General features: G+C 62.5%; 34 protein-coding genes. 17 read left to right on the top strand and 17 right to left on the bottom strand.

What is annotated here, in order from left to right; all coding sequences use genetic code 11:
• On the bottom strand, positions 1-270 hold a 270-nt coding region (locus tag QU481_RS23910; RefSeq protein ID WP_353962180.1), incomplete at its 3' end, for a helix-turn-helix domain-containing protein.
• Between the two features lie 339 nt (positions 271-609).
• Between QU481_RS23910 and QU481_RS17055 the strand changes: the two genes are divergently transcribed.
• The gene (locus QU481_RS17055; protein WP_289831232.1) at positions 610-2763 is read left to right on the top strand and encodes a methyl-accepting chemotaxis protein; all 2154 of its coding nucleotides are present in this window, start codon (positions 610-612) and stop codon (positions 2761-2763) included.
• A 540-nt stretch (positions 2764-3303) separates the two neighbouring features.
• Here QU481_RS17055 and tldD read toward each other — a convergent pair.
• The 3 genes from tldD to QU481_RS17040 are packed head-to-tail and all read right to left on the bottom strand — an operon-like array spanning position 3304 to position 9476.
• The gene (gene tldD, locus QU481_RS17050; protein WP_289831231.1) at positions 3304-4749 is read right to left on the bottom strand and encodes a metalloprotease TldD; all 1446 of its coding nucleotides are present in this window, start codon (positions 4747-4749) and stop codon (positions 3304-3306) included.
• 54 nt (positions 4750-4803) lie between these two features.
• A complete protein-coding gene (locus tag QU481_RS17045; protein ID WP_289831230.1) occupies positions 4804-5610 on the bottom strand; it encodes a carbon-nitrogen hydrolase family protein in 807 nt (268 codons plus the stop codon).
• Positions 5607-9476 (bottom strand): YhdP family protein, encoded by a 3870-nt coding sequence (locus QU481_RS17040; protein WP_289831229.1) that lies wholly within the window; start codon positions 9474-9476, stop codon positions 5607-5609. The genes QU481_RS17045 and QU481_RS17040 overlap by 4 nt, the downstream gene beginning before the upstream one ends.
• Before the next feature lie 70 nt (positions 9477-9546).
• Here QU481_RS17040 and glnE point away from each other — a divergent pair, with 70 nt between their 5' ends.
• The 10 genes from glnE (at position 9547) to QU481_RS16990 (ending at position 20026) form a co-directional block, all read left to right on the top strand.
• On the top strand, positions 9547-12231 hold the full coding sequence (gene glnE / locus QU481_RS17035) for a bifunctional [glutamate--ammonia ligase]-adenylyl-L-tyrosine phosphorylase/[glutamate--ammonia-ligase] adenylyltransferase (RefSeq protein WP_289831228.1): 2685 nt from the start codon (positions 9547-9549) through the stop codon (positions 12229-12231).
• Positions 12232-12349: 118 nt separating this feature from the next.
• Positions 12350-13273, top strand: a complete 924-nt coding sequence (locus QU481_RS17030; RefSeq protein WP_289831227.1) for a branched-chain amino acid transaminase — start codon at positions 12350-12352, stop codon at positions 13271-13273.
• A 51-nt stretch (positions 13274-13324) separates the two neighbouring features.
• The gene (locus QU481_RS17025; RefSeq protein ID WP_289831226.1) at positions 13325-13528 is read left to right on the top strand and encodes a zinc-finger domain-containing protein; all 204 of its coding nucleotides are present in this window, start codon (positions 13325-13327) and stop codon (positions 13526-13528) included.
• Positions 13529-13588: 60 nt separating this feature from the next.
• Entirely contained in the window at positions 13589-14638 is a 1050-nt protein-coding gene (gene waaF / locus QU481_RS17020; protein ID WP_289831225.1) for a lipopolysaccharide heptosyltransferase II, read from the top strand.
• On the top strand, positions 14635-15222 hold the full coding sequence (locus tag QU481_RS17015) for a TetR/AcrR family transcriptional regulator (RefSeq protein WP_289831224.1): 588 nt from the start codon (positions 14635-14637) through the stop codon (positions 15220-15222). Before waaF ends, QU481_RS17015 begins: the two co-directional genes overlap by 4 nt.
• 223 nt (positions 15223-15445) lie before the next feature.
• Positions 15446-16396: a thioredoxin-disulfide reductase gene (trxB, locus tag QU481_RS17010; RefSeq protein WP_289831223.1), complete on the top strand. Its 951-nt coding sequence runs from the start codon at positions 15446-15448 to the stop codon at positions 16394-16396.
• Positions 16397-16398: 2 nt separating this feature from the next.
• Positions 16399-17037, top strand: a complete 639-nt coding sequence (locus QU481_RS17005; RefSeq protein ID WP_289831222.1) for a Smr/MutS family protein — start codon at positions 16399-16401, stop codon at positions 17035-17037.
• 274 nt (positions 17038-17311) lie between these two features.
• Positions 17312-17764 (top strand): peroxiredoxin, encoded by a 453-nt coding sequence (locus QU481_RS17000; RefSeq protein ID WP_289831221.1) that lies wholly within the window; start codon positions 17312-17314, stop codon positions 17762-17764.
• Positions 17765-17819: 55 nt separating this feature from the next.
• On the top strand, positions 17820-19223 hold the full coding sequence (locus QU481_RS16995) for a PhoH family protein (RefSeq protein WP_289831220.1): 1404 nt from the start codon (positions 17820-17822) through the stop codon (positions 19221-19223).
• The gene (locus QU481_RS16990; protein ID WP_289831219.1) at positions 19223-20026 is read left to right on the top strand and encodes an alpha/beta hydrolase; all 804 of its coding nucleotides are present in this window, start codon (positions 19223-19225) and stop codon (positions 20024-20026) included. Before QU481_RS16995 ends, QU481_RS16990 begins: the two co-directional genes overlap by 1 nt.
• 92 nt (positions 20027-20118) lie before the next feature.
• Here the strand turns inward: QU481_RS16990 and QU481_RS16985 are convergent, their stop codons facing one another.
• The 5 genes from QU481_RS16985 to QU481_RS16965 all read right to left on the bottom strand — a co-directional run bounded on the left by QU481_RS16985 (position 20119) and on the right by QU481_RS16965 (position 24672).
• Complete coding sequence (locus QU481_RS16985; RefSeq protein ID WP_289831218.1) at positions 20119-20688, bottom strand: thermonuclease family protein; 570 nt, start codon at positions 20686-20688, stop codon at positions 20119-20121.
• A gap of 97 nt (positions 20689-20785) precedes the next feature.
• Positions 20786-21355, bottom strand: a complete 570-nt coding sequence (locus QU481_RS16980) for a cob(I)yrinic acid a,c-diamide adenosyltransferase (RefSeq protein WP_289831217.1) — start codon at positions 21353-21355, stop codon at positions 20786-20788.
• The gene (locus tag QU481_RS16975) at positions 21355-22554 is read right to left on the bottom strand and encodes a hypothetical protein (RefSeq protein ID WP_289831216.1); all 1200 of its coding nucleotides are present in this window, start codon (positions 22552-22554) and stop codon (positions 21355-21357) included. Before QU481_RS16975 ends, QU481_RS16980 begins: the two co-directional genes overlap by 1 nt.
• A gap of 137 nt (positions 22555-22691) precedes the next feature.
• Positions 22692-23120, bottom strand: coding sequence for a DNA polymerase III subunit chi (locus tag QU481_RS16970; protein ID WP_289831215.1), 429 nt, complete (start codon positions 23118-23120; stop codon positions 22692-22694).
• On the bottom strand, positions 23107-24672 hold the full coding sequence (locus tag QU481_RS16965; RefSeq protein WP_289831214.1) for a leucyl aminopeptidase: 1566 nt from the start codon (positions 24670-24672) through the stop codon (positions 23107-23109). Before QU481_RS16965 ends, QU481_RS16970 begins: the two co-directional genes overlap by 14 nt.
• Positions 24673-24873: 201 nt before the next feature.
• Between QU481_RS16965 and lptF the strand changes: the two genes are divergently transcribed.
• Genes lptF through QU481_RS16950 form a run of 3 tightly spaced genes read left to right on the top strand, consistent with a single transcriptional unit; the run spans position 24874 to position 29624 of the window.
• Complete coding sequence (lptF, locus tag QU481_RS16960) at positions 24874-25983, top strand: LPS export ABC transporter permease LptF (RefSeq protein ID WP_289831213.1); 1110 nt, start codon at positions 24874-24876, stop codon at positions 25981-25983.
• Entirely contained in the window at positions 25980-27053 is a 1074-nt protein-coding gene (gene lptG / locus QU481_RS16955) for an LPS export ABC transporter permease LptG (RefSeq protein ID WP_289831212.1), read from the top strand. The genes lptF and lptG overlap by 4 nt, the downstream gene beginning before the upstream one ends.
• Entirely contained in the window at positions 27054-29624 is a 2571-nt protein-coding gene (locus QU481_RS16950) for a [protein-PII] uridylyltransferase (RefSeq protein ID WP_289831211.1), read from the top strand.
• Between the two features lie 139 nt (positions 29625-29763).
• Here QU481_RS16950 and QU481_RS16945 read toward each other — a convergent pair whose 3' ends face one another.
• From QU481_RS16945 to hrcA, 7 genes are all read right to left on the bottom strand, one after another.
• Positions 29764-29952 (bottom strand): hypothetical protein, encoded by a 189-nt coding sequence (locus QU481_RS16945; RefSeq protein ID WP_289831210.1) that lies wholly within the window; start codon positions 29950-29952, stop codon positions 29764-29766.
• 286 nt (positions 29953-30238) lie between these two features.
• Positions 30239-30841 (bottom strand): recombination mediator RecR, encoded by a 603-nt coding sequence (recR, locus tag QU481_RS16940; protein WP_289831209.1) that lies wholly within the window; start codon positions 30839-30841, stop codon positions 30239-30241.
• On the bottom strand, positions 30838-31305 hold the full coding sequence (locus QU481_RS16935; RefSeq protein WP_289831208.1) for an Rv1443c family protein: 468 nt from the start codon (positions 31303-31305) through the stop codon (positions 30838-30840). The genes recR and QU481_RS16935 overlap by 4 nt, the downstream gene beginning before the upstream one ends.
• 4 nt (positions 31306-31309) lie before the next feature.
• Positions 31310-31648 carry a YbaB/EbfC family nucleoid-associated protein gene (locus QU481_RS16930; protein ID WP_289831207.1) on the bottom strand — a complete coding sequence of 113 codons (339 nt, stop codon included), beginning with the start codon at positions 31646-31648 and terminating at the stop codon, positions 31310-31312.
• 5 nt (positions 31649-31653) lie between these two features.
• The gene (gene dnaX, locus QU481_RS16925) at positions 31654-33597 is read right to left on the bottom strand and encodes a DNA polymerase III subunit gamma/tau (RefSeq protein ID WP_289831206.1); all 1944 of its coding nucleotides are present in this window, start codon (positions 33595-33597) and stop codon (positions 31654-31656) included.
• A 16-nt stretch (positions 33598-33613) separates the two neighbouring features.
• Entirely contained in the window at positions 33614-34630 is a 1017-nt protein-coding gene (gene mltB, locus QU481_RS16920) for a lytic murein transglycosylase B (RefSeq protein ID WP_289831205.1), read from the bottom strand.
• A gap of 49 nt (positions 34631-34679) precedes the next feature.
• Complete coding sequence (gene hrcA, locus QU481_RS16915; protein ID WP_346432451.1) at positions 34680-35711, bottom strand: heat-inducible transcriptional repressor HrcA; 1032 nt, start codon at positions 35709-35711, stop codon at positions 34680-34682.
• Between the two features lie 241 nt (positions 35712-35952).
• Between hrcA and recA the strand changes: the two genes are divergently transcribed.
• From recA to alaS, 3 genes are all read left to right on the top strand, one after another.
• Positions 35953-37008, top strand: a complete 1056-nt coding sequence (gene recA, locus QU481_RS16910; protein WP_289831204.1) for a recombinase RecA — start codon at positions 35953-35955, stop codon at positions 37006-37008.
• Complete coding sequence (gene recX / locus QU481_RS16905) at positions 37005-37475, top strand: recombination regulator RecX (protein WP_289831203.1); 471 nt, start codon at positions 37005-37007, stop codon at positions 37473-37475. The genes recA and recX overlap by 4 nt, the downstream gene beginning before the upstream one ends.
• 164 nt (positions 37476-37639) lie before the next feature.
• Positions 37640-40270 carry an alanine--tRNA ligase gene (alaS, locus tag QU481_RS16900; protein ID WP_289831202.1) on the top strand — a complete coding sequence of 877 codons (2631 nt, stop codon included), beginning with the start codon at positions 37640-37642 and terminating at the stop codon, positions 40268-40270.
• A gap of 60 nt (positions 40271-40330) precedes the next feature.
• Here alaS and QU481_RS16895 read toward each other — a convergent pair whose 3' ends face one another.
• A complete protein-coding gene (locus QU481_RS16895) occupies positions 40331-41296 on the bottom strand; it encodes an IS1595 family transposase (RefSeq protein WP_289830262.1) in 966 nt (321 codons plus the stop codon).
• Positions 41297-41323 lie beyond the last annotated feature (27 nt).

The following is a 41323-nucleotide window of genomic DNA, read 5'->3' as shown; positions in this document are numbered from 1 at the left end:
TAGCAGTTCAACGACAACGAGGAATGCGGCGCTGTGAGGCTGAAGTTTGCGTGGTCGGCGAGGAAGGCGAGAGCGTTGCCTGGCCTTGCGCCCGGCAGCGGCGGCATCGTAGCGATGGGGGCTGCAGGCATTACGGCGCACTTCCCGGCAGATGGAGCTGGGCGCCCGCCGCAATAAGCGGGCGATGTGGCGCAGACTGTGTCCCTGCGCGGTCATTTGCATGATGCAGGCACGTTCTTCTGGGCAAAGCTGATGGTAGTGGGAGGGCATGGCAACACCTTATCAGGGTGTTGCACTTGGTGTTGGAGACCGCCATTTAATAGCTACCAGGAGGCTGCTCCGACAGCAGAAGACTTCAGACTGATAGATGAGCTGCCCCTTGCCGAGTGGATCACCCTCATTGCCTGCTATCAGAACAAAGGCCATTTCCGAATCAGCTTGGATCGGAAAACCGCTCCTCGATAATTGGCACCAAAGCAGTGCCTTATGCACCGCCATGATGCGATGCACAATCTGAACTATCCCATTTTTTCGGTCTTCCCCCTCTTGGCATGCATCGTGCTTCCTTACACGACAAACCAATACTATCGGACATATCGAGAGGGTCTCATGAATCTGTCGAGCCACCGCATGGCGCTTAGCGCCCGCGAGAAAAGCTGGCTGCCCTGGTTTGGTCGCACCGGCAAGGTCGCCATGCGCCATGCCTGCTTTCTCAACCGGGATCGCTACCCAGCCATCGAAAGCACCTTCGAAAGCTTCGCGCGCACTCGTATGCGTATCCTGCAGCAATGGGCAGAGCAGTTGTGGCAAACCCTGGATAGCGCAGCCACGCGTCTGGCCGGGTTAATGCCCGACGCGCAGGCTGCTGCGCTGTCCGACCTGTGGAATGGGCTGCCGGATGTCACCGAGTTGTTCGTACTGTCGCGCGACAATATCGTCCAGACTTCGAGCACGCCGAACCGCGCAGGACAATCAGGCCCCCATCAGGGCGCGCTCGAACAGGGGCTGCAGCAACCTTTCTTGTACGGCCCTTACCGCGACCCTGTAACCCTGACGCTCGGACCGCGTTCCTCCCGCTTTCACGATGCAGTGACTCTACTGTTCCTGCTGCCGCTGCGCTCCGGCAAAGACACCATTGGCTGCCTGTGCGCGCGAGTACCCAACGACGTGCTGGGCGACCTGATCCAGCGCGAAGCCGGGCATATCTATCATGAGTCGGGCGACAACTACCTGTTCATGGTGCGCTCGCAGTTCGACACAAACATCGCCCCCGGTACCGCGTTATCGCGCTCGCGCTTCGAAGACCGTACGTTCAGCGGTGGCGATAACCTGAAGGACGGCGTACGCACCGCCTATGGCACCGTACGCGTCAAGGAGCATACCGAATTCGAACTGATCTTCAACGACCCTGCCACCGGCCAGTTGCACCCAGGCGTGCGTGAGACCATCCGCAACGGCGAGAACCTGTTCGTCACCTATCCCGGCTACTCCGACTATCGCCATATCCCCGTGATCGGCAAGGGCGTCACCTTCCGCCTGCCGGGTTCGCCCGACATTTGGGGCATGATGTGTGAAGCGGATCTGGAAGAGGTCTACCGCTACCGTTCGGTCAGTTTCCAGTTGATGAGCGGTTTTGTGACAGTACAAGCCCTGCTCATCGGCGCGGGCTGGGGAGTACAGACCCTGTTCTCACCGCCGTCCTGGCTGATGGCGGTGTTTCACTTGGCGATACTGCTGTTCGGAGCGCTACTGTTCCGCCAAGGCTTCACCCGGCCGCTAGCGCTGCGCATGCGTACCATGACCGGCATGGTACGCAACATCGCCGAAGGGGATGGCAACCTGACCCTGCGCATCGACCGCGAGCAGATTCGTTCGGACGAAACCGGTGTGATGGCGCAATGGGTAAACAGCCTGATCGACCACCTCGACGCCACGCTAGGCCAGGTGATCCTTGTCAGTCGCGTGCTGGAGCGGCATAACCGCGCCATGGCCGAGCACAACGAAGCCACTGTAGTGGCCAGCAGTCAGGTGTTCAGCACGGTGGAGCGCACGCGCGAAGGGCTTGAGCAGCAACTGACCGCGCTTGACAATGCCAGCCAGAACGCCAGCGGCATGGAGAAGGCCATGGCCGAGCAGAAAGAAGCCGCGCACCGCCAACTGACCGCCGTCAGCGAGCGCACGCTGACCATCCGCGAAACAGTCGGTCAATCGGCGCAAACCATCGAACAACTGGGAACCAGCACCCGTGAGATCGGCCAAGTGGTCAACCTGATCCAGGAGATCGCCAGCCAGACCAATCTGCTGGCGCTCAATGCGGCTATCGAGGCGGCACGAGCCGGCGAGTCAGGGCGCGGCTTCGCCGTGGTGGCCGACGAGGTGCGCAAACTGGCCGAGCGCACCAGCCAGTCAACCCAGGAAATCGATGCCATGATCCAGCGAGTACAGGGTCAGGCCAACGAAGCGGTGAGCACTATGCGGGCCGGCATACACTCTCTGGAAGAGGGATTAAAGCTGGCGGAGGCGTCAGCCGGAGAAAACGTCGAAGTTCAGCGCATCGTCTACACGCTGCTGTCCACTATCGAGCACTTGACCAAGTCCGGCCGCACCTATACCGACGATACGCATGTCATCGGCACGGTTGCCCATTCGATGCAGGACGCCCAGCATGAGCTATCGGTCAGTGTGGATCAGACTCGCCACACCATTGGGCTGCTGGCCATTCTGGCCGGCAAGTTTCGCGTCAGCGCGGAGGCGGCTGCTTGAGCTTTGTTGTTGTGAGTTTGTCGTTACTGAAAGCTTCCATAGGTCGGGGAGCGCGCCCATGCTTGGCTAGCGGAATTTAGAGTCGCTAACAAAACTCAGCGAAGCGGCCTTGGCTAGGCGTGCTGCCGCAGATAGTACAAGTAGTACGGCAAGGCCACATAACAACGCCAAGGGGGGGTAGCGGCTCTTAGCAAGTTGCGTATCTGCTTCGAACGACGCCGAATACCCATCGCATTGTGCTGAAGCTAGCCAGTGCCTTGATCTATTGATGCTTTGTCGAGGAATACTGTCAGCGGCTCTCAATGGCCTCCATTCATTAATTCGCCGCCCTCGCTGTGGTGAAACCCCAAGCGTATATGCATAAAAAAGCCGGGAGCATGTCCCTAATGCCGTTCACTTAAGCCGTTCAGTCCGGATTTTAGCTTCGAAGAACGCTTGGAAGTAACAAAAAAGCACCGTTTTTCCACCTTGGTGGGCGGTGCTTTTTCCTTTAGTGAACGGCATTAGGAGCATGTCCCGGCTTTTCTTTGCCCTTATGATTCAACCGGCCGTGCCGCCGACGGTCAGACCGCCGTCAATACGCAGCGTCGGCTGGCCGACCCCGACCGGCACGCTCTGCCCTTCCTTGCCACACACGCCGACACCGGCGTCGAGCGCCAGGTCGTTACCGATCATCGACACGTAGTTGAGCACGTCCGGGCCGTTACCTACCAGCGTCGCACCCTTCACCGGGTAGGTGAGCTTGCCGTCCTCGATGCGCCATGCTTCCGACGCCGAGAACACGAACTTGCCGTTGGTGATGTCCACCTGGCCGCCGGCGAAGTTCACCGCGTACAGGCCGTCCTTCACCGAGGCGATGATCTCCTGCGGGTCGTGCTGGCCGGCCAGCATGTAGGTGTTGGTCATGCGCGGCATCGGGATATGCGCATAGGACTCGCGGCGGCCATTGCCAGTCGGCGCCACACCCATCAGTCGGGCGTTCATCGAGTCCTGCATATAGCCCTTCAGAATGCCGTCCTCGATCAGCACGGTGCGCTGGGTCACATTGCCCTCGTCATCAACCGACAAGGAACCGCGGCGGTCGGCGATGGTTCCGTCGTCCACCACGGTGACGCCCGGAGCGGCGACTCGCTGGCCGATTTTGCCGGAGAACGCCGACGTGCCCTTGCGGTTGAAATCGCCTTCCAGGCCGTGTCCGATCGCCTCGTGCAGCAGCACACCCGGCCAACCCGGGCCGAGCACCACGGTCATCTGGCCGGCTGGGGCCGGGCGCGACTCCAGATTGGTCAGCGCCTGCTGCACCGCCTGACGCACATACCCGTCGACGCGCTCCTCGCTGAAGTAGCTGAAATCGACCCGCCCGCCGCCGCCGCTCGAACCCTGCTCGCGCCGACCGTTCTGCTCGGCGATCACGTACACCGACAGCCGGGTCAGCGGCCGCACGTCGGCCGAACGCACGCCGTCATGGCGCGCCACATAGACCACGTCGTACTCGGCGGCCAGGCTCGCCATCACCTGGATCACTCGCGGGTCCATCGCACGGGCGAGCTTCTCCACTCGCTCGAGCAGCGCCACCTTGGCAGCAGCGTCCAGGCTGTGGATCGGATCGATCGGGCTGTACAGGCCACGTCCGGTGACGGTTCGGCCAACCCCAGTCTTGCCGCTGCCTCCTTGCGCGCCGATCGCGCGCACCGCGTCGGCGGCGCGGGTCAGCGCGTCGGCGTTAATCTCGTCAGAGTAAGCAAAGGCCGTCTTCTCGCCGGTGACGGCGCGCACGCCGACGCCCTGGTCAATGTTGAAACTGCCCGACTTGACGATGCCCTCCTCTAGGCTCCACCCCTCGTTGCGGGTGTGCTGGAAGTACAGGTCGGCGTCGTCGACGCCATGCTGGGCGATGCGCGCCAGCGTCGCCTCGACCGCGCGATCGTCGAGGCCAAACGGCGTCAACAGGTGCGACTGGGCGATGGCGAGCGTGTCGTTTTGCATAGTATTTCCTTTAGCGCCCGGGCACCGCGGCACCCGGACGGCGGTAGGGTCGCGTTACAGCACCCGATGCGCCAGCGACGGCAGGCGGGTGCGAACAGAATTAAGCAGCGCGGGATCGATCTCGGCGAGGATCACACCTTCGCCCTTCGGCAGTTCGGCCAGGATGCGCCCCCACGGGTCAATGATCATCGAGTGGCCGTGTGTCTTGCGGCCGTTCTCATGCTCGCCGCCCTGGGCCGAGGCGATCACATAGGCCTGACTTTCGATCGCACGGGCGCGCAACAGCGGCTCCCAGTGTGCCTCGCCGGTGGTGGCGGTAAACGCCGCCGGCAACACGAACAGATCGAACGGTGACAGCTCGCGGAACAGCTCAGGAAAGCGCAGGTCGTAGCAAATGCCGAAGCCGATGTCGGCTAGCGGCATGCTGATCTTCTGTGGTGTCTGCCCCGGACGAATGGTGTTGGACTCGCAGTAGGTCTCGCCCAGACCAGAGAAACCGAATAGGTGGATCTTGTCGTAGCGCCCCACCTGTTCACCCTCGGGCGAGAACACCAGCGTGCTGTTGAACACCCGTTCCGGCTCTGGGCACTCCAGCGGTACCGTACCGCCGACGAGCCATACATCGTTGTCGCTTGCCATGCGCGCCAGTGCTTCCTGCATCGGCCCCTCGCCCGGCGTTTCGCGCACCGCAACCTTGTCTGTCTCATGGCGCCCCATCAGCACGAAGTACTCCGGCAGCACTACCAATTGGGCGCCAGCCTCGGCAGCCTCACGCACCAGGCGCGCGGCGCTCTCCAGGTTGCGGGTCACATCGGTGCCGGACACCATCTGCACGGCGGCGGCGATAAAGCGTTGATTCATGGCGTGGCGCCTTTCGACGGGATGCTGCCGGTCCCGCCCAGTTTGGTCACTTTCGGGTCGGTCAGCGACCCATTGATGGCATAGTCTAGCGAGAAAATCTTGCTAACGGGGTCCTGCAGCACTTTCTGCGCGGCTAGCGCCGCCACCCCAATCACCGGGTTGAGCAAGGCCACCCCAGCGGCAATCGCCACACCCTCGGACAGGTGCGGCGTCACACGCACTTTCAGTTTCTGCTGTTCTGCCACCAGGTCAACCTCACCAGCGATCTTCACGTCGGCGCCTGGCCCCTTCATCGCCAGGTTGTCGGAGCGGAACACACCATGACTGACCTGCGCAGAGCCGACGATGCTATCGAACGCGAAACCACTGCTGAACACGTCGGTGAAATCGAGCTTGATCCGGCGCGGCAGCGACTGCAGGCTGATCACGCCCAACAGCCTAGCCACACCCGATTCCAGCTTGGCAAAACGGCCGTCGCGCGCATCGACATCCATCGTGCCACTAAGCCGCTCCATCGAGAAATCGGCCACCCGCCCTGGCCAGCTGAGCTTGGCATCGAGCGAACCGCGCCCGTTCACTACGGCCCCCGGCTCGCCGAAACGACCAAGCAGCTGGCCGAGGTTGTTAGACGTGATCGTCACCGAGCTGTCAACGTGGCTCGCCGCTCCACCACTACCGGCACCATGCGCAATCAGCGAGCCTTCAAGCTTGCCATCGGGGTTCACCACGCTCAGTTTGCTGACCCGCCAGTCACTACCATCCGAACGGGCCTGCATCGTCAACGAACCGAGCTCACCACCGCGAAAACGCAGCCGCTGCACCTCCACGTCGAGCGCTGGCAGCGTATCGAGCAAATCAATGCCCGATGCGGTCGCCGCCGGCTTGCTTGCGGACGTCGACAGTAGATTTTCCGACAGTGGCAGATCGAGTCGAGGCAAGCGAGCGCGCACCATGCCGTTCCCAGCTGGCAGATAATCGAACTGGCCGCTCAGCTCGCGCGACAGCAGATCGACGTGCCAGCCGTCGCCGCCCGGCAGCGATGCCACCCTTGCCTTCACCTCATTCAGCCGCCGCTCATCCAAGGACAGCGTGTCGGCGGCAACATCCACCGTCAGCGGTAACGACGCGATGTTTCCGGACGCAGGCTTATGAGACTTGCTCAAATCCAGCCACGGGCCCAGGTCGAGCGACGGCGTCGCCACCCGAATCGCCAGACCATGCGCCGGAACCACTCCTGGCGAAGTGCCGACTGCAACCGTACCGGCGGCCAGTTCCCCTTTGTCCGAGACCTTCACCATGCCGCTGGAACGACCGTCCAGTGCGTAGCCGACACTCCAGACCGTCGCCTCGCGATTGTCCGGCTTGACCGTGACGCTGAATGGCAACTGACTCTCGGCCGGCTTGTCAGCCGGGGCCGGTGCGGTGAGTCGGCTGCCTTGAAGGGTCGAGTTGACAGTTAGATTTTCCAACCCCTGCCGCACGGCGAAACGCACCTGGTAGACAGAGCGTCCGTCAACAAAGCGTGCCAGCGGCGGCACGTATTCATTGAACACCGCCCGGGTGTCGGCCACGCCATCGAGTGCGAAGTGCATCCGTGCATCGGCATCGGTGTTGGCCGTCATGCGGAAACGACCTCCCAGCGTATCGAACGTCAAGCCGCGGCTTTCCACACCGTGCTCGGTGAAGGTCAGCACACCAGCAAGCTTGTCGGCCTCAGGAATCGGGAAGCGACCGAAGCCGAGCCGGTTGCCGGCAAACTGTATGTCCCCCCGCACCTTGGCTGGCGCCGGACCATGCAGCGGAATCTCCAGCTTCAGCGCTAGCTCCGCATTGCCGCCGCCCTTGAGCTGGCTGGTAAAACCGCCTAACCAACCGTCGACCGGGCTCTGCGTGGTAAAGCCGAGCATCTGCTGCAACGGCCCCTTCACCTTGCCGGTTAGCGTCAGCACCGGCGTATCGGCGCCAAGGTCGGCGATGGTCGCGACCACGTCGCTGACCGGCACGCCGACGGTATTCCCCTGCGTGCCGTTGACCACCATCTGTTCGTTGTGAAAGTGCAGACTGCCGTTGATGTTCTTCACCTCAGGCCAGCCGGTTTCATAGTGCAGCGACACATTGTCGAGATCGGTGTCGACGATGAATTCGCCGCCCTTCCCGCCTTGAAACGGAAAGCGGTCGAGATCGCCCTTCAGCACAAATCGTGCGTTGCGCGCCTCGCCAGCCAGCAGTGCCCCACGCAGCCAGCTCAGCGTCTTTTCGCCTACTTGGTAGGGCAGGTAATCGACCACCTTGGCCGCCGCCACCCGATCGATGCTGCCGGAAAGATCGATCAGCCCAGCGCCCTTGCCGGTGTAGCGGTACTGGCCCTCGACCGAACCGGCCAGCACGGCGTCAGCAAACTGCAGCTGGCGGATGTTGAACGTCGTGCCCTTGGCTTCGCGAGTCCAATCGAGGTTGGCCGCAAGCCGTTCGAAATGCAGCGGCTTGGCGAACAAATGCGACAGCATCACCTCACTCTTGCCATTGTCAAGAGTCAGTTGTCCGCCCTTTTCGCTCAATGTCACCTTGCCACTGGCACCGACCACCCCTGGCACCCCACCGATCTCGGCCCAACCCAGCTCCTTGAACTCGGTCGCGAGACGATAGCGATGCGGTGCATCGAACGGGCCTTCCCAGCTGGCCGACAGTCCAGTCAGCGTGCCTTGCGGGTCGAGTCGGCCGATCAGCGGGTTACGGTCCGCCTGGAAGGCGCGCAACAGCGGCGTCAGCGCCGCCAGATGTGCGTTATCCAGCGTCAACTCGCCCAGCCCGTTGGCGCCGCCGCGGATACGCCCCTTCAGGTTGGCCTTCTGCATCGCCACGCCGGAGGTTGTCACCAGCGTCAGTCCTTCGCCATTTACCAGATAGGCGCCGTCCATCTGGCGCTTGAGCGTCAGCTTGCCGCTCACGTCCGGCACCACCATCTGGCTGGCACCCGCCGGGGTAAAGGTGGCGTTAAAGATGCGCACGTCGGCCGACAACTCGATGATGACACCGCCGGCAAAACCCAGCGTGACCTTGCCCTGGCCCTGGCCGCTGGCCAAGCTGCCAAGCTCGGCAAGATAACGGCTCCACGGCCCGGCCTGCGCCTTCTGCAACTCCAGCGACACTTGGCCCGTCCACTGCCGCCATTCGCGCACGTCGCTGCCGTGCCAGCTGGCGTTGAACTCCATGTTCTGGCCAAGACCGCGAACCGTCTCGCCGCTGATTGCCAGCTGATGCCCAAGCAGCCCCTGGCTCAACACCAGCTGGCCGCCGGACAGCTCCATCGGCGGCAAGGCCAGCCAGTTATCACGCCACACCAGCTTGGCGTTGTCGACGCGCACCTCTCCCTGTTGCAGCAGCCAGTTGACCAGATGGCCGTCGGATGGGGTGTCCGACAGCTGCATGCCGTTAATCGACAGGTGACGTTGCGGATCGCGAACAATCTCGAGGCGGGGAGTGTCGAGCTCCACCAGCGAAAATCGCGGCTCCCACGCGACCAAACTCCACCAGGACGGTTTCAGCGCGACACCGGCAAGCGTCAGCGGCGCACCGCCCCGTGGATCAAGCAGTTCCAGCTTCTTCAGATTCAGGATCGGCGCGACGCCGGCCCAGTGGCCTGACAGGGATCCGACCCGCACGGTGCGGCCGGTGGCCTGCGACAGCATCGATTCGAGATCGGGTCGGTAGGTATCGAGACGCGGCAGGAACCAAAAACTGAATACGGCAAAAGCCACCGTCAATATCACCACCAGGCTGCCAAGCAGCCAAGCGGTCAACCGGAGCAGAAGCTTGAGAACCCGCAGCACAGGCAGGTTGCCCAGCATGACGAGGAGCTTTTCCAATGAAGCCAAACCGTTACACAATGGGGGAAATTGATCAGGGACCATGCCTAGCAGGCACGAGCGAACCATTATGCCAGTAAACCCGCCCGACACCATCGACTGCGCACGCCGCTTCTCTTTCTACCTGGACCGCCTGCTCACCGCCCGCCCGGCGCTGGCCAAGCAACTCGCGGCCGAACTCGACCAGCCACTGCGCCGCGCCCAGATGGAGCGCTTTGCCGACTGGGCCAAGGCCGACAGCCCGGATGCGCTGATCCCGCTGCTGCGCCAACTGCGTCAGGCAGTGATGGCACGACTGATCAGCCGCGATCTCGGCGGCCTGGCCGACCTCGACGAGGTGGTCGGCACTATCAGCGAGCTGGCCGATTTCGCGATCGAACAGGCGCTGCGCGTCGGCCGCAGCCACCTCGCCCACTACGGCGAACCAATCGGCGACGAATCCGGCGAGGTGCAGGAGCTGATCGTCATCGCGATGGGCAAACTCGGCGGCTTCGAGCTGAACGTCTCGTCCGACATCGACCTGATCTTCATCTATCCCGAAAGCGGCGAGACCAACGGCAGCCGCAAGCTGTCGAACCACGAGTTCTTCAACAAGCTCGGCAAGGAAATCATCCGCATCATCAGCGAGCCAACCGGCGACGGCCTAGTGTTCCGTGTCGACATGCGCCTGCGTCCGTACGGCGACTCCGGCCCCTTGGTGATGGGCTTCGCCGCACTGGAAAACTACCTGATCACACAGGGCCGAGAATGGGAACGCTACGCCTGGATCAAGGCGCGCGCCGTCACCGGCGACGCCGATGGCCTCGCGCAACTGGCGCGCCCCTTTGTCTACCGCAAGTATCTTGATTATGGCGCGTACGGCGCGATGCGCGAGCTGCACAGCCAAATCCGCCGCGAAGTGGCGCGGCGCGACATGGCCGACAACATCAAGCTCGGCCCGGGCGGCATCCGCGAGGTCGAGTTCATCGCCCAGGTATTCCAGCTGATCCGCGGCGGCCGCGAGAAACGGCTGCAACTCAAGAGCACCCGAGAAACGCTGGCATTGATCGCCGAGCTGCGCCTTCTGGAACCGGAGGCGGTCCAGGAGCTGACCGAGGCGTACGCCTTCCTGCGCAACCTCGAACACCGCCTGCAATACCTCGACGACCAGCAGACGCAGACGCTACCGGGCGATTCGGCCAGCCAGGCAAAAATCGCCGAGAGCATGGGCTTTGCCGACTGGGCGGCCTTCCTTGACGGCCTCAACCGCCACCGCCGCCACGTCACCCGCCACTTTGAGCAGGTATTCCTGCTGCCGACCGAAGGCGCCGCCGACCACCCGCTAACTCCCTTGTGGCGCGACATCCTCGACGTCGAGCCCACCGAGGCGTTGGCCGAACTGGGCTTCAGCGACCCGCAAGGCGTTGTGCGCCAGCTACGCGGCCTCGCCAAGGGCTCCCGCTACCAGCAGCTGCCTGTCGGCAACCGCAAGAAATTCGACACGCTGATCGGTCCGCTGATCGAGGTCGCCGCCAACACTCCGAACCCGGATGCCACACTGTCGCGCATCCTATCGCTGCTCGAAGCGATTAGCCGCCGTTCGGCCTATCTTGCACTGCTCTCCGAATACCCGCAGACCCTGCACCGGCTGGCTTCGATCTACTCGGCCAGCAGCTGGGTGTCGGGCTACCTGACCCACCACCCCATCTTGCTCGACGAGCTTCTCGACGCCCGGGTGCTGTACGCCACCCCGGACTGGCCGCAGCTGACAGCAGAACTGGAGCAGCAGCTGGCCAACTGCGATCGCGACATCGAGGCGAAAATGGACGTGCTGCGGCACTTCCAGCATGCCCAGACCTTCCGCCTGGTTTCGCAGGACCTGGCCGGGATGTGGACGGTAGAGGCGCTGTCCGACGAACTGTCCCAGCTCGCCGACATCGTACTCGATGCCGCCTTGCGCCACGCCTGGCTCGACGTACCGGGCCGCCACCGCGACGTGCCCAAGTTCGCGATCGCCGGCTACGGCCGGCTTGGCGGCAAGGAGCTCGGCTACGCATCCGATCTCGACATCATCTTCCTCTACGACGACGACCACCCGGACGCGCCGGAGCTGTACGCGCGCCTGGCTCGACGGCTGTCGACCTGGCTGACCAGCGCCACTGCCGCCGGCGGCTTGTATGAGATCGACCTGCGGCTGCGCCCGAACGGTTCCAGCGGCCTCTTGGTCAGCACCGTCGCCGCGTTCGAAAACTACCAGCGCAAGGAGGCGTGGATCTGGGAACACCAGGCACTGACCCGCGCCCGCTTCGTCGCCGGTGATGCGACGATAGGCGAAGCGTTCGAGCGCATTCGTCACGAGGTGCTGACCCAACAGCGCGACCAAGCCTTATTGCGCGACGAGGTCACCGGCATGCGCGAGAAGATGTTCGAGACTCATCCGCCCCTCGACGAGGACGTGAAATACGCACGTGGCGGCGTGGTCGACGTGGAATTCATCGTTCAATACCTGATCCTGGAACACTCACACCGCCTACCTGAACTGACCGCCAACAGCGGCAATATCGCGCTGCTGGCGGTCGCCGCCGAAGCCGGCCTGATCGACCCGAAACTCGCCGACGGCGCACGCGAGGCCTACCGTCACTACCGCCGTCTGCAGCACATGGTACGGCTGCGCGACGCGCCGCTGACCGAACCGAGCGACGGTCTGATCGCCCATTACGAGCTGGTCCGCACCCTGTGGCAGCAGGTGTTCGGCCAAGAAGTGCGTTACGCGTGACCACAGTGCCCGCCTGCAATACGGGAAAGTGATAAGTCGCGTGACGGTTCACAAGCAGAAAGGCAGCGGTATAATCGGCTGCTGACTTGGCAAATCTACAAAAAACGGAGAGATGAAGATGTCGATGGCTGACCGTGACGGTTTTATCTGGTACGACGGCAAGCTGGTGGACTGGCGTAGCGCCACCACCCACGTGCTGACCCATACCCTGCACTACGGCATGGGCGTCTTCGAAGGCGTGCGCGCCTACGAAACCCCGAAAGGCCCGGCTATCTTCCGCCTGCAGGATCACACCGACCGGCTGTTCCGCTCGGCTCACATCCTCGGCATCAACCTGCCGTTCAGCAAGGAAGAGATCAACGCCGCCCACCTGTCCGTGGTCAAGGAAAACGGCCTGAAGTCATGCTACTTCCGCCCGATGGCTTTCTACGGCTCGGGCAAGCTGGGCGTTGCGCCGCCGGCCAACGACGTGCACGTGATCGTGGCCGCCTGGCCGTGGGGCGCCTACCTCGGCGAAGAAGGCATGGAAAAAGGCATCCGCGTGAAGACCAGCTCCTTCACCCGCCACCATGTCAACATCACCATGTGTAAGGCCAAGGCTAACGGCAACTACATGAACTCCATCCTCGCCAACACCGAAGCGACTCGCGACGGTTACGACGAGGCTCTGCTGCTCGACGTGGATGGCTTTGTGGCCGAAGGCTCGGGCGAGAACGTCTTCATCGTCCGCAAGGGCAAGCTCTACACCCCGGACCTGACCAGCGCGCTGGAAGGCATCACCCGCGACACCGTGGTGCAGATCGCCAAGGAAATGGGCCTCGAGCTGATCGAGAAGCGCATCACCCGCGACGAGGTGTACAGCGCCGACGAGGCCTTCTTCACCGGCACCGCCGCCGAAGTGACCCCAATCCGCGAGCTGGACAACCGCCAGATCGGTGAGGGCCGTCGCGGCCCGATCACCACCGAGATCCAGCGCCGCTACTTCGCCATCGTCAAGGGCGAGAGCGCCGAACACGAGCACTGGCTCACCTGCGTTAAGTAATCTCTCACGGGCCCCCGTCGTTCGGGGGCCCAGGTTTCAGGAACTACCCGTATGGCCGAACTCAAAGAAAACAAACAGCGCGTGATCGAGGTCACCGAAAAAGACCTGCCGCTGCACTGCCCGACCCCGGACCAGGTGAAGTGGAACTCGCACCCACGCGTGTTCCTCCCGGTGCACAAGACCGGTGAAGCGCTCTGCCCGTACTGCGGCACGCTGTACAAGCTGGTCGGCCCGGTGAGCGGCCATCACCACTGAGCGAGTGTCGTCACCCGTAACTGCAAGGTGTGGCCTCCGCCGCACCTTTTTTGCTTGTATATGATCAAGAAAATCCTGGTGATCGGCCCATCCTGGGTCGGCGACAGCGTGATGGCGCAGCCGCTCTATCGACGCCTCCATGAACGCCACCCCGGTCTGGAACTGCACGTGTTCGCCCCGGCCTGGACGCTGCCGCTGCTGGCGCGGATGCCGGAGGTGGCTCGCGCTCATCTCAACCCGTTCGGCCACGGCCAACTGCGCCTGCTCGAGCGCTGGCGGGTTGCGCGCCAGCTCGCCCGCGAGAAGTTCGATCAGGTCATCGTGCTGCCCAACTCGCTCAAGTCGGCACTGGTGCCCTTCTTCGCCGGCGTGCCGCTGCGCACCGGTTTCATCGGCGAATCGCGCTACGCACTGTTGAACGACACCCGCGAGCTCGACGAGAAGGCGCTGCCGATGATGGTCGAGCGCTTCTGCGCGCTGGCTGAGCCGCGTCAGCACGCGGTGAGCCGGCCGATCCCCCATCCCCAGTTGCAGGTGCAGGCGACAAGCCAGGAGACCGCCCTCGCCCGCCTGTCACTGTCCACCGATAGGCCTATCGTCGCGTTCTGCCCGGGCGCCGAATACGGCCCGGCTAAGCGCTGGCCGGCGCGCCACTTCGCCGAGCTGGCCCGCCGCTTCGATGCCGCCGGTTACGCAGTGTGGCTGTTCGGCTCTGGCAAGGACCGCGAGATCAGCGACGAAATCGCCAGTCTCTCCGGCGGCCTGGCCGTGAATCTTGCTGGCAGCACCGGTCTTGACGAGGCGATCGACCTGATGGGCCTCATCGACATCGCAGTATGCAACGACTCCGGCCTGATGCATGTCGCCGCCGCACTCGGCAAACCGCTCGTGGCACTTTACGGCTCGTCGAGCCCCGACTTCACCCCGCCGCTGTCCGACCGGGCCGCCGTGGTCAGTTTGAACCTGGACTGCAGCCCCTGCTTCGAGCGCACCTGCCCGCTAGGCCACACCGACTGTCTCGAAAAGCTGATGCCCGAGCAGGTCTGGAACGCAGCACAGAAACTCTTGTCCTCCGAGCCCGGTAAAACCATCATCCCTATTCATTCATGAGTCGACACACCCCCCATCTTGCCGACGACAGCAGCCGCCGCATGGAGCTGGTGCGTGCCGCCGCTCGCCTGTTCCGCGACCAGGGCTACGAACGCACTACCGTGCGCGATCTGGGCAACGCGGTAGGTTTGCAGTCAGGCAGCCTGTTCTACCATTTCCGCACCAAGGAAGAGATGCTGGTTGCCGTGATGGCGCTGGGCATCAGCAGCACCACCGAGCAGCTCGAGGCGGCACTGAAGGCCGCCAAGGGGGCTCGCGCGCGCCTCTCCGCGCTGTTTCACGTTCACCTCAATTCGCTGCTGGGCGAGAACCAGGCGGCTCTCGAGGTGATGCTGTACGAATGGCACAGCCTGTCCGATGCCACGCGTCCCGGCCTTATCATTCTGCGCGACCGCTACGAGGCGCTGTGGCAGCAAGTGCTGGATGAAGCCGCCGCCGAAGGCCTGGTCAAGCCTGATACCCACCTGCTGCGCCGCTCCCTGCTGGGCAGCCTGCACTGGACGGTGCAGTGGTACAAGCGCGACGGGGAGCTGTCGGTCAGCGAGCTGGCCGACCGGTTGTTGGCACTGGCACTGACCGCCTGATCTTTGCCCCGGCCAGATTTCGCCGATAGCCAGCAACAATCCCGGCATAAACAGGATGAATTGGACAAGCCAGACGGCTTTTCCGATACTCGCATCCGCACAAACCGCGGCGCCCGCGGCTTGATGAACCGGTTGGCAGCCTCCATGTCTGACATGAAACTGACTGCCTTCCCGGCTTTCAAGCGACTCAGCTGCTTGCGCCCACCAACAAACAGGAATCCTTATGAGCACACCCCGTCACAGCCGTCTTCTGATCCTGGGTTCTGGCCCGGCTGGTTACACCGCCGCCGTGTACGCCGCGCGTGCCAACCTCAACCCGGTACTGATCACCGGCCTCGCCCAGGGTGGCCAGCTGATGACCACCACCGATGTCGACAACTGGCCAGCCGATGCCGAAGGCGTTCAAGGTCCGGAGCTGATGCAGCGTTTCCTGCAGCACTCCGAGCGTTTCGGCACCGAGATGATCTTCGACCACATCCACACCGCCAAGGTCACCGAGAAGCCGATCCGTCTGATCGGCGACGCCGGTGAATACACCTGCGACTCGCTGATCATCGCCACCGGCGCCTCGGCCCAGTACCTGGGCCTGCCGTCCGAGGAAGCGTTCTCCGGCAAGGGCGTGTCCGCCTGCGCCACCTGCGACGGCTTCTTCTACCGCAATCAGGACGTGGCAGTGGTCGGTGGCGGTAACACTGCCGTTGAGGAGGCACTGTACCTGGCCAACATCGCCAAGCATGTCACGCTGATCCACCGTCGCGACACCTTCCGCGCCGAGAAGATCCTAGTCGACAAGCTGATGAGCCGTGTGGCCGAAGGCAAGATCACGCTGAAGCTCAACGCCACCCTCGACGAAGTACTGGGCGACGCCTCGGGCGTGACCGGCGCACGCGTCAAGTTCAAGGATGGCAACACCGAGAATCTGGCGCTGACCGGCGTATTCATCGCCATCGGCCACAAGCCGAACACCGATCTGTTCAAGGGCCAGCTGGAAATCGACAGCAGCGGCTACCTGATCACCCAAGGCGGTCGTGATGGCAACGCCACCCAGACCAGCATCAAGGGCGTGTTCGCCGCCGGCGACGTGCAGGACCACATCTACCGCCAGGCAGTGACCAGCGCCGCCTCCGGCTGTCAGGCCGCCCTCGACGCCGAGCGCTTCCTCGACGGCCTGTAAGCTTGAAAAAGTCCCTCAAGGACCAGCTCAAGCCCATCAAAGCACAGGCAAGGCCCAGCGCCTTGCCTGTGTTGCGTCCTGCCGCCCCGCCGCCGGACCCTGAACCGGATTTTCGCCAGCTGTTTGCCGACGTCACGCCACTCAAGCACGTGCCACGTCATGCCCACACTCCGCCCAAGCCGCGTCCGAAGCCGCGCAAGCAGCCGCAGGAAATACCTCTTAGTGCCACCCTCCACGCGGAGCTGATGCGCCACGCCGTCGGCTGGTTCGAGCCTGCCGAGGCTGATCACAGCTTCGCCAAGCCTGGACAGACCAGCTCTACGCTGCGTCGCCTACGCGCGGGCCACTGGCCCGTGGCAACCGAGCTCGACCTGCACGGTTTCGACCGCTTCGCCGCGCAGGAGCGGCTGGCACTGTTCCTTCATCGAGCTCGTCGCTTCGGTGTGTGCGTGCGCATCATCCACGGCAAGGGCTTCGGTTCGGTCGACGGCGAACCGGTGCTCAAGCGCATGGTGCGTGGCTGGCTCAAGCACCACCCCGATGTGCTGGCCTACTGCGAGGCCGATGACCGCTGCGGCGGACACGGCGCATTACTGGTGCTGCTGCGCACGCTACGCCCGCACGAGCGGCACGAGGACTAGTTAGCTGCTGCGGCCGGGCAAGGCAACTCGCCTACATCCCCCTATACCGAACGCTGGCATCGACTTGACGCAGCTCATTCGCGCCCCCATTTATCCTCTCCGAACAAGCCGATTGCAAAATGCATCGTCACCGCTCGACATGCGATGCATCGACATAACGGAGGCGATGCCACCGCCTCCGAAATCCGCTAAGCTGGAGGCGTAGCACCAACAAAACTGGCCGTACGGGGCGCCTCACCCGTCGTAGCCGACAAAAACAAACGGAGTCACCCAAATGGAAGGCCAACGCTGCCCCGACTTCACCCTGCCCGCCACCTCGGGCAAGAGCTTCACGCTATCCACGGCCAAGAAGCCGCTGGTCGTCTACTTCTACCCCAAAGACAACACCCCCGGCTGCACCAACGAAGGCATGGCCTTTCGCGACCTGTACGGCGATTTTCAAGCCGCCGGCGCCGAGGTAGTCGGGGTATCGCGCGACGGGCTAAAATCGCATGAAAACTTCAAGGCCAAGCTCGAACTGCCGTTCGAGCTTTTGTCCGATAGCGACGAAACCGTGTGCAATTTGTTCGATGTCATGAAGCTGAAAAATATGTACGGCAAACAGGTAAGGGGCGTCGAGCGCAGCACATTCGTGATCGACGCCGACGGCACTCTGGTCCGCGCCTGGCGCGGCGTCAAGGTGCCGGGTCATGCAGAGGAGGTGCTGGCGTACATCAAGACGCTATAACACCGCTTCCATACCGCCCGGCCTGCGGCCGGGCACTCTCGAAAGGGGATGCACTATGGTCAGCCACAAAAGTAGCAAGACCAGCAAGCTGTTTGTCCTGGACACCAACGTTCTGCTGCACGACCCCAGCTGCCTGTTCCGCTTCGAGGAACACGACATCTTCATCCCCATCATCACCCTGGAAGAACTCGACACCCACAAGAAAGGGATGACCGAGGTCGCGCGCAACGCCCGCCAGGCGAGCCGCTTCCTCGACGAGATCGTCAGCCACAGTGAGGCCAGGATCGAGTCCGGCATCCCGCTGAAGACCGCCAATGCCGCCGCCGAAGGCAAGCTGATCCTGCAGACTCAGGCGATCCACAGCGTACTGCCCGGTTCGATGCCGGTCGGCAAGGCCGACAATCAGATCCTCGGCATCGTCATGGCGCTGAAGGAAATCCACCCAGACCGGTCGGTCATCCTTGTCTCCAAAGACATCAACATGCGCATCAAGGCGCGGGCGCTGGCGCTGGATGCCGAAGACTACTTCAACGACAAGGTGCTGGAAGATACCGACCTGCTCTACACCGGTGCGCGCGAGATCAACGGCGAGTTCTGGGAGCGCAACGGCCAAGACCTGCGCTCCTGGCAGGAGCACGGCCGCAGCGTCTATCAGCTGGAAGGGCCGGATGTACAGTCTCTATATCTGAACCAGCTGCTCTGGCAGGACGACGGACAGAGCTCGCTGAGCGCCCGGGTGGTCGGCCTCAACGGCAAGACAGCCCAGCTGCAGACGCTGAAGGACTACACGCACCAGAAGAACAACGTCTGGGGCATCGTGGCGCGCAACCGCGAACAAAACTTCGCGCTCAACCTGCTGATGGATCCGGAGATCGACTTTATCACCCTGCTCGGCCAGGCCGGCACCGGCAAGACGCTGCTGACGCTGGCGGCGGGCCTGGCGATGACGCTGGAGCAGAAGCAGTACAGCGAGATCATCATGACCCGCGTCACCGTGCCGGTCGGCGAGGACATCGGTTTTCTGCCCGGTACCGAGGAGGAAAAGATGGCACCGTGGATGGGCGCGCTCGAGGACAACCTCGACGTGCTCAACAAGAGCGACGACGACGGCGGCGACTGGGGCCGCGCCGCCACCCGCGAACTGGTGCGCTCGCGCATCAAGATCAAGTCGCTCAACTTCATGCGCGGCCGCACCTTCCTTAACAAATACCTGATTATCGACGAGGCGCAGAACCTGACGCCAAAGCAGATGAAGACGCTAATCACCCGGGCCGGCCCTGGCACCAAGGTGGTCTGCCTTGGCAACATCGCCCAGATCGATACCCCCTACCTGACTGAGGGCAGTTCGGGCATCACCTACGTGGTCGACCGTTTCAAGGGCTGGAAACATTCCGGTCATATCACGCTGCAGCGCGGTGAACGCTCGCGGCTTGCTGACCACGCGGCCGAGGTACTGTGATGGGTTTCCGCCTCGAACTGATCCACGAGGCGGCGAAAGGGGCGCGGCGCAAGCTGGCGCCCCTTTTGTTTGTACACGGGGCGTTCTGTACTGCCCTCTGCTGGCAGGCCCGCTTCATGCCCTGGTTGGCCGAGCACGGCGTAGAGAGCTGGGCACTCAGCCTTACCGGCCACGGCGGCAGCGACGGCCACGAGCGGCACAATATGCTCGGCATAGACGACTATGTCGACGACGTCGCAAGCGTACTGGGGCACCTTCCCGCCCCTCCTGTTGTGATCGCCCATTCGATGGGCGGCTTCGTTGTTCAGCGACTGCTGCACCGCATCAGCCTACCCGGCTTGGCACTACTGGCACCGGTGCCGGCCCACGGCCTTGCCGGCTCGACCGTACAGCTGCTGACACAGGCCCCAGACCTACTATTCAAACTCAACCTTTACCAACACGGTCTGTACCGGCTGGATATTGACGAACTGCGCCGACTGCTGTTCTCATCTGGCACCAATGACGAAGTCATCATGCTACTCGCCGAGCAGGCGCAACCGGAGAGTCTGCTCGCAATCATGGACATGTCGCTATCCGGCCTGCTTCCACCCACCCCGCTCAACCCGCCGCCGACGTTGATACTGGGCGCCGGCAATGACGCGCTGATCCCACACCACGACATCGTGTTCACCGCTCGTCGATTCGGCCGGCAAGCGGAGTTCCTGCCCGGCCTTGGTCACATGATGATGCTCGACATGCATTGGGAGGCCGTAGTACAGCGCCTTTTCAACTGGCTGCTCGACGAGTTCGACCGAAAGTAAGCCATCCTCCTGAGGCCAATCGTCGCGACAAGCTGAAAAGCGATGCGCAGCATGCCCGCAGCAAATGCGTCCTCACCTGCCCGCGGTGTCAATCACTCACCGCGACCAGCCTTGCGGAATTGCCACGGAGGCGTCGGCTCTGTATCCATCCATAGCCCCCGTTGTTCCTGTCTCGCCTCCTCCTGCGCTGCCGCGTAACGCTCGAAGTCATGACTGGACTGGCTCTTCTTGGCGTACTGGCGATAGTGCCACGCGTAGCCATCAAGCAGCTGGGCCAGATTCACATCGCCTTCGTTCCGCCAGACCTGGCCAACGCTGCGTCCGTATCGGTCCCGATCGATCACATCAACCCTCACCTCACGACCGTGCAAGCGCGCAGACAGCGCTGCCTTGGCTTGCTGGCCGAAAGGCTGCGTTCTCTCGGGAGCGTCAACAAATGCAAGCCTCACCTTATGCTCGACCTGTACCGCGTCGAGCACGGTGATCGTGTCGCCGTCAGCCACCGCCACCACCCGGCCATTAATCTGGTCCGCCTGTCCGGCCGGCGCCAAATAGGCCAACAGTGCGAGCAGCAACACTAGCCCTGCGGTAAGCTTGCGCGGCAGAGGCGCTGTCGAGAATAAAATCAACACGGCGTTGAGCTCACGACGGGAAAAGCGCATGGAGCCTCCGACAAGCAAGGGGTAAACGAGAGTGGATGGACATGAAAAAAGGCAGCCAGCTGAAAAACAGCGGGCTGCCTCGTCGGATCAATGCCGCTCAACCTTCGGCCGACTCAGCCGGCCGGCGCTTCGGCTGCCACAGCACATCGGGCACACCCAACTCTCGGTTGAGCCAGCGGGCCAGTACGAACAAGCCATCAGAGAGCCGGTTGAGGTACTGTCGCGATGCGTCGGATACGACCTCGGAACGGGCCAGCGATACCACGCTACGCTCGGCTCGACGACATACCGACCGAGCCTGGTGGGCCAGCGCTGCTGGTCGTGAACCACCCGGCAGGATGAATTCCTTGAGCATCGGTAAATCGGCGTTGAGCTTGCCGATCTGAGCCTCCAGCGCCAACACGTGCACTTCAGCCAAGGCACTGTAGCCGGGCACGGCCAACTCCGAGCCCAGGTCGAACAGGTCGTGTTGCACTTCGGCCAACCAGTCAGCGATCTCTTGCGGCAACGGCTCGGTCAACAACAAGCCAAGCACCGAGTTGAGCTCGTCGACCTCGCCAAGCGCACCGATACGAGCCGAGTCCTTCTCAACACGACTGCCGTCACCGAGCCCCGTCGTACCGTCATCGCCTGTACGTGTAACGATACGTGACAACCGGTGCCCCATCAGCCTTCTTCCTTGTGGCTGGCACGGCTGATGTCGGCCACGGCCTGGCGAAGACTCTCGCGCAGCGTCTCACCGAACATCATGTCGTAATCGGTTTTGAACTGACGCATTATGCCTTCGAGCAACTGCTCGCTTTGCATCTTGATGGCGTCCTGCAGCCACAGCGACAGCTCGGCTTTCATCCGCGGCATGATCATCTGGTAGAGCGACTCGATCAATACCGACTCGCCAACGACCGCCACCGATTTACCGGCGGTATCGGCCGGGCTCGCAGCCACCAGCGGCGCAGCCACAGCAGCCTCTTGCACCGGTTCGGCTGCCGGCACAGGCAACTCAGCCTGAACAGGTGCTTCCACTCTCACCGCCGGCAGGGCTGGCGTTTCGGCTACAGAGTCCATCACCACATCGGAAGGAACCCCACCCAACACCGCCGCCCTGTCGCCAAAGGTCGGCTCGACCACCTGAGTCGGCTCGGCTTGCTCCAGCGTGACCGACTCGAACGGCAGCGCGCTCAGATCGGAACCCGGTTGTTCGATCACCGCTGCTGTGTGCTCCAGCACGGGCTCCTCGAACGCGACGGGCTCGGATACGGCCACAGCCGGAGCGACTGACTCGGCCTCAGTGATCGCAGGCAATACCTCGGCTACCGTTTGCTCGGCAACCATCATCGGCTCGGCAGCAACCGTCGGTATCTCGGTCTGCTCTAGCACGGCCGTAACAGGTTCGGCCGACTTCAGCTCCACACCACCCGGACCGATGCCGGTGGCAGCACGCAACGCCGCCAAGCGCTTCTCGATCGATGCCAGCATGTCGGAGTTGTCGAGCGCGGCAAGCCCGCCGCCCAGCACATTGCGCGGCAGCGCCTCGATCGGAATCGTCTGCGTAATCGGCTGCGGAGCGGATTGCGACCCGACCCACGAGGGCGTTTCGGCGGCGGGCGCGGCCGGCTGCTCAGCCGGCGCCGCTTCAGCAAACGTCGGGACAGCTGGGAGGATCGGTGCCGCGCCCGCCGGCTCGATTACCGGTGGCGCCCATGCTGCTGACACAGCCTCAGCGGGCATCGCAAACGTCGAAGGCTCGTCGCCGAGTACCGGCAGATCGTCGAACGGTAGCGGAGTCACTTCCCGCGCTGGATCGTCTTCGCTGTAGAGCTGGAAGTCGAGTGGGATATCAAGTTCAAGCAGAGGCAGCTCGTCCATCACTATTGGCGCAGTCGGCGCGCCAACAGGATGGGACGAAACCTTCGAAGCAGCGCGGGCGACAGGCTCGGGCGCAAGATCGGTCAGTACTGGAACATCAGTGTCGTCCCAGTTTCCCGCAACAGAATGTGGCGCAGTCATGATGACAAATGGCTCATGTCATGGTGTTCGATGAAAAATCCCAGCTCACGATACCGGCGAAAGCGTTCGCGCGCCACTGCAAGTGAAGGCTCGTCCCGCCCAACGATTTCGAGGATGCGACTAAAACGGTCGGGCGGCTCCGGACAGCTTGGCCCAAGATTCAGCAACACTTCGGGCAGCTCTCCGTCAGGCAGGCGGCTACTCAACCAGATCGGTGTTTCAGGCGCTTCGCCGGCTCCAGCACGGCAATGCGGCACGAACACAGTGTCGCCCAGACACCAGAGCCTTGTACTAAACGCATCGACGGCGGCCTCGTTGGCTAGCCAGACAAACAGTCGTTCGCGCTTCTTGTAGACAGTCTGCGCCAACCGGCAGGCAAACGCCTGGGGGTCAGCAACGTTGGTGTAAAAATCAATCCGCGTCATCGTCGGCCAGTTCGCTCACCTCACGGCGCGGGCGCCCACGGCGTACCACGTTACCCAATGCGATATCCGCCCGGTCCTGCAGGAACTGAACCAGCATCGGCACCGGGCGGCCGGTGGCCCCCTTATCCTTGCCGCTCTTCCAAGCCGTGCCGGCGATGTCCAAATGCGCCCAGTCGTAGGCCTTGGTAAAACGCGACAAGAAGCAGGCAGCGGTAATGCTACCACCCGGCCGGCCGCCAATGTTCTGCATGTCGGCGAACGGGCTCTTCAACTGTTCCTGATACTCATCCCACAGCGGCATATGCCAGGCGCGGTCGCCCACCTCTTCGCCGGCAGCGGACAACTCACGTGCCAAGCTGTCCTGATTCGCATAGAGACCCGTCGCAATATGCCCCAACGCAATAATGCAGGCGCCGGTCAGCGTTGCTACGTCGATTACCGTGGTCGGATTGAAGCGCTCGGCATAGGTCAGCGCGTCACAGAGCACCAGTCGGCCCTCGGCGTCGGTATTGAGAATCTCGATGGTCTGGCCGGACAGCGTGGTAACAATGTCTCCCGGCTTGTTGGCACGACCATTCGGCATATTTTCACAGGCCGGCACCAGCGCGATCAGGTTGAGCGGCAGCTTCATCTCGACGGCAGCTCGGAACGAACCGAGCACGGTGGCAGCACCGCACATATCGTACTTCATCTCGTCCATGCCCTCGCCCGGCTTCAGCGAGATGCCGCCCGAGTCGAAGGTGATGCCCTTGCCGACCAGCACGATCGGCTTCTCGTTCTTGTCCTTGGCACCGAAGTACTTCAGTTCGATGAAACGCGGCGGCTCGTCCGAGCCCTTCGCCACAGACAGGAAGGACTCCATCTTCAGCTCGGCGATCGCCGCTTCATCGAAGATGTTGACCTCGGCCCCGAGTGACTCGGCCATGCTCTTGGCCTGATCGGCGAGATAACGCGGCGTGCAGACATTGCCCGGCAGATTGCCCAGATCCTTGGCGAATGACATGCCATGGCCGATTGCCAGACCGCGTACCAGACCTTTCTCGCCATCGGCCAAGTCGCTGCGACGCGGCACTGCCAGCGTCAGCTTGCGTGGCTCCTTGGCCGGCTCCTTGCCTTGCGTCTTGAACTGGTCAAAACGGTACAGGGTGTCGAGCGTTACCACAGTAGCCTGCTCGATCATCCATTCGACGTCGTGCTTCTTGATGTTCAGCTCGGTCAGGTAGCTGACCGCTTCGTTGGCAGAAGTCAGCGTAAGTGCCTTGATCGATGCGCGAATCGCCTCGCGATACTCTTTGGCACGGAACTCCCGCTCCTTGCCGAGGCCTACTAGCAGCACACGGTCGCACAGGCTGTGCGGCAGCGAATGCAAGAGAAGCGTGGTACCGAGTTTGCCTTCCATGTCGCCACGACGCAGCACGTCGCTGATGAAGCCATTGGCGGTGCGATCGAGCAGATCGGCAGCAAACGAGAGTTTGCGCGATTCGTAAACACCCACAATAACGCAGGCAACGCGCTGCTTTTCCGGGCTACCGCTTTTTATGTTAAATTCCATCGTGAACTCCCGTGGGTGGCGAGTGCCAGCTGCCTTCTGTCCAGACAGTTACATCGAGGCGCGGGTGGCGTATCGACGTCACGCCCTTCCGGTCAAGACAATCACGCCCTTACCGAGGTTTTTGCGTAAGGCGCTTCTGAAAATATATCAATTTCAATTATCACAACGCTTCCGCTAAAAAGTCAAAAAAGGCCCTGATTTATGGTTTTTCGTAAAACCCTAAACCGCGAGCTCACGATGACCGCCATCGGCGTGTTCGTCGTCTTGCTGGCGATTTTGGTGACCACGCAGGCTATCAACCTGCTCGGCCGCGCCGCTCAGGGCAGCGTGGCCATTGAAGCGGTGGCCGCGCTGATCGGCTTCTGGTCGCTTGGGCTGTTTCCGCTGCTACTGATTCTGACCGTTTTCATCAGCGTATTGACCGTGTTGACGCGTTACTGGCGCGAACACGAAATGTCAGTGTGGCTCTCGTCTGGCGTGGCGCTCAGCGACTGGGTCAGGCCAGTGCTGCGATTCACCATTCCATTCGCCATCCTGATAGGCATCCTGTCGAGTCAGGTCGGCCCTTGGGCCACCCAGCGCAGCAAAGAATATGCAGAGACTCTAAAACAACGTGAAGAGTTGTCAGCCATTGCCCCTGGGGTCTTCAAAGAGTCAGCGGCAGCCAACCGGGTATATTTCGTCGAAAGTTTCTCGGGCACCAGCGGCGCGGCCACCAATATCTTTGTGCAGGACACTTCCGAAGGCAAAGTGGCCACGGTGTTCGCCAAACACGGCCACCTAACCACCAACGAGCGCGGCGAAAGGCTGCTGATATTGGAAAATGGCCGTCGCTACGCTGGCGAACCGGGCCAGCCCAATTTCGAAGTGGCCAACTTCGAGCGCGTCACCGTGATCGTCGGCACTGCCCCGAAGTTGATCGCACCGGTAACCGACTCGCAAACCCGTTCAATGTCCCAGCTCTTCCACAGCAACGATCCGCAGGACAAGGCCGAGCTGATGTGGCGGATTTCGATGCCGATCAGCGCACTGATCCTCGCACTGCTAGCCATCCCATTGTCCTACTTCAACCCGCGCAGCGGCCACACCTACAACCTGATGTTTGCGCTGGCCGGCTACCTGATCTACCAGAATGGATTGACCCTCAGCCGCAACTGGATCGAGGACGGCAAGCTGGGAGCCTGGGGTCTGTTGCCGATGCACGTCATCATGCTGATCATCTCACTGCTTCTGCTGCGCTATCGCAACCTGCCTGCCGGACCGTTCTGGCACACCCTCACCTCAGCCCTGAAAAGGACTGAACGCCCATGAAACTGATTCGTCGTTACCTGATCGCTCAGCTCTCCTCGGCAACGCTGTTTGCACTGATCGCCCTACTGGGCCTCTATGCCTTCTTTGATGTCGTCAAGGAAATCGGCTCGCTCGGCAAGGGCAACTACGGCTTCGGCTCGATGCTCAGTTATGTCAGCCTGCTGATGCCAGGCCACGCTTATGAGCTGATGCCTCTGGCGGTGCTGATCGGTGGCATGGTCGCCATGACCCAGCTCGCCACCCATAGCGAATACACCATCATCCGCACTAGTGGTGTCTCGCTCGCCCAGATTGCCGGTACGCTGGTGATGTTCGGTGTGATCTTTGCGGTACTGACCATCGTGATGGGCGAATTCATTTCGCCGCTCGCCGAACAGAAGGCAGAGCGGATGCGGCTACAGGCGACCCGCTCCATGGTTGCGCAGGACTTCCGCTCCGGTATTTGGGTGAAGGACAACAATCACCTGATCAACGTCGGCGAGATGTTGCCCGACAACACGCTGCTGTCGGTGCGCATCTATCAGTATGATGACAACTACCATTTAGTGAAGAGCCAACAGGCGGAGCGCGGTCACTACAATGGCAAGGGGCACTGGACGCTGACCAACCTGCGCGAGACCACCATCGAGCCCGACCGCACCATAGCCAAGGTCTACCCGACCTACGATTGGAACTCGGTGATCCAGCCGGACATCCTCAACGTGCTGCTGGTGGTTCCGGAACAGATGTCGGCACTCAACCTGATGACCTACATCCACCACCTGGAAATGAACAAGCAGAAGACCCAACGCTACGACATCGCGTTGTGGAGCAAACTGTTCTACCCACTGGCCTGCCTGTCGATGGCGCTGATCGCGCTGGCCTTCACGCCACAACAGCGCCGCCACGGCCAGCTAGGCGTGCGACTGTTCCTCGGCATCTGCCTCGGGATTGGTTTTCACTTCACCAACCGGCTGTTCGGCTTCCTGGGCCTCCTGTATGACTGGAACCCGATCATGTCCGCCACCCTGCCGACACTGACCTTCCTATTGGCCGGCGTCGCATTGATCGCCAAACAGGAGCGCCGCTAAATGAACCAAGCCGCCCCGTTCGACCTGACCCGCCAATGGCGCAACCAGCTGGCCGAACGGCGCGCGGCACTGTTCACCAGCTACGCCAAGGAACGCGACGCCCATGCGCTGTTGCGCCAGCACTGCCAGCTGGTCGACCAGACACTCCGTTCAGTCTGGCAGAGCCTGCCGCTAGGCCAGCAGGCCGCGCTGATCGCCGTCGGTGGCTACGGCCGCGGCGAACTGTTTCCGCATTCCGACATCGACCTTTTGATCCTGCTGCCCGAGCCGGTGCCAACTGGACTCAACCCGACCATCGAACAGTTCATCAGCCTGCTCTGGGACATCGGTCTCGAAGTCGGTCACAGCGTGCGCTCTTTGACCGAATGCATCAGCGAAGCCGAGGCCGACGTCACCGTCGAGACCACGCTGCTTGAAAACCGCCTGCTCGCCGGCAACATCCCGCTCTACGACGAGCTTAACCGCACCCTGCTGCTGCACCGCGATGCCTTCACCTTCCTGGAGGCTAAGCAACTGGAACAGCAACAGCGGCACAACCGTTACTTCGGTGTCGCCAACAACCTGGAGCCGAACGTCAAGGAAAGCCCGGGCGGTCTGCGCGACCTGCACACCATCCTATGGATCAGCAAGGCGATCGGCCTAGGCGACAACTGGGATGCGCTGGTGCGGCGAGGCATCCTCACCGCCGCCGAGAGCCGCCTGTTGCAGCACAGCGTGCGCCAGCTCGAGCGACTGCGCATCGACCTGCACCTGGCCGCTCACCGCCGCGAGGACCGGCTGATCTTCGACTTGCAACAGAGCGTCGCCCGCGCCTGGGGTCTGATCGACGAGCCCGGCAAGCGCGCCAGCGAACAGCTGATGCAGCTCTATTTCCGTGCCGCCCGCACGGTAATCCAGCTCAATGGCATTCTACTGCCCAATCTGCGCGGCCGACTCTACTCGCCGGTGCCGCGCATCACGCAGACGCTGAACGAGCGTTTCTACAGCGTCAACGACATGCTGGCGATCAGCAAGCCGGACACCTTCGAGCGCGAACCCTCGGCGATCTTTGAAGCTTTCCTGCTACTGCAGCGCCACCCGGAGTTGACCGGCATCGCACCGCGCGCGCTGCGTGCGCTGTGGCATGCGCGCAGCCGCATCAACGAGCGCTTCCGCCGTAACCCGAAGAACCACGCGCTGTTCTTGCAACTGTTCCGCGAGCCGGGCCTGACACGCAGTCTGCGACGAATGAATCTGTACGGCGTGCTCGGCAAGTACCTGCCGGCCTTCGGGCGCATCGTCGGCCAGATGCAGCACGACCTATTCCACGTCTACACCGTGGACGAACATATTCTGATGGTGGTGCGCAATCTGCGCCGTTTCGCGGTGCCGGCGTTCAACCACGAGTACCCGTTCCTGTCGCGGCTGATCAACGACTTCGACAAGCCCGAACTGCTTTACTTCGCAGGCCTGTTCCACGACATCGCCAAAGGACGCGGCGGCAACCATTCCGAGCTCGGCATGAGCGATGCCCGCCAGTTCTGCGAGAGCCACGGCCTATCGGCCGAGGACGCCGACCTCGTCGAGTGGCTGGTCGGCGAACACCTGACCATGTCCAGCATTGCCCAGAAGGAAGACATCTACGACCCCGAGGTAGTGCAGCGCTTCGCCGACATCGTCAAGACGCCGCGCCGCCTAACTGCGCTGTATCTCCTGACTGTGGCCGACATCCGTGGCACCAGCCCAAAAGTGTGGAACGCCTGGAAAGGCAAGCTGCTGGAAGACCTGTACCATGCCACCTTGCGGGTGCTGAGGCGTGGCGGCATCGACGTCGAATCGGAACTGGAGGAACGCAAGGCCCAAGCGCGCACCATCCTGCGCCTATTCGCCGTGCCCGAGGGTGCCGAGGAAAAGCTCTGGAAAGAGTTGGACACCGTCTATTTCCTGCGCCACGAGGCCAAGGAGATCGCCTGGCATGCCCGGCTGCTCAACCGCTTCGTCCACGTCGACGAGCCGATGGTTCGCGCCAGGTTGGCCGAAGGCCATGAAGGCATCCAAGTGCTGGTCTACGCACACGACCGTCCTGAGCTGTTCGCCCGGATCTGCGCCTTCTTCGGTCGTACCCGTTACAGCATCGTCGATGCCAAGGTCTACACCAGCCGCCACGACTATGCGCTCGATACCTTCCACGTGTTCATCCCGGAACACCACGACGGCGACTACCGCGACCTGATCAACTTCATCGAGTTCGAACTGGCCGCAGCAATACAAGACACCGGCCCGATCGCGTTGCCGCCCGAGGGGCGCATCAGCCGTCACCTGAAGCATTTCCCGATCCAGCCGCAGGTGCAGATCCGCCCCGACGACCGTGATGACTACTTTGTGTTGTCCATCGTCGCCGGCGACCGACCGGGCCTGCTGGCCCAGCTCACCAAGCTCCTGTCCGACTACCGCATCGACGTGCATTCGGCCAAGATCATGACGCTCGGCGGCCGAATTGAAGACTCATTCCTCTTGTCCGGGACCGGTCTGAAGGATGCCAAGACGCTGCTGAACCTGGAGTCCGACCTGCTGCAAGTGTTGTCGGTCTAGCGCCGCTTACCTCCCCACAGGAGAACCCAAGAGCACTTGTACTTCGCCGATCTCGATCTCCAGACCCACAACCGTACAGCCTAAAATCAACAAAAAGCCCCGCTCTAGCGGGGCTGTGTTTTGCTAGTCGGTGGACTGTTTACTGGTCGAACAGACCGACTATGGCGTCGATCCTGGCAACCAGTGCAGCACCGCCCGCCAGTTGCTGAGCATCGCTACGCAGAGCTGCGAGCTGTTCCTTGGCCACAGTGACCCGCTCGATCAGTTCGGTCAGGTCAGTAGTGTGCTTGAGGTTGAAGGTGTCGGCGAGCGACAAATTGTCTGACATGGTGATTCCTCCCTAAGAGTGACAGCTTGGTTGGATCGGGAGCCCGTCCTGCTCATAGACCCCTCTTCAGGAGGCTCTGCTAAGGCGCCCGACAATGTCTTGGCACGAAGATATGATAAAGCTGCCGCGTTGCGAAGCCCATATCGTGCGAATGACACAATTTTCTTGGCATTAAGCGATCTCGACAACGCAAAAACCACACCTTCTGCCTCCGGCAGACTGACTCCCGCCGCGTACCCATGAAAAAAACCGGCCAGCGGCCGGTTTTGACAGTTATTCGAAACGTTCAACGCGTCAGACCGCGCCGTTCATAGACAGCCTGTGCCAGCGTACCGAGGTCAACATATTCCAGCTCGCCTCCCACAGGGAGGCCGCGTGCGATCCGAGTCAGTTTGACCCCCTTGTCCTTCAGCAACTCACCTATCACGTGAGCTGTCGCCTCACCCTCGGCGGTAAAATTGGTCGCGACGATCACCTCCTCCACCGTTCCGTCGAGTGCACGGGCCATCAGCTTGGCCAGCGCGATGTCGTTGGTACCGATGCCCTCCATCGGCGAGACCCGTCCCATCAGCACGAAATACAGGCCGTCGTAGCACTGCGACTGCTCGATATTGGCAAGGTCCGCCGGCATCTCCACTACCATCAGCGTGTCCTGGCGGCGCTTGTCGTCGGCGCAGACATTGCATAAGGTAGTCTCGCTGAAGGTGTTGCAGCGCTCGCAATGGGTCAGCTGAGTCAGTGCCCGGTCGAGTGCGCGCGCCAGCTTCTCGGCCCCGGCCTTATCGCGCTGTAGCAGATGGTAGGCCATGCGCTGGGCGGACTTGGGGCCGACCCCCGGCAGCACCTTGAGGGCGGAGATCAGTTGGTCGAGTGAGGGCGGGTTCTTCATCGGGGCACGGGGAATACGGAAAAATGCCGGCGCAGCCGGGCATGGCGCCAGCGGAACACCGCCAGCAGAATGAGACGATACAGGCCGAGCAGGCTGGGGAGACGCGGCACGAAACCGATGCGGTCGATCACTTCGGTGCCGCCATCCAGCGCGCGTAAGCGACGCCGGTGCAGCCAATGGCGCTGGGTCAGCATCTGCGAGCACTCGTCGAAACCAAACGGCGCGAGGCGCACCAGGAACAGTCGGTCATAGTCGATCGGCAACATGCCAAACAGGCGCAGCCAACAGCGCCCTAGCGCCAGATCGCGAATCTCACCGGCAGGCAAGGCTTCGGCCGGCAACGACATGCTGAACCAAGGGGACAGTTCATCGTTGATGCCGGCCGAAGTGGTCACCCGCGCCCACACCGCCTCGGGCGGTGCGGGCAGCCACTGTCTCAGGGTGAAGTGGCCATAGTGGGGCATGGGCTCAGAACGGCAGCTTCATGCCCGGCGGCAGGTTCAGGCCATTGGTAAAGCCGGCCATCTTTTCCTGGGTGGTGGTTTCCACCTTGCGCACCGCGTCGTTCAGCGCGGCGGCGATCAGGTCTTCCAACATTTCCTTGTCTTCACTGGCATCAGCGAGCAGGCTGTCGTCGATGCTGACGCGTTTCACCGCGTGCTGGCAGTTCATCACCACCTTGACCATGCCGGCGCCAGCTTGGCCCTCGACTTCGATCTGACCCAGTTCTTCCTGCGCCTTCTTCATGTTTTCTTGCATTTGCTGGGCCTGCTTCATCAGGCCGGCGATGCCATTTTTGCCGAACATCGGTGTTACTCCTGGATAGGTTGAATAGTGTCGGTCAGCAGCGTCGCGCCAAATTCGCGCTCCATTGCCTTGACCACGGGGTCTTGACGCAAAGAGGCCTCGGCGGCCACCAGCTGTTCTTCTTTATAACGTGCACGCTGCATTGCCGGCGTGTCACCTGCGTCATCCTGCGCCACGAGCTCGACCTGAATCGCCTCGCCCAGATGCTCGGACAACACGCTGCGCAGTTTCTCTACCCGGTCGCGGTTGGTGGCCGGGGTATTGGCAAAGCTCTTCGACACCGCGAAGGTCCAGTGTATACCCTCGCGCTTCAGCAATACCGCATTAAGCGCCAGCATCTGTGCAGCACCCAGTTGCGGCGCCAGCTCCAGCGCCAACGCACCCCAATCGTCGAAGCCTGCATCGGACGGCGGACGGCGACGTGGCGGCTCGACAGCCGTCACCGGCTCGGGCTTGGCCGTCACGGCCGACTCGGCACGGCGCAGTTCTTCGTGTTGAGCCGGAGCCGAAACCGGCTCGCCCCACTCCTCTGGAGGCGGTGGTGGTGGCGGCGGCTCACTGTCCGCTACCCACGGCAGATCGACAGGTTCTTCCAGCGGCTCAGGCTGCCGCACCGGCTGCGCGGTTACTGCAGGCTTCTCCGCTGTGAGCGATCTCGCGGGCTCGGGTTCCGGATCGCGAGGCTCGGAAGGTCGCGCGACTCGCTGACTGTCGTCGCGACCACCTGCTCTGGCCAGCGCCGCGCGAGCCGCTGCAGCGCCCTGCCCACCGCCGTGGGCAGCCGACGCTCCAAGCGTAGGACTGACCGGAATCGGACGGGTGGCGACGGGCGCCGCTGGCGCTTCACTCGCCACCACGTCGAGCGACAGCGGACGAAACGCCAGCATACGCAACAGCGTCATCGAGAAACCGGCGTGCTCGTCCGGTGCCAGCGGCAGGTCTTTGCGACCATGCAGTGCGATCTGATAGTAGAGCTGCACATCTTCCGGGCTGAGCGCCGAGGCCAGCGCGACAATGGCGTCGCGCTCTGGCTCGTCGTCCGGCAGTGCGGCCGGCACGGTCTGGTAGAGCGCAATCTGCTGCAGCAACGCGGCGATCTCGGCCAGCGCGCTGTCGAAGCCGATACCGCGTTCGGCCAATGCTTCGGACTCGGCGATCAGTCGGGGCCCCTCGCCTGCCGCCAGCGCGTCGAGCAGGGTGAACAGGTAACGACGGTCAACCGCGCCGAGCATGGCGCGCACGCCGCTTTCCTCGACACGGCCGACACCGTAGGCGATCGCTTGGTCGAGCAGACTCAGCGCGTCGCGCATCGAACCAGCGGCAGCGCGGCCGAGCAGCGCCAACGCCGGCACTTCGTAGGGCACCGCTTCGATGTCGAGCACGTGAGCCAAGTGCGCAGCGACTTGCTGCGGCGTCATATTGCGCAGCGAAAACTGCAGACAGCGGCTCAATACAGTGACCGGCACCTTCTGCGGGTCGGTGGTGGCGAGGATGAACTTGACGTGGGACGGCGGTTCTTCCAGCGTCTTCAGCATTGCGTTGAAGGCACTTTTCGACAGCATGTGCACTTCGTCGATGATGTAGACCTTGAAGCGCCCGGCGCTCGGCGCGTACTGGGCGTTTTCCAATACCTCGCGAATGTTGTCGATGCCAGTATTGGATGCCGCGTCGATCTCCAACAGGTCCACGAAGCGGCCGGCGTCGATCTGCGTGCAGGCACTGCAGACTCCGCATGGCTCGGCTGTGACGCCAGTCTCGCAGTTCAGGCTCTTGGCCAGAATACGTGCAATAGTGGTCTTACCCACGCCGCGGGTACCGGTAAGCAGGTAGGCGTGGTGCAAGCGGTTGTCGGCCAGCGCATTGGACAATGCACGTACCACGTGCTCCTGGCCGACCAGATCGGCAAAGCGCTTGGGACGCCACTTGCGGGCAAGGACTTGGTAACTCATGGCGGCGGATTCTACCTTATTGCGCTTGGCGCGGGGCGAACTGTTCGGCGTAATAGCGCTCGCGAATCGCCTCGGCCAACTCCTCAGCCGCCTTGGCGTATAGGGTGCTCTTGTTGTAGCGGGTAATCACGAAGAAATTGTTGAGCCCTAACCAGTACTCGGTGATGCCGGGCGCAGTCTCCAGCGGCACCAGCACCGCCTTCACATCGTCGCGCAACGGTGCCTGCGGGACGACGCCCATCTGCCTGAGCTCGCCCACCGTGTAGTGCAGGTTGAATTTGTCGGCCACCAGCTTATCGATCTGCGGACCCGGGGTCACCTGCGCCGGCACGATGATGTCGTCGCCGCCGATCCAGCCGAAATTGGCAAAGTAGTGCGCAATGCTGCCGATCGCGTCGCTGCGGTTGTTCCAGATGTCGCGGTGGCCGCTGCCATCGAAGTCAACCGCCCATTTGCGGTAGCTGGATGGCATGAACTGCGGCATACCCATCGCGCCAGCGTAGCTTCCTTTGAAATTGAGCGGGTTGGCGCGCTCTTCTTTCGCCAGCAGCAGGAACTGGGTCAGCTCGCCGCGGAAGTATTCAGCCCGGCGGGGGTAGTCGAAGCCGATGGTCGACAGCACGTCGACGACGCGGAAGCTGCCCATATTGCCGCCGTAGTTGGTTTCGATACCGAGGATGGCCGCAACCATCTGCGGCGGCACTTTATAGACCTGCTGCGCTCTCTCCAGCGCGGACTGATTGTCGCGCCAAAACTTCACGCCGCCGGCGATCAGCCGCTCGTTCACGTGATTGGGGCGGAACTGGTACCACGGCCGCGAAGTGGACGGCTTATCGAGAATCTTCAGGATGTTCGGCTTGAGTTCCACGTTGGCGAACACGGCCTCCAGCTCCGGCCGGTTGAACTGACCGCTTGCCACCTGCTCGTCGATATAGCGCTGCACGTCCGGCCGCGCGAGAAACGCCGCGTCGGCCAGCGCATGGCCGGCGAAAATCAGGCCGGCAGCGGCCAGCAGGGTCTTGCTTCGGATCATGGAAAACTCCAGTGCTGGCGCGGGTTGGCCGAACGCTCCCGCGCCGGGTTCATTCGTGATGCGACAGCGCGCTGGATACCAGCCGCGCAGTAATGTCCACGATAGGGATGATTTTTTCGTAGGCCATGCGAGTCGGGCCGACCACGCCGAGCGTGCCGACCACCAGTCCGTCGATTAGATAAGGCGCGGTGACCACCGAGCATTCGCCCAGCGTCGTCACTCCGGACTCCTCGCCGATAAAGATGCGTACGCCCTGCCCGCTGCGGCTCTGGTTCAGGAGCCGCAAGAGTTCGGTCTTGTGCTCGAAGGTCGCGAACAATTCACGCAACCGGGTCAGGTCGTCGGACAGGTCGGTGATCTGCAACAGCTTCGCCTCACCGCTGATCACCACCGATTCGGCTGGATCCAATTGCGAGCGCCGGCCCAGCTCGATCGCCGCGGCCATCAGCGAGGAGATGTCGCTATGCAGCTGGGCGAGTTCCGCCGTCATCCGTTCGGCGACAGTGGCGAGGCCCAGCCCGGCGTAATGGGTATTGAGGAAGTTGGCCGCGCGGGTCAACTCGGTGCTGCTGTAGTCGCGTTCGGGGGTCAGCAAATGGTTTTGCACGTCGCCGTCGAGCGTCACCAGGATAAGCAGGATTCGCTTCTCTGAAAGGCGCAGGAATTCGATCTGGCGGAACGCCGCGTCTGGCCGCTGCGGCGTTAGCACCACGCCGGCGAAATGGGTCAGTTCGGAGAGTAAGGACGAGGCGGCCTGCACCATGCGCTGCGGGCTGTCCGGGCGCAGACCGGTCTCCAGCTGACTCACCAGCGAGTCCTGCAGCGGGCTGATCGTCAACAGATTGTCGACGAACATGCGGTAACCGCGCGCGGTCGGCACCCGGCCGGCCGAGGTGTGGGGGCTGATGATCAGCCCCATCTCCTCCAGTTCGGCCATCACATGGCGAATCGACGCCGACGAGAGTTCCAGCCCGGACAACATCGACAGCGTGCGCGAACCGACCGGCTGACCGTCGGCGATATAGCGTTCGATCAGCGTCTTGAGCAAGCGTTGGGCGCGGTCATTCAACATGCCATTCATTTTGGCACAGCCCTCCTTAGTTGCAAAAGTGGACGCAGTGACGCGATTTCTCAAGCAGCGCGCCGTTCGCTCCGCCACAAAAATGCGCTGCGCCGATTTGTGCGATAATTCCCGCCAGTTTTCCGTAAGCGCTGCAGCCGAATACCGGCCGAATCCAGGCGCAGCAAGGCTGTCGCCCGACAGCGCCTGCCGCCGGATACCGAGGCTGCGGCCACAACTCAAGACCCCGTTTGGAGAAAGCATGGCGGACGATAAAAGCAAAGCGCTGAGCGCGGCCCTGGCCCAGATCGAAAAGCAGTTCGGCAAGGGCTCGATCATGCGCATGAGCGACAACCAGATCACCGAAAACCTGCAAGTGATCTCCACCGGCTCGCTCGGCCTCGACCTGGCGCTGGGCGTGGGCGGCCTGCCGCGCGGTCGCGTCATCGAAATCTACGGCCCGGAATCGTCGGGTAAGACCACGTTGTGCCTGCAGGTGGTTGCTGAAGCGCAGAAACTGGGTGGCACCTGCGCCTACATCGACGCCGAGAACGCACTGGACCCGATCTACGCCCAGAAGCTTGGCGTGAAAGTTGACGAGATGCTGATCTCGCAACCGGACACTGGCGAACAGGCGCTGGAAATCGCCGACATGCTGGTGCGTTCGGGCGGCGTGGACGTGATCGTGGTCGACTCGGTGGCGGCCTTGGTGCCGAAGGCCGAGATTGAGGGTGAGATGGGCGACAGCCACGTTGGCCTGCAGGCCCGCCTGATGAGCCAAGCGCTGCGCAAGCTGACCGGCAACATCAAACGCACCAACACCCTGGTGATCTTCATCAACCAGATCCGTATGAAGATCGGTGTGATGTTCGGCAACCCGGAAACCACCACTGGCGGTAATGCGCTGAAGTTCTACGCTTCGGTCCGTCTCGACATCCGTCGCATCGGCGGCATCAAGAAGGGCGAGGAAGTAGTCGGCAACGAAACCCGTGTGAAAGTGGTGAAGAACAAGGTGTCCCCGCCGTTCCGCCAGGCCGGCTTCGACATCCTGTACGGCGAAGGCATCTCGCGCGAAGGCGAAATCATCGAGATGGGCGTCGAGAACGGCTTCATCGACAAATCGGGAGCCTGGTACGCCTACAATGGCCAGAAGATCGGCCAAGGCAAGGACAATACCCGCCAGTGGCTGAAGGACAATCCGGCCATCGCCCGCGAGATCGAAGCGAAGATCCGCGAGAAGGTCGGCGTCAACATCGCCATCACCGAAGGCAAGCAGGACGAAACCGACGGCGAACTGGCCGACGATCTGCTGGTATGACCGGAAAGAGTCTGAGGGCGCGAGCCCTCGACTTGCTGTCGCGGCGCGAGTACTCGCGGGTGGAACTGGCCCGCAAGCTCGCGCCGCATGCCGATTCGACTGAGGAGCTCGATGCGCTGCTGGCCGAGTTGGCCGAACGCGGCTGGCAGTCCGACAGCCGCTTCGCCGAGCAGTTCGCCCATGTGCGCAGCCAGAAGTATGGCGCGCGCCGGGTCGCCCAGGAACTGCGGATGAAGGGCGTCGACGATGCCACCATCCACGAACTGGCCGGCAGTGGCGAGGACGAGTTCACCATCGCCCGCGCCCAGTGGCAGAAGAAGTTCGGCCAGAAGGCGGACAGCCCGCAGGAAAAGGCCAAGCAGATGCGTTTTCTCGCTGCGCGCGGCTTCTCCGGCGGCGTGATCCGCCGGGTGCTCGAAGCGGCTGGCGACGACGATGACGGCGTGCTCGACGGCTTCGATGTCTGACCGGGTTTTCTGCCAAGCAGGCCCTCTTCCCGCGCCGCGGCCGGGCCAGGTTGGCCGAAAGCCTTGCCAGTCGTGGCCCCGCTTGCCACAATCGCTCCATTACGGACTTGAATCTCCAGTCCCGACGCCCCCGCGTCGGGCTTTTGCATTGCGACACTATCGACATGAAAACCGCTGAAATTCGCCAGAAGTTTCTGCAGTACTTCGAAAGCAAGGGTCACCAGATCGTGGCCTCGAGCAGCCTGGTGCCGGGCAACGACCCGACGCTGCTGTTCACCAACGCCGGCATGAACCAGTTCAAGGACGTGTTCCTCGGCTTCGACAAGCGCCCGTACACCCGTGCTACCACCTCGCAGAAGTGCGTACGTGCCGGCGGCAAGCACAACGACCTGGAAAACGTCGGTTACACCGCCCGCCACCACACCTTCTTCGAGATGCTAGGCAACTTCTCGTTCGGCGACTATTTCAAGCGCGACGCCATCGTGTACGCCTGGGAATTCCTGACCTCGTCGCAATGGCTGGGCCTGCCCAAGGAAAAACTGATGGTCACCGTGTACGCCACCGACGACGAGGCGTACGACATCTGGAACAAGGAAGTGGGCGTTCCGGCCGAGAAGATCGTCCGCATCGGCGACAACAAGGGCGCGCCGTACGCTTCGGACAACTTCTGGCAGATGGGCGACACTGGTCCGTGCGGCCCGTGTACCGAGATCTTCTACGATCACGGCGACCATATCTGGGGTGGCCCTCCGGGCAGTCCGGAAGAAGACGGCGACCGCTTTATCGAGATCTGGAACAACGTGTTCATGCAGTTCAACCGCGACGAGACCGGCACGATGCACCCGCTGCCGAAGCCGTCGGTGGACACCGGCATGGGCCTCGAGCGTATCTCGGCCGTGCTGCAGCATGTGCACGCCAACTACGAAATCGATCTATTCCAGAGTCTGCTGAAGGCCGCCGCCCGCGAAGTGGGCGTGCCGTTCAGCATGGATGTGCCGTCGCTGAAGGTGATCGCCGATCACATCCGCGCCTGCTCCTTCCTGATCGCCGACGGCGTGCTGCCGTCCAATGACGGCCGCGGCTACGTGCTGCGTCGCATCATCCGCCGCGCGATCCGCCACGGCTACAAGCTGGGTCAGAAGGGCTTGTTCTTCCACAAGCTGGTGGCCGATCTCGTCACCGAAATGGGCGATGCCTATCCGGAACTGCGCGAGCGCCAAGCCGTGATCGAGGACGCCCTGAAGCAGGAAGAGATCAAGTTCGCCGAGACCCTGGACAAGGGCATGACGCTCTTGGAAGCCGCGCTGGCCAAGGGCGAGAAAGTACTCGACGGCAAGACCGCCTTCCAACTCTATGACACCTACGGATTCCCGCTCGACCTGACAGCTGACATCTGCCGCGAACGCAACCTGACCATCGATCAGGCTGGCTTCGACGCCGCAATGGAAGCACAGCGCGCCCAAAGCCGCGCCGCTTCTACCTTCAAAATGACCGGCAACGTTGACTATCAGGGTGACGACACCTGCTTCCACGGTTACGACAACGTCAGCATCGATGCCCGCATCATTGCCCTGTACAAGGGCAATGAGCCGGTAAACAGCCTGTCCGAAGGCGACGAAGGTATCGTGGTGCTCGACAACACCGCCTTCTACGCTGAAGGCGGCGGTCAGGTCGGCGACACCGGCGAGATCTCGGTGGCCGGCGGCGTGAGCGGGCTGTTCGACGTGGCCGATACCCAGAAGATCAAGGCCGCCGTGTTCGGTCACACCGGTCGTGTGGCACGCGGCAAGCTGTCGGTCGGCGACAGCGTGCAAGCCACCATCGACCTGCACAAGCGCCAGGCCACCGCGCGCAATCACTCGGCCACCCACCTGCTGCACGCGGCACTGCGCCACGTGCTGGGCGAGCATGTTGCGCAGAAGGGCTCGCTGGTCAACCACGAGCGTACCCGCTTCGACTTCGCCCATACCGGCCCGGTAACCGCTGCCGAGATCGCCGAGATCGAACGCGTGGTCAACCATGTGGTCGCCGCCAACTACGAGGTGACCGCCCGCCTGATGGCTTACGACGACGCGATCCGCGCCGGCGCCATGGCCCTGTTCGGCGAGAAGTACGGTGACGAGGTACGCGTGCTGAAGATGGGCGACTTCTCCACCGAACTGTGCGGCGGCACCCACGTGAAACGCACTGGTGACATCGGCTTCTTCAAGATCGTGGCCGAAGGCGGTGTGGCCGCTGGCGTACGTCGTATCGAGGCAGTGACCGGCGCGGGCGCACTGGCATGGGTACAAGGCCAGGAGAGTGAACTGCGCGAAGCTGGTGCACTGATCCAGGCCCAGCCGGGCGAACTGGTCGCCAAGCTGACCCGCCAGCAGGAACAACTGAAGGCGCTGGAGAAGGAAGTCGCCGCACTGAAGAGCCAGATGGCGTTCAGCCAGCTCGACGAGCTGGTGGCCAAGTCGGTGGTCGACAAGGGCGACTACAAGCTGCTGGTCGCCCAGCTTGACGGCGTCGACGCCGCCACGCTGCGCACCCTGTCGGACAAGCTGCGCGACCGCCTGGGCAGCGCGGTCGCCCTGCTCGCTTCGGTGATCGACGGCAAGGTGGCCTTGCTCGCCTCGGTGAGCAAGGACATGACCTCCCGCTTCAAGGCCGGCGAGCTGGTCAACCATGTTGCCCAGCAGGTCGGCGGCAAGGGTGGCGGCCGTCCGGACATGGCTCAGGCCGGCGGCACCCAGCCGGAAAACCTGCACGCCGCGCTGCAAAGCGTCGAAGCCTGGATCGCCGCCAAGTAAGCCGCGACGCTTAATCCGCATACCGCGCTCCCGCTTCGGCGGCAGCGCGGTTTTTATTGGCTATGTCACCGTTAGGTGTGGAAACTTGCCAAGAGCACCATCCAGGAGGGCTGCCGGCGTGCTGATACGGTGGGCGTCAAGGTGTCGGCGCCAGCCCAAGTAGTTGGGTAAGTACTTAGTCGCCACGCCGTGGAAGCGGTTGAGCCACGCGCGTAGGCGACTGTGGTAGGCATTGACGTTCTGAACGTGGTAAGCCCCCCGAACACGGCGACCTGCCTTGAGATTGACCGCCTCATGCGAGATGTTAGCCTCGCGGGCGAAGTACCGGTAGGTGGCATTCCCATCGCTCACCAACAGCACGTCTTTGTCGAGAACAGCCGGCAAGACCGCTTTGAGTTGTGCCTTGGTCACTTGCCCTTTCCCCGTCACAAAGTCGAGGGTTTGCCCACTGCGGTCGCGGGCGACCAGCACACAGACTTGCTGTTTGGACAAGCCACGCAAACTCGCGACGCCCCCGCGCCGACGCGAGGAGCGCTGCAGGTGGTGGGCGCCTTTTTCCGATTCGAGCAGATAGGTTTCGTCGGCCTCGGTAATGCCGAACAGGCGGGCCGGACGGTCGTCTTTCAGCCAGGCCAGGAAACGGTGACGCCAGCGAAATGTCGTGTTCCGATGCAGGCCCAGCATCCCGGCTGAGCGGCGCACCGTCAGCGAATCCAGCATCGCCTGGCTGTAGCCGAGCCACTTCTCCCTCCGGCGGAGCCGGGCTAGTGGGGTGTTCGTCAGCGCGTTGAAAGTTCTCTGGCAGCGCCGGCAGCGATACCGCTGCAAACCATGAGCCGTTCCATGCCGGTAGGCCGCGGTGGTCCCGCAATGTGGGCAAGCCTTATCGGCTAGCCGTGACTCAATGAGGGCTCTGCAGCGTTCGGTGTCATCGTGTTCCCGCAATGCATCAGCAAGCCGCTCTCGCTGACGCCTCGTCAGACGGGACACATGGCTCAGCCACCGTTCAAACTCAGTCGCTTTCATCATCTCCCCCGTCGTGATGACCATCAA

Origin of the sequence: Crenobacter oryzisoli (genome assembly GCF_030385785.1) — a bacterium.
Lineage (GTDB): Bacteria > Pseudomonadota > Gammaproteobacteria > Burkholderiales > Chromobacteriaceae > Crenobacter_A > Crenobacter_A oryzisoli.
Note: the sequence above shows the minus strand (reverse complement) of the source record. Positions and strands in the feature narration are given on the sequence as shown.

Bases quoted from the DNA above. Each gene is read 5' to 3' on its own strand.
- QU481_RS17055 (WP_289831232.1), top strand. From the start codon at position 610: ATGAATCTGTCGAGCCACCGCATGGCGCTTAGCGCCCGCGAGAAAAGC.
- tldD (WP_289831231.1), bottom strand. From the start codon at position 4,749: ATGCAAAACGACACGCTCGCCATCGCCCAGTCGCACCTGTTGACGCCG.
- QU481_RS17045 (WP_289831230.1), bottom strand. From the start codon at position 5,610: ATGAATCAACGCTTTATCGCCGCCGCCGTGCAGATGGTGTCCGGCACC.
- glnE (WP_289831228.1), top strand. From the start codon at position 9,547: ATGCCAGTAAACCCGCCCGACACCATCGACTGCGCACGCCGCTTCTCT.
- QU481_RS17030 (WP_289831227.1), top strand. From the start codon at position 12,350: ATGTCGATGGCTGACCGTGACGGTTTTATCTGGTACGACGGCAAGCTG.
- QU481_RS17025 (WP_289831226.1), top strand. From the start codon at position 13,325: ATGGCCGAACTCAAAGAAAACAAACAGCGCGTGATCGAGGTCACCGAA.
- waaF (WP_289831225.1), top strand. From the start codon at position 13,589: ATGATCAAGAAAATCCTGGTGATCGGCCCATCCTGGGTCGGCGACAGC.
- QU481_RS17015 (WP_289831224.1), top strand. From the start codon at position 14,635: ATGAGTCGACACACCCCCCATCTTGCCGACGACAGCAGCCGCCGCATG.
- trxB (WP_289831223.1), top strand. From the start codon at position 15,446: ATGAGCACACCCCGTCACAGCCGTCTTCTGATCCTGGGTTCTGGCCCG.
- QU481_RS17000 (WP_289831221.1), top strand. From the start codon at position 17,312: ATGGAAGGCCAACGCTGCCCCGACTTCACCCTGCCCGCCACCTCGGGC.
- QU481_RS16995 (WP_289831220.1), top strand. From the start codon at position 17,820: ATGGTCAGCCACAAAAGTAGCAAGACCAGCAAGCTGTTTGTCCTGGAC.
- QU481_RS16990 (WP_289831219.1), top strand. From the start codon at position 19,223: ATGGGTTTCCGCCTCGAACTGATCCACGAGGCGGCGAAAGGGGCGCGG.
- QU481_RS16985 (WP_289831218.1), bottom strand. From the start codon at position 20,688: ATGCGCTTTTCCCGTCGTGAGCTCAACGCCGTGTTGATTTTATTCTCG.
- QU481_RS16980 (WP_289831217.1), bottom strand. From the start codon at position 21,355: ATGGGGCACCGGTTGTCACGTATCGTTACACGTACAGGCGATGACGGT.
- QU481_RS16975 (WP_289831216.1), bottom strand. From the start codon at position 22,554: ATGGACGAGCTGCCTCTGCTTGAACTTGATATCCCACTCGACTTCCAG.
- QU481_RS16970 (WP_289831215.1), bottom strand. From the start codon at position 23,120: ATGACGCGGATTGATTTTTACACCAACGTTGCTGACCCCCAGGCGTTT.
- QU481_RS16965 (WP_289831214.1), bottom strand. From the start codon at position 24,672: ATGGAATTTAACATAAAAAGCGGTAGCCCGGAAAAGCAGCGCGTTGCC.
- lptF (WP_289831213.1), top strand. From the start codon at position 24,874: ATGGTTTTTCGTAAAACCCTAAACCGCGAGCTCACGATGACCGCCATC.
- lptG (WP_289831212.1), top strand. From the start codon at position 25,980: ATGAAACTGATTCGTCGTTACCTGATCGCTCAGCTCTCCTCGGCAACG.
- QU481_RS16950 (WP_289831211.1), top strand. From the start codon at position 27,054: ATGAACCAAGCCGCCCCGTTCGACCTGACCCGCCAATGGCGCAACCAG.
- QU481_RS16945 (WP_289831210.1), bottom strand. From the start codon at position 29,952: ATGTCAGACAATTTGTCGCTCGCCGACACCTTCAACCTCAAGCACACT.
- recR (WP_289831209.1), bottom strand. From the start codon at position 30,841: ATGAAGAACCCGCCCTCACTCGACCAACTGATCTCCGCCCTCAAGGTG.
- QU481_RS16935 (WP_289831208.1), bottom strand. From the start codon at position 31,305: ATGCCCCACTATGGCCACTTCACCCTGAGACAGTGGCTGCCCGCACCG.
- QU481_RS16930 (WP_289831207.1), bottom strand. From the start codon at position 31,648: ATGTTCGGCAAAAATGGCATCGCCGGCCTGATGAAGCAGGCCCAGCAA.
- dnaX (WP_289831206.1), bottom strand. From the start codon at position 33,597: ATGAGTTACCAAGTCCTTGCCCGCAAGTGGCGTCCCAAGCGCTTTGCC.
- mltB (WP_289831205.1), bottom strand. From the start codon at position 34,630: ATGATCCGAAGCAAGACCCTGCTGGCCGCTGCCGGCCTGATTTTCGCC.
- hrcA (WP_346432451.1), bottom strand. From the start codon at position 35,711: ATGAATGGCATGTTGAATGACCGCGCCCAACGCTTGCTCAAGACGCTG.
- recA (WP_289831204.1), top strand. From the start codon at position 35,953: ATGGCGGACGATAAAAGCAAAGCGCTGAGCGCGGCCCTGGCCCAGATC.
- recX (WP_289831203.1), top strand. From the start codon at position 37,005: ATGACCGGAAAGAGTCTGAGGGCGCGAGCCCTCGACTTGCTGTCGCGG.
- alaS (WP_289831202.1), top strand. From the start codon at position 37,640: ATGAAAACCGCTGAAATTCGCCAGAAGTTTCTGCAGTACTTCGAAAGC.
- QU481_RS16895 (WP_289830262.1), bottom strand. From the start codon at position 41,296: ATGAAAGCGACTGAGTTTGAACGGTGGCTGAGCCATGTGTCCCGTCTG.